The organism is Brevundimonas sp. GCM10030266 (assembly GCF_042666595.1).
Lineage (GTDB): Bacteria > Pseudomonadota > Alphaproteobacteria > Caulobacterales > Caulobacteraceae > Brevundimonas.
Genome location: NZ_JBHTCY010000002.1, coordinates 163,251 through 220,921, shown reverse-complemented (window position 1 = coordinate 220,921; position 57,671 = coordinate 163,251). Strand labels below are relative to the sequence as shown.

Here is a 57,671-nt window from a genome sequence, read left to right as displayed (position 1 = left end):
GGAACTGCACATCGACGGCCTGCCGGGCGGCGGCGGGCAGGCTTGCGCCCGCCGCGCCGGCGCTGAGGAGACCGAGAAGACCGCGACGGTGCAGGGCCATGATCAGGACCTCAGTACTTGAAGCCGAAGACGACGCCGACGGTGCGAGGCTCGCCGGCGATGAAGGTGGGCATGCCCAGAGCGTCACCGGTATTGCCCGCGTCCTTGACGAACTCTTCGTCCAGCAGGTTGTCGGCGAAGGCCTCGAGCGACCAGTTGCCCTCGTTCGGGGTGTAGCGCAGGCGCAGGTTCAGCAGGCCATAGCTGCCCTGAACCTCGTCCACGATCAGGTCGGGGACCAGATTGTCGGCCTGCAGGTCGGTGCGGTCGTTGTCGTCATCGAAGAAGACTTCCGACTGCCAGCTGTAAGTCGGCTGGACCTCGATGGAGCCGCCGGAGACCGGCACGGTCCAGTTCACGCCGAACGAGGCGCGATGGTCGGGCGACAGGCGCAGGTGGTTGCCGTCGAAGATGCCCGCCTTGAAGCGCGAGTGATTGTAGCTGTAGGTGCCGAAGACCTCGAGGTTGTCGGCGACCCGCCAGTCGGCCTGGCCCTCGAAGCCGTAGGCCTCTGCCTTGCCGGCGTTGGTGACGACGAACTGGACGCCGTCCTGGATCGTCGTCTGGAAGTTCTCGTAGTTGTAGAGGTAGACCGCGCCGTCGAGACGCAGGGCGTTGTCCATGAGGGCGGCCTTGGCGCCGACCTCGAAGCTGTCGACGGTCTCGGCGTCGATCGTGTTGAAGGTCACCGGGCCGCCGGGGGCCGAGGGACCGACCGGGCTGAGCACTTCCGGACGACGGCCGCGAGCGTAGTTGGCGTACAAGCTGGCGTCGTCCGACAGGGCGTAGCGGGCGGTCAGGCGCCAGGTGACGCCCTCGTCTTCCAGATCACCGTAGGTGAAGTCGCCGTTGTTGGCGGTCGGCTGGGCGGTCAGGCCGAACAGCGGCAGCAGGTTGGCCGGCAGGTTGACGGCGGCCGGATTGGCCAGGGCGCCGAGCAGGGTCGGGATCTGGGCCGGGGGCACCGCGCCCTGCTGGATGGCCAGCAGACCGCCGAGGATCGAGCGGCTCTGGACGCTGGAGGCGTAGCCGGTGGTCTTCTCGTCGCGGGTGTAGCGGATGCCCGCCGACATCTCGAAGCGGTCGGTGAAGGCGTAGATGGCGTCCGCGAAGACGTCGTAGGACTGAAGCTCCGACGCGTTGATCGGGGTCTCGATATGCGCCGACTTCAGGTTGGCGGCGATGGCCGGAGCCAGGGCGCCGGCGCCCAGCGGGGTCAGCAGCTGGGTGATCACGCCCTGGGCGACCGTCGGATAGCCTGCGGCGGGCAGGGTGTTCTGGCCGACGCCGGCCGGGTTGCCGTCCAGCACGCCGGAGAGCTGGGCCAGGGCCATGCGCTCGTCGAACTGGGTCGGGGTGCGCTGGTAGCCTTCTTCCGAGAAGTAGCCGGCGCCGATGAAGCCGGTCAGGCGACCGCCGGCGTCATAGTTCAGGCGGAACTCCTGGCTGGTCTGTTCGCCATAGGCCTCTTCGGCGGCGGTCAGGATCGGCAGGGACACGCCGTCGGCGTCGAAGGTCTCGTAGGAGTCGAACTCGCGATAGGCGGTGGTCGAGGTCAGGGTCAGGCTGTCGGACAGGTCCCAGGAGACGATGCCAGTCACGCCCCAGACATCACGGTCCAGACCCAGGGCCTTGCCGCCGTCAAACAGGGCCGAGGGGGTCAGGGCCGCGCCGGCCCAGGGCTCACGCGAGCCGAGGACGGCGCCGGTGGTCGGATCCTGCGGCGTGTAGGCGATGGACTTGAATGAGGTGCCGGCGGCCTCATCGACCTGGTAGTTGCCGATCACGTCGATGCGCAGACCCTCGACCGGGCGGAAGGCGCCCGACAGGCGGAAGGCCTGGGTGTCGAAACTGTTGTAGTCGTCGCCGCCCAGCAGGTTGTCGATGTAGCCGTCACGGCTCTTGAGGCGGGTGGCGAAGCGGATGGCGGCGGTGTCGCCGACCGGCAGGTTCACCATCACCTCGCCGAGGCGGTAGTTGAGGTCGCCCATGCCGAAGCGGCCCGAGGCGTCGAACTGGCCGGGCTGCGCGCGGTTCTGGATGACATTGACCGCGCCGATCAGGGCGCCGCGGCCGTAGAGGGTCGACTGCGGGCCCTTGGCCACCTCGACGCGCGCGATGTCGAACAGTTCGACGTAGGAGCCGCGCGACTTCGAGATCGAGACGCCGTCCTGGAAGACCGACACGCGGGGCTCGGCGGTGGCTGCGCCCGAGTCGGAGGTGATGCCGCGCATCACGAAGCCCGGGTTGTTGGGCGACTGGTTCTGGACCAGGAAGCCCGGGGTGAAGGCCGAGAGCTCCTCGAAGTCCTGGACGCCCAGGTTCTCCAGACGCTGGCCCGAATAGGCGGTCAGGGCGAAGGGCACCTCGGTGGCGCTCTGTTCGCGCAGCTGGGCGGTGACGATGACCTCGTCCAGCTGGGCGGCGTCGGGCTCGGCCTGCTGGGCGGAGGCCGTGCCGGCCAGGGCCCAGGCCAGGCTTAGGGCGCTGGCGCCGAGAAGGACGGACGAACGTTGAACGCGGTGAATCATGACAGCCCCCGGGGAGTGGTTTGGCTTTGGAACTAGCGGGGCTGTATGCCGCCAGGGCGACGGTGAGACGACCGGTAAGTGAAGCTGAAGAGTCGTCCAGGTGAATAACGTTCAGTTAGCGGCGTAACGAAAAGGGCCCGGCGCGAGGCCGGGCCCTTCGTCGGACGTGGAGAACGTCCCTAGCGGTTCTTGATCTTGGAGGCGTCGCCGGTGCCGCCCTCCGAGATGTCGCCGACGATGGGGTTGTCGGCCTGGATCTTCGGACGGCTGCTGCGCCAGTTGTCGAAGTCGGCGGAGAATTTCTCGCGCCGTTCATTACGCCAGTCGCTGTAGTCGCGGTCGAAGTTGGAGACCTGCTGTTCGCGCCAGTGCAGGTAGTCGGGCTCGAAATCATGCTTCGACCGGTCGGCGTGTCGTTCGCCATGCAGGCCGGGACCCGAGCCTTCCCAGATCTGTGCGCCCGGGGCGTAGCCGTGGTCCGGATAGGCGGAGCGACCATAGTGGGGGCGGCCATGATCGGGCCGGTCATAGTCGGAGCGGCTGAAGGTCTCGCCGCGATAGTCGGACGCGCGGTCCCGCGATGCGCCGTAGTCGTGCGAGTCGCGCCCGTAATGTCCGCCCGGCGAACGACCCTGATCGTAGCCGTAGGTCTGGCTGGCGGCGCGATAGGGGCGGTGGTCGCGATCATGGCGACCATAGTCCTGATCGCTCCGGCCATATGGGTCGCGCGCGTACTGGCCCCGGTCATACTGGCTCCGGTCATACTGGCCCTGGCCGCGCCAGGCCTCGGCGGTCCGACCGCCGTCTCCCTCCGACCAACTGCGGCCCTCGTCGTAGCGGCGGTCCCGGGATTCCCAGTCCCGCGCGTCATCCTGGCGACCGAAGTCATTCTGGGGGCGGTGTCGATTGGGGTTCATGGCTGATGCTCCTGTCGTGGGGTCCGAAAACAGGAGCGAGTCAGGGCCGTTCCGCCTGTTCACGAGGAGCTGACAGCCTTGGCCGTGCATGGTCGTCAGAACCCGTCACTTCAGCCGGCGGCGTACCGATGGTCTTCAAGGCGCGGGACTGGAGGGACCATCATGAAGACCATACTTCGCATCGCCGCCGCGGCCGCGCTGATCGCCACGAGCGGCTGCGCCTCGCTGATCACCGGCGGACCGCTGATCCGCGATGGGGAGCCGACAGGCTGGCTGGAGGTGCGCAACGTCTCGCGCAGCGCCGGGATCGACGTCGTGATGATCTCGGACTGCAGCGCCTCGACCTACGGGCTGAACCGCCTGCCGGGCGGAACCAGCATTCCGCCGGGCGGGAGTTACCGCTTCACCGTGTCGGCCGGGTGCTGGGACATCGGGGCGGGCGAGATCCTGAGCCAGAACAGCTGGACCGAGGGCTACGCCAGGGTGCAGGTCTATCGGGGCCAGACTACGGTCATCCAGTCGCGCTAGCGGGGCGCGCTGGCGGCCGCGCGGCAAAACGCGCCGCTGTCCGTTTCCGGTTGAACCTTTGCCGCACCGCAACATTCCTGTTGCTTCAGCGTCGCTTGTCGGGTCACGCTGCAGCTTGCTTGCGGTGGGGACGGCATGGCCTTTGACGAGATGTCCGGTGACGGCGGTGGAATCCGCGACAGCTATCGCGGACTGGCGCGCTGGCTGGAGGATGCGCCCGAGGGGCTGTTGCAGGCGCGGTCGCGTCAGGCGGAGCTGTTCTTCCGCCGCATGGGCATCACCTTCGCAGTCTATGGCGACGCCGAGTCCGCGGAGCGGCTGATCCCCTTCGACGTGGTGCCGCGCATCATCGGTGCGGCCGAATGGGCCGGGCTGGAGAAGGGGCTGGTCCAGCGCGTCTCGGCGATGAACGCCTTCCTGTCGGACATCTACGGCAAGCAGGAGTGTCTGAAGGCGGGCGTCGTCCCGGCCGAGCTGATCCTGACCAATCCCCAATATGCGCCGGAGATGCAGGGTCGCCGCCCGCCGCGCGACATCTGGGTGCAGATCGCCGGCGTGGATCTGGTGCGCACGGGCGAGGACGGCTTCTACGTGCTGGAGGACAACTGCCGCACGCCGTCGGGGGTCTCCTACATGCTGGAGAACCGCGAGATGATGATGCGGTTGTTCCCCGACCTGTTCGCCGACTATCCGGTGCGGCCGGTCGAGACCTATACGGACATGCTGCTGGCCTCGCTCAGGGCCAGTGCGCCGGTGGGGGCGGGGAGCGACCCGACCATCGTGGTGCTGACCCCGGGGCCTTTCAATTCGGCCTACTATGAGCACAGCTTCCTGGCCGACAAGCTGGGGGTGGAGCTGGTCGAGGGGCGCGACCTCTTCGTCGATGACGGCAAGGTCTATATGCGCACGACGCAGGGCCAGCAGCAGGTGGACGTGATCTACCGCCGCATCGACGACGCCTTCCTTGATCCCCTGACCTTCCGCCCGGACTCGGCGCTGGGCGTGCCGGGGCTGATGATGGCCTATGAGGCCGGGACGGTGACCCTGGCCAACGCCGTGGGCACCGGCGTGGCCGACGACAAGGCGGTCTATACCTACATGCCGGAGATCATCCGCTTCTTCACCGGCGAGGAGCCGATCCTGAACAATGTGCCGACCTGGCGCTGTCGGGAGCCCGATGCGCTGAAGCATGTGCTGGCCAACCTCGGCGATCTGGTGGTCAAGGAGGTCGGGGGCTCGGGTGGCTACGGCATGCTGGTCGGCCCGGCCTCGACCAAGGCGGAGATCGAGAGCTTCCGGAAGAAGCTGATCGCCGATCCGGACGACTTCATCGCCCAGCCGACGCTGGCCCTGTCGACCGCGCCGACGCTGGACAAGGGCGAGCTGGCGCCGCGGCACGTGGACCTGCGGCCCTTCGTGCTGTCGAGCCCCGACGGAGTGAAGGTGGCGCCCGGCGGCCTGACGCGGGTGGCGCTGAAGCCCGGCTCGCTGGTGGTGAACTCCAGCCAGGGCGGGGGAACCAAGGACACCTGGGTGCTGGACGTCTGATGCTCTCAAGAACCGCAGACAGCCTGTACTGGACGGGCCGCTATATCGAGCGGGCGGATTTCCTCGCCCGGATTCTGGAAGCCACCACCCGGCTGGCCGCCATTCCCACGCGCGGGGACGGCGACGCCGAGACGGTCTGGGCCAGCGCCCTGGCCTCGGCCGGGGCGCCCAAGGCGCTGGGGCGGGCGCCGACCGAGAAGTCGGTGCGCGAGTATCTGGCCTTCGCGCCGGAGAACGCCTCGTCCATCACCGCCTGCATCACCCGCGCGCGGACCAACGCCCGCTCGGTGCGGACGGCCCTGACGGTCGAGCTGTGGGAGGCGATCAACGGCGCCTGGAACGGGCTGGCCGAGCAGGGGCAGCCGACCCGGCGCGACGACTTCGGGCATTTCCTGGAGTGGGTGAAGACGGTCACCCTGTCGGTCGAGGGCGCGGCGTCGCGGACGATGCTGCGCAATGACGGCTACTATTTCCTGCGGCTGGGCGCGGCCATCGAGCGGGCCGACAACACGGCGCGCCTGCTGGATGTGAAATATCACCTGCTGCTGCCGGAGGGCGAACGGGTGGGCGGGCAGCTGGATTACTTCCAGTGGACGACCCTGCTGCGCGAGGTCTCGGCGCTGACGGCCTATCGCTGGGTCTATCGGGACAGTGTGAAGCCTTGGCTGGTGGCGGACCTGCTGGTGCTGAACCGGCAGATGCCGCGCTCGCTGGCCAGCTGTCAGGCCTCGATCGTGCGCTATCTGGAGAAGCTGGCCAGCGACTATGGCCGGCGCGGACCAGCGCAGAGGCTGGCGGCGGAGCGGATGCGGGCGTTTGATTCCTCGCGCATCGAGACCATCTTCCAGTCCGGACTGCACGAGTATATCCAGTCGTTCCTGAACGAGAACGGCCGGCTGGGGCAGGCCATCACCGAACAGTATCTGAGCTGATCCATGCGTATCGGGATCGATCACACCACCACCTACGCCTATGACCGGGCGGCGCGGTTCATCATCCAGAACCTGAGACTGACGCCCCGCTCCAGCGAGGCCCAGACGGTGCGCCACTGGCAGGTGGAGACGGACGTCGATGCGCGCCTGCGCAAATCCGAGGACGCGTTCGGCAACATCGTCCACGCCCTCTATACCGAAGAGCCGACGAAGACCCTGACCATCCGGGTGACCGGCGAGGTGGTGACCACGGACACCGCCGGGGTGGTGCCGCCGGATCAGGAGCGGCTGTCGCCTCTGGTCTTCCTGCGCGACACGGAGCTGACGAAGCGGGACAAGCTGATCTCGGTCTTCGCGACGAGGTTTTTGGCCTATCCGCCGCTGGAGCGGATGCACCGGTTGATGGCGGCGATCCATGGGTCGGTGGCCTTCGAGGTGGGGGTGACCACACCGACCCACACCGCCAGCGAAGTGCTGGCCCTCGGGCGGGGGGTCTGTCAGGACCACGCCCACGTCTTCATCGCCTGCGCCCGGCACATGGGCGTGCCCGCCCGCTATGTCTCGGGCCATCTGGCGCGGCGGGATCGGGCCGATCAGGAGGCCGCCCACGCGTGGGCCGAGGCCTGGATCGAGGGGCTGGGCTGGGTCGGCTTCGATCCGGCCAACGGCATCTGCCCGACCGAACGCTATGTCCGCATTGCGACGGGGCTGGACTATCTGGGCGCCGCGCCGGTGCGGGGGACCAGCTACGGCGGCAGCGGCGAGACGCTGGCGGTCAAGCTGACGGTGCGTGATGCGGACATGCAACAGGGGCAGCAGCAGGCGTAGGTGCGGGGTCGCACGTCGCGGGAATCTGTTACGGTTCTCCGGATTCTGACGTTCGCGGGATACGACACGTCCAATGACTTACTGCGTAGGCCTGCTGGTCGATGAGGGGCTGGCGATGATCGCCGACACCCGGACCAATGCGGGCGTGGACAACATCTCGTCCTACCGGAAGCTGCACGTCGTCGATCAGCCGGGCGAGCGGGTGCTGGCCGTGGCCACGGCGGGCAATCTGTCGGTGACGCAGACGGCGCTGGCCATGGTGCGCGAGGGCGTGCACCTGAATGTCGGCGAACCGCCCGAGACGCTGGAGACGGCGCCGACCCTGTTCCGCTGCGCGCAACTGCTGGGGCATGCCGTGCGCAGCGTGCGCCAGTCCATCGCGCCGGCGCTGGAGGCGGACAGCCTGAACACCTCGGCGACCATGCTGCTGGGCGGCCAGATCGCCGGCGGGCCGATGCAGCTGTTCCTGATCTACAGCCAGGGCAATTTCATCGAGTGCGGGCCGGATACGCCCTTCATGCAGATCGGCGAGTCGAAATACGGCAAGCCGATCCTGGTCAGCGGCCTGCGCGGCGGGACGCCGCTGGCCGAGGCGGTGAAGCTGGGCCTGATCTCCTTCTCGACCACCATGCGCAGCAATGTCGGGGTGGGGGCGCCGTTCGACATGCTGACCCTGCGCCGCGACATGATCAGCGGCGACGAGCGCCGGATCGAGGCGGACGACCCCTATTTCACTGACCTGCACGACCGCTGGACGCGGGCGCAGGCGCAGGCGCGGGCGGCCATGCCCGAGCCGCCGTGGATGATCGGGCAGGGGGCGGCGGCTTTCGGTTGAGCCAGCCGCCGCTGACGTGGCGGCGCCTTGCGGGCGGGTGAAAACGCGGCCTAGCCTTGGCCCATGCCCGCTTTCGATACCCCCTCGACCCCCGCCGATTTCGCCTTCTTCGAGCCCCTGCGCGTGCGCTGGGCGGAGGTGGACATGCAGGGCGTGGTCTTCAATCCGAACTATCTGGTCTACGCCGACGTGGCGATGAGCGAGTACATGCGCGCCATCGGTTTCGCGGGCGTCGACGGGCTGGCGAAGCTGGGCATCGACATGTTCGCGGCGGGGGCGTCGGTGGATTTCCGCGCCTCGGCGCGGTTCGACGATGAACTGAGGCTGGGGGCGCGGATCGAGCGCTTCGGACGCAGCTCGTTCCAGCCGCGGGTGGCGGTGTTCCGGGGGGATGAACTGCTGGCGGACGTGGGACTGACCTATGTCTGCGTGGCGCCGGATGAGCCCCGCCGAACGGTGCCGGTACCGGAGACCTTCGTAGCGGCTTGCACGGCGATGGACAGCGGGCTTCGTTGAGCCCGTTGCAGGCGTCGTCCGCCGCGATAGGGTGGGCCATGACCCAGCACCGACTGACCCGCCGCCACGCCCTCGCCCTCTCGGGCGGTCTCGCCGCGCTCGGACTGACGGGGCTTCCCGCGAAAGCCCAGTCCGGCTGGAATTCCGAGGATTGGGCGGCGCTGGGCGCCGATGTGAAGGCCGAGTTCAAATGGGCCTGGGACCACTATGTCGCCAAGGCCTGGGGCAAGGACGAGATCAATCCGGTCTCGGGCACGGCGCGGTCGTTCTTCATCGAGGGGCATGACCTGGGCCTGTCGCTGGTCGAGGCGCTGGACACCCTGTGGATCATGGAGCTGGACGAGGAGTTCCAGGCGGGGGTGGACTGGGTGAAGTCCAGCCTGTCGTTCGATGTCGACGCCTATTCGCAGGTGTTCGAGACCAACATCCGTCTGGTCGGCGGTCTGGTGTCGGCGCATCTGGCCTGTGGCGATCCGGTGCTGCTGGAGAAGGCGAAAGATCTGGCCGACCGGCTGATGAAGGCCTTCGACGCCTCGCCGCACGGCCTGCCGTACCGCTATGTGAACCTGAAGACCGGGGCGGTGCGCGACCCGGAGACCAATCTGGCCGAGATCGGCACCTATGCGACCGAGTTCGGCGTGCTGGGCCAGCTGACGGGCGACGACCGCTACTATGCCGCCGCCAAGCGAGCGATGAAGCATGCGCTGGATATGCGGTCGGACAAGGGGCTGATGGCCGCCAACATCCACGCCGAGACGGGGCAGTTCATCAGCCGCAACGCCTCGATCGATGTCTACGCGGACAGCTTCTACGAATATCTGTGGGACAGCTGGGAGCTGTTCGGCGACACGGACATGAAGCGCTGGGCCGAGGAGTGCATGGGCGCGATGGTGGCCCATCAGGGCAAGCGGTTCGACGGCCGCCTGTGGTTCCCGATGGTGGACTATGAGACCGCAGAGACGACCGGCCATTCGCAGACGGTGCTGGGCGCCTATCTGGCCGGGCTGCTGGGGCAGGTCGGTCTGAAGGCGGCGGGCGACGACTTCCTGGCCACCTATACGGAGATGCAGGAGCAGTACGTCATCATTCCGGAATCGACGGATGTGCGCACCCGCACCCCGCGCGGCGTGCGCACCGGCCTGCGCCCCGAGTTCGCCGACGCGACCCTGAACCTGTGGCTGGGCGACCGTGACGACCGCTACCGCGCCCTGACCGCGATCCACTATCGCAACATGAAGGCCACCTCGAAGGCGGCGTTCGGCTACACGGCGCTGAAGGACATCACGACCCGGCCGATGGAGCAGGGCGACAACTGCCCCGGCTACTGGTGGTCCGAGCAGATGAAATACTACTTCATCATGTTCGCCGAGCCGAAGCGGATCGACCTGGACCGGCTGCAGCTGAGCACCGAGGCGTGTGTGCTGCGCGGGTTCGTGCGGCCCTAGAAGACACGCATCGCCAGCACCTCGCGGGTGCGGCGGGTGATGCCGTAGAGCATGCCCGGTTCGCTTTCGTCCCAGTCGATCGCCTGCCCCTCGGCCTCGATGCCGAAGGTTTCGAGGTGGCGCAGCACGCCGCCGCCTGCAGGCAGGTCGACCGCGTAAAGCTCGGGCAGGTCGTGGCCGCTGAGATAGAGGCGGCCGTCCGGGCCCCAGCCGCCGCCGGAGATGCTCATGGGCGCGAGGCGGGACAGGATGCTGTCCGGCAGGGTCCAGCGCTCGTGAGGCCGCCACTGGTCATCGAAGCGGACGAGGACGGTGTCGCGATGGGTGCGCGGCGCCTCGGAGCCCCGGGCGTCGTAGTTGGCGAACATGACGTACCAGCCGTCGGCTCGACGCTCGACCCAGGTGGCGGAACCGATGCCCGACGGCAGGGCGATGCTGCGGCGATGGGCGAGGGCGGCGGGGTCGAAGACCTCGATGGTGCTGACGTGCGGCGCGGCCGGATAGTTGGAGCTGGCGCAGACCAGATCGGCCGCGATCAGGGAGCAGGAGTTCACGTGCGGATAGAGCGCCGGGTCGCCGGACCATTCGGCGCGCCTTTCTCCGGTCGCCTTGTCGAAGCGGACGATGGTGGAGTTGGAGACGGCCCAGATGTCGGTCGGTCCCACGGCGACGCCCTGACGGGCGCCCGTGTCATAGCGGCGGACGGTTTCGGCCTGACCCGCCAGCGGAATCGGCGGGAGCTCGGCATGCTGGAGCGACAGGGTCGCCAGAAGGGCAAGGATCATGACCGGCCTTGTGTCAGTTTCGCGTGACGGGCCGGCGACGGTCAGTCTCCGGCAGGCGGCAACGGCAGCGCCACCCGGAACAGGCTGCCGGCGCCGGTGCTCTCGACCTGCAGGCGGCCGCCCATGACGGTGGTCAGGCCGTGGCTGATGGCCAGGCCGAGGCCGGCGCCGTCGGCGGCGCGGGTCGAGCTTTCATCGACCTGTGTGAAGGCGTTGAACAGGTCGGCGACGACTTCGGGCGGCACGCCGGGGCCGGTGTCGACGATCTCGAAAATCAGGGCGTTGTGGGTCTCGCGCGAGCGCAGGGTGACCGTCCCCTCGGGCGTGAAGCGGATGGCGTTGTCGATGACCGGCTCGATCAGGCGGGTGATCTGGCCCTCGTCGCCAAGGCGGCGGGTGGGGGCCTTGGCCTCGACACGCAGTTTCAGCCCCCTGGCCGTCGCGCTGCCGCGATAGTCGGCCGCCATCTGGCGCAGGAGCTGATCGGGCGAGAAGGGCTTGGGATGCAGGATGACGGCGTCGCTCTGCAGGCGCATGGCGACCAGCAGGTTCTCGATCAGGCGCAGCTGGGCCTTGCCGGCCTCCTTGAGCAGGGCCATGCGGTCGCGCTGCTGGGGCGTCAGCAGGTCGCCCTCGATGATCTGGGCGATGCCGAGCACCCCGTTCAGGGGCGTGCGCAGTTCGTGGCTGATGTTGGACAGGAAGCGCGACTTGGCGGCGCTGCCGGCCTCGGCCTTCTGGAGCGAGGCGGCGAGGGCCTTTTCGCTGTCGGTCAGGCGACGGACGTCCTCGGCGACACGCCTGAACAGCAGGGTGGCGGCCAGCAGGGTGGCCAGCAGGAGGATCACCAGCACCGGAGCGGCGTCGCGCAGGATGCGGGCGCCGGGCGCTTCGGGCGTCCAGATGATCGAGCCCAGGGTGCGCCCTTCGATACCGCGCACGGCGACCGCGGTCTCGTGACGGCCCGTCGCCGGAACCGCTGCGCCCGACTGATAGCGGGGCTTGGTCAGGCCGAGATCGGTCTCCAGCGGCGCCACCACGCTTTCGAAGGGCTTGAACGAGGCGATGACCGGATCGCTGGCGGGCACAGGGCCATTGTCGGTGTGACGCACGACCGTCGAGGCGGAGGCCAGCCAGGTCTTGCCGTCCGCGCCGACCACCCCGCTGCGCAGGCGCACGGCGTCCATGGCCACGGCGGACCGGTCGCGGACGGCGGCATGGTTGCGGACATCCGTCACCAGGGGCAGGGCGGCACGGGCGTAGGGATTGGCGGGATCGGCGCCGGCGGGCGCGCCGCCGAGGCTGAGGCGCAGCAGGCGGCCTTCGCCGTCATAGGTCAGGGTCGCGGCATGGCCGCTCTGGATGGCGTAGAAGGCGCCGACATGGTGGTCGATCCAGTCGGTGTCGGCCGGGCCGCTGAGACGGACGACGGCTTCGTCCCAGGTGGTGGCGGCGGTCAGGTCGTTGTTGACGCCCTTGAGCGCCTGGGCGACGCGCAGCTGGACAAGCTGCTGCTCTTTCTCGCGCTGGTGGGCGTCGATGCCGGCGCCGACGACGACCAGCACGGCCAGCATCCCCAGGAAGGCGAGCGCCACGAGGATGACCGCGACCCGAAAGGTCGTCCACGTCCGTCGGTCGGCCAAGGCTGTATACTCCGCACGCCGGGGCCACACGCACACGCGGCCCCTTGAGAGCGCCCTCTAGGCCGGAGAAGGTGAATGCGCCGTTAGCCGCGCATGGCCCCTCACTGGCCGTACCCGCTCATGGCATAGGGCCGTTCGGCGGCGGTGGTTCCCCAGGTCAGGTTCGGCTCGGCGCCCATGACGAAGTGCAGCGCGCCGCCGGCCTGGATTTCGTCGTGGCCGATCCAGGTGCGGTTCAGCGGCTGGCCGTTCAGGGTGACGGACTGGACGTAGAGGTTGGTGTCCGCCAGCCCTTCGGTGGAGATGGTGAAGGTCTTGCCGTTGGGCAGGTTCAGCACGGCCCGCTCCACGAAGGGGCGGCCGATGACGTACTGACCCGAGGCGGGGGTGACCGGATAGAAGCCCAGCGCCGTGAACATCAGCCAGGCCGACATCTGGCCGACGTCGTCATTGCCCGCCAGACCGGCCGGGCCGGAATGGTACTGGGTGTCCATGATCTGCTTCAGCCGCGCCTGCGTCCGCCAGGGCGCGCCGGCGAAGACATAGGCGTAGGCCGAGTGGTGGCTGGGCTCGTTGCCGTGGATGTACTGGCCGATCAGTCCGGCGATGTCCTCGGCGTGGGAGTAGTCCAGCCCGGTGTTGTCGTAGTCGAACATGGCGTCGAGCTTGGCGACGGTGGCCTCGTCGCCGCCCATGGCGGTGACCAGCGCGGCCATGTCCTGCGGGACGAACCACGAATACTGCCAGGCGTTGCCCTCGGTGTAGTCCGAGCCGTAGTTGATGGCGGTCGGATCGAAGGGCGTGCGGAAGCTGCCGTCGGCCAGGCGCGCGCGGACGAAGGTGGTCTCCGGGTCGAAGGTGTTGCGCCAGTTGGCGGCGCGGCGGTCGAACTGGGTCTGCACGTCGGTGCGGCCCATCCGCTCGGCCATGCGGGCGATGGTCCAGTCGTCATAGGCATACTCGACGGTCTTGGAGGCCGCCTCGGGCTCGCGGTCGATCGGCACCCAGCCCAGGTCCATATAGTCGCCCAGGCCGCCGTAGGGGCGGTAGGTGGCGCTGGCCACCATGGCGTTCAGGGCGGCGTCGGGGTCGATGCCGTCGACGCCCTTCAGCCAGGCGTCCGCGATGACCGGGACGGCGTGGTAGCCGATCATGGTCCAGGTCTCCTGACCCGCGAACGACCAGACCGGCAGGATGCCATAGGGGCTGACCTGCTGGGCCGCGATCAGGGAGTTGACCATGTCGGCGTTGCGGCTGTCGGGCTGGACCAGGGTCAGCAGCGGATGCTGGGCGCGGAAGGTGTCCCACAGGCTGAAGGTTGAGTGGACGGTGAAGTCCGACTGGTGCACCGCATTGTCCGGCCCACGCCAGCGCCCGTCCGCATCGCCGTGCACCGAAGGGGCGATCAGCGAGTGGTACAGGGCGGTGTAGAGGCTGGTCCGCATCTCTTCCGGGGCGGTGAGATCGACGGCGCCGAGGGCCTCGGTCCAGGCGGCGCGGCTTTCCGCGCGGACGCCGTCGAAGTCGAAGGTTCCGCCCTCGGACTCCAGATTGCGGATGGCGCCGGCCTCATCGACCGAGGAGACGGCGACCTTGACCAGCAGGGGGCCGGTGATGGAGCCGAAGTCGAAGGCGGCCTCGAGCTGACGGCCCTGCACCTGGGCCCGGTCGGTCATGTCGCGGCCCGGCTGGCGGAAGCCGCGGTAGGGGACTTCGGCATCCCGATCCTGCAACTGGTAGCCGACCAGCGGCTTGGAGAAGCGCATGGCGAAATAGAGCTGGCGGCCCGGGGCCCAGCCGCGCGTCTCGCGGAAGCCGGTGACGGTGCCGTCCGGGTGCACCCGGATGCGCGACCACAGCACCTTGCCCGGGTAGTCATAGATGGACGGGCGGAAGTCGAGGAGGATGCGGGCGGGCTGGGAGCGCGGGAAGCTGTAGCGATGCAGGCCGACGCGGACGCCGGCGGTCAGCTCGGCGCGCACGCCCGAGTCGGTCAGGCTGACGGCGTAATAGCCGGGCTCGGCGACCTCGGAGGCCTTGTTGTAGCGGGACCGGTAGCCGGAGCCGGGCGTGGCCGGATCGCCCGCATCCCACTTCACCTCGCCCGAGATGGGGGTGATCAGGACGTCGCCGAGATCCGAGTGGCCGGTGCCCGAGAAATGGGTGTGCGAGAAGCCGAGGATGGTGGGATCGTCGTAGCGATAGCCCGCGGCCCAGTCATAGGACTGGCGGAAGGGGCGGAAGTCGGTGTCCGGGCTGAGCTGGACCATGCCGAAGGGCGCGACGGCGCCGGGGAAGGTGTGGCCCTTGCCCGCCGTGCCGATGAAGGGATCGACGGCGTCATAGGCGGTGGCGATCACCGGTTCGGCCTCCTGAGCTGTGGCGCAGCCCGCCAGCATCAGGGTCGAAAGCACCGCCGCCAGTCCGATGTGCCGCATTCCAGCCTCCCGAGTCACAGCCGGGGCGACCCTAGCACCAAGGGCGAGCGGCGCCAGCGGGATCAGGCGCCGGTATCGGGCTTGAGCAGGAAGTGGGGCAGGAGGCCGGCGATGACCTGGCGGCCGGTGTCCTCGTCCTGATCCAGCATGTTGCGCAGGGGCGGGCCGATGAGGGCCTCGCCGAAGGCGCTGACGGCGATGAACAGGACGGCGGCGGGAATGCGGGTGTGGGCCTGACCATCCGGGTCGCCCAGCTTGTCGAGGATGGCCTGGACCAGGCCGGTGACGGCGTCGCGCACCGGCTCCAGATGAGACAGGTCGCCCCGCAGGACGATCCACGCCGCCAGCTTGGCCGCGCCGCCCTGGGCGAAGGCGTCGAAGACGGCGTTGACCAGTTCCAGCGGCGCGCCCTCGTCGGTGCGCAACCGGGCGATGGCGGCGTCCAGGGCCTGCGAAAGATCGGCCACCATCGAGGCCATCAGGGCCGACTGCAGGCCGGCGGCGGAGCCGAAATGGTGGATCAGATTGGCGTGGCTGACGCCCAGATCGTCCGCCACGGCCTTGAGCGTCACGGCGTCCGGACCGCCGGTCAGCAGGCGCTGGCGCGCGAAGGTCAGCGCTTCGGCGCGGGCTTCATCGGGCGTGCGCCGACGACGGCGAGGCGTGTCTATTGACATTTATGTAAGTTACATCCATGTAGATAAGGAACTGGTTAAGCTCAGCCTCCGGAGAGAGCAAGTGACTGCGGAACTTCTGATCGACAGCGCCGATCTGGCCCCTCCGGTCCGGGCGTCCACGCGACTGAAGCCGCGCAAGGTGCAGCCGCTGCGCGCCTTGCGCGCCCTGCGCCGCCTGATCGCCAACAAGGAAGACACCGCCCAGGTGTTCGAGATCATGAACGCCCTGGCCGGCGGATCGGTGCGCCGGGGCTACCAGAAGATGCTGGATGACTCCGAAGGCGCCCGGCAGGCCTATCTGATGACCGAACTGGCCGACCGTCTGCAGGATCGGGCCTGGCTGGAAACCTGCCCGGCGGGCAGCGTCGGCGAGGCCTATCTGGCCTTTATCGACGAGCGGAACCTGTCGGCCTACGGATTGGCGGACGAGAGCCGAAAGGTGGCCGACACCGAAATCGATGCGGCCCATCCTCACGCCTGGTACGCGCGGCGCCTGCGCGACGTGCACGACATCTGGCACACCCTGACCGGCTACCGCACCGATGCGCTGGGCGAGGCCTGCGTGGTGGCCTTCTCGCTGCCGCAGACGCGCAGTCCGGGCTTCGGCCTGATCGCGGCGGGCGTCGCGGTGCAGTTTGCGCGGGCGAGGACGGGCCATCCCTGCGCGCGGTCGGTGTTCGAGGCCTGGCGGCGCGGGCGCAAGGCGGGCTGGCTGCCCGCGCTGGATTACGAAGCCCTGATGATGGAGCCGTTGACCTCGGCCCGCGCGCGTCTGGGGCTGGCGGGATCGACCCTGTACGACCGGGTGCCGGTCGAGTTGCGCAACGCCTATCTGGGCGCCGCCTGATGCGCGCCGCCGTGGTCGCCGGACTGCTGGCGCTCGGCATCGCGGCGCCGGCGGTGGCGCAGGAAAGCGCCCTGCTGGGCCGCTGGCGCACGCCGGCGGAGGGCGGGGTGGTCGAGATCCAGCGCTGTGGCGCGGCCCTGTGCGGTCGGCTGGTGGACGCGGCGCCGCTGCGCGCCAATCCGGACCAGAGGGACGTCCGCAATCGCGACGCGGCCCAGCGGGAGCGTCCGTTGCGCGGCCTGACGGTGCTGCGTGGCTTCACTGGCGGGCCGACCGAGTGGCGGGGCGGTCCGCTGTATGATCCGAACAGCGGCCACACGGCCGACCGCGGAACCTTGACCCTGCAGGAGGGCGGGCGTCGCCTGTCGGTGCGGGGCTGTATCGCGCGCGTGCTGTGTCGGACCCAGACCTGGCGTCGGGCCGACTAGCGGTGGCGAGCGAGGGGGATTTCGGCGTGTCGCGGACGGCGGCGGACGCCCTGTGGGCGCGCCGCTTCTGGACCGACGGCTATCGGCCTGACGTGCCGACGCACATTGATGACGAACTGGAGCACTGGTCCGGGATCGATGCGCTGTTCGAGGCGGATGCGCGGCGGTTCGCCGACCGGACCGGCTTCGTCAGCCTGGGCAGCGGGCTGACCTACGGGACGGCGCTGGCGGAGGCGAAGGCGTTCGCCGGGTGGCTGCAGTCGGTCGGGATCGAGCCCGGCGACCGGGTGGCGCTGATGATGCCCAACTGCCTGCAGTATCCGGTCGCCCTGTTCGGCGTGCTGTTCGCGGGCGGCGTGGTGGTCAATGTGAACCCGCTCTACACCCCGTCGGAGCTGCGGCATCAACTGACCGACAGCGGCGCGGTGGTGCTGGTGGTCGCCGAACTCTTCGCAGGGGTTGTGGCCGAGGGGGTCGCGGGCACGTCGTTGCGCCAGGTGCTGTTGACCGGTCTGGGCGACATGATGCCCTGGCCGAAGCGGGCACTGGTCAATGCGATCGGTCGGGGCAGGACGGCGGCGCCGCTGCCCGTGTGGTCCGGGCGCTGGAGAACCGCGTTGAGGGCGGGCCGGAAGCAGCGGCTGACACCCGTGGCGCGGAGCCCCGAGGACCTGGCCTTCCTGCAGTATACGGGGGGCACCTCGGGCGTGGCCAAGGGTGCGATGCTGACCCATCGCAACGTCGTGGCCAATGTGCTGCAGGGGCGGGCTTGGGTGATGCGACAGATCCCTGACACCCAGGTCGTCGGCAACGTCACCCTGCTGCCGCTCTACCATATCTTCTCCCTGACGGCGAACCTGCTGATGTTCACGGGCGTGGGCGGTCGCAATGTGCTGATCGCCAATCCGCGCGATGCGAAGCGGGTGAACTGGGTGCTGAAGCGCGAGCGGTTCGCGGGCATGGCCGGGCTGAACACCCTGTTCGCCGGGCTGTTGGCGGACCCGGCGTTCCGCAAGCGGGACTTTTCCGAACTGAAGCTGACCATCGCCGGCGGCATGCCGACCCAGAGGGCAGTGGCCGAGGCCTGGCAGGCGATGACCGGCGCGCCGCTGGTGGAGGGGTATGGCCTGACCGAATGCGCGCCGATCGTCTGCGTCGGCCATGTGGATCTGGATCGGCCTGAGAGCATGGGCTTTGACGGGACCGTGGGCCGTCCCGTTCCGTCCACTGAAGTGCGGATGCGGCGGGAGGACGGAAGCTGGTGCGGGATCGACGAGGCCGGGGAACTGTGCGTGCGCGGGCCGCAGGTGATGCGCGGCTACTGGAACCGGCCGGAGGAGACGGCGAAGGTGCTGTCGCCCGAAGGCTGGCTGGGCACCGGCGATGTCGGGGTGATGCTGGCCGACGGACGGGTGAAGCTGGTGGACCGGATCAAGGACATGATCCTGGTGTCCGGGTTCAACGTCTATCCGAGCGAGATCGAGGATGTGGTCGCGGTCCATCCTCTGGTGGCCGAGGTCGCGGCTCTGGGCGTGCCTGACCCGGTGCAGGGCGAGCGGATCAAGATCGTGGTCGTGCCACGCTCGGACGACCTGACCGCCGGGATGCTGACCGCCCACTGTCGCGAGCGGCTGACCGGCTACAAGGTGCCCCGGCTGATCGAGTTTCGCAGCGAGCCCCTGCCGCGCACCGCCGTTGGCAAGCTGCTGAGGCGGGAGTTGGCCTGACCCGTCAGGCCGGACGGCGGCGGGCGACGACGAAGCCGAACAGGGCCGCGACCGGGAACATCAGCACGCCGTAGATGGCGGCGGGCAGGGACATTTCCGGCTGCTGAAGCACCCCTTGAGCCACCACGATGGCGAGGGTGGCGTTGTGGATGCCGACCTCGAAGGCGCTGGCGATGGCCTGGGGGCGCTCGATCTTCAGCAGGCGCGGGACGATGAAGCCGAGGCCCAGGCTGATGAGGCAGAACAGGGTGGTGATGCTGCCCAGCAGCAGCAGGTTGGAGGTCAGCAGGTCGAAGCTGCTGGCCACGGCGCCGAGGATGACGACCGCCAGGATGACGACCGAGGCGATGCGCACCGGCTTGTCCATGGCCTTGGCGAAGGCGGGCTTGAGGCCGCGCACCAGCATGCCCAGCCCGACCGGGGCCAGGACGATGACGAACACCTCCAGCGCCTTGCGGAACTGCAGGCCCAGGGTCAGGTCGGCGGGCTGGAAGTATGCGATCGCCAGATTGGTGATGACCGGCAGGGTGATGACGGCGATCACCGAGTTGATCGCGGTCAGGGAGATGTTCAGGGCGACATCGCCCCGGAACAGGTGGCTGTAGAGGTTGGCGGTGGTGCCGCCCGGCGAGGCGGCCAGCAGCAGCATGCCCACCGCCAGCATGGGCGGCAGGCGGAACAGCAGGACCAGACCGAAGCAGACGGCGGGCAGCAGGAGCAGCTGACAGGCCAGCGCCACCCCGGCGGCCTTGGGGTTCTTCGCGACGCGAGCGAAGTCGGCGGGGGTCAGGTCCAGCCCGAGGCCGAACATGATGACGCCCAGGGCGAGCGGCAGGGCGACAGCAGCGAATTCCATTGCGATGACCTCTAGGTGTTTCCAGCCATGGCCCGCCCCGCGGCGCGACCGGAGAAGATGCAGCCGCCGAGGAAGGTCCCCTCCAGGGCGTTGTAGCCGTGCACGCCGCCACCGCCGAAGCCAGCGGCTTCCCCTGCGGCGTATAGTCCGGGGAACACCGATCCGTCGGGGCGCAGGACCTGACTGTCAAGGTTGGTCTGCAATCCGCCCAGACTCTTGCGGGTGAGGACGTGCAGCTTGACCCCGATCAGCGGACCGGCGGCGGGATCGAGGATGCGGTGCGGCTTGGCCACCCGGGCCAGCCGGTCGCCGAGATAGCGGCGGGCGTTGTGGATGCCCTGCACCTGAACGTCCTTGGCGTAGGGGTTGGCGAATTGGACGTCGCGCGCCTCGATCTGGCTGCGGATGTGCGCCGGGTCGAGCAGGGGGGTATCGGTCAGGGCGTTCATCTTCCCGACCAGCGTCTCCAGATCATCGGCGATAACGAAGTCGGCGCCGTGGCGCTTGAAGGCCTCGACCTCGGGCGAGGCGCCCTTGCCCAGACGGGTCTGCAGGACCTTGAGCCAGCTGCCGGAGGTGATGTCGCCGTTCTGCTCGGAGCCGGAGAGGGCGAACTCCTTCTCGATGATCTTCTGGGTGAGGATGAACCACGAGTGGTCGTGGTCGGCCAGATCGGGCGTGGTGCGCAGGTGGCGCAGGGTCGAGATGGTGTCGTAGCCGGGCAGGGCGGGGGCGGGCAGGCGACGGCCCAGGGCGTCCAGCCAGATCGACGACGGCCCCGGCAGGATGCGGATGGCGTGGCGCGGCCAGATCGGATCCCAGTTCCGCACCCCCTCGACATAGTGCCACATGCGGTCGCGGTTCACGAGGCGGGCGCCGGCGGCGTCGGCGATGTCGAGCATCCGGCCGTCGACATAGGCGGGGACGCCGGTGATCATCTCGCGCGGCGGTTGGCCGAGACGGTCGGGCCAGAAGCGGCGGACCCGGTCGTGGTCGCCGCCGATGCCGCCGGTGGCCAGCAGGACTGCATCCGCCGACAGGGAGAAGGCGCCGGTCTGCGTGCGGTTGGTCGCGGCGCCGCGCGGGGCGTCGTCCTCGGCCAGATGGACGCCGGACACGCCCGTGACCCGCCCGGCCTCGACGATCAGGTCATCGACGCGACAACGGTGGTGGAAGGTCAGCAGGCCCTTCGCCGCCGCGTCCCGCGCGCGCTCGGCCAGAGGGCCGGCGACGCCGGTGCCCGTGCCCCAGGCGACGTGGAAGCGGGGCACGGAGTTGCCGTGTCCGTCTGCACGGCCATCCCCACGCTCGGCCCAGCCGACCATGGGCGTCAGGCGGATGCCGTGGCTCCTGAGCCAATCGCGCTTCTCGCCAGCGGCGAACTCGACATAGGCCCGACCCCAGCGGGCGGCCCACGCGTCCTCGGGCAGGGGGCCGTCCAGCCGGTCCCAGCCGGCACTGCCCCGCCAGTCCGACCAGGCGAGGTCGAGGGAGTCGCGCACGCCCAGCCGGCGTTGCTCGGGGCTGTCGACAAGGAACAGGCCGCCGAACGACCACCAGGCCTGTCCCCCCAGGTTCGCGGGGCCTTCCTGGTCGACCAGGGCGACCCGCCGCCCTGCCGCGGTCAGCTCATCGGCCGCCACCAGACCGGCGAGCCCTCCACCGACGATGATGGCGTCATAGCGCATGGAACAGTCCTTCGGAGCGGCTCAGCTTCATTCGGATTTACATCAATGTAAATAGACGTGGCTGGCGGGAGCGGCGCTCCAGTCAACATTGATGTCAATAGGTATTGACATGCTCGTCAGTAGTGCGAAGTTGGCTGCAACTGCCGGTGGTCCCGCCGCGCCGAGCAGCAAAACATCAGGTGGGAGGAAACGACACCATCGCCGTTGGGGAACGGCGTGCTTCGGGAGGGACTTCATGGCTTCATCGGCCTGTATTCGCGCGCGCCTGGCTCTGACCGTCTCGGTCACCGCTCTTGTGCTGGGGACGGCTCCGGCCTTCGCCCAGTCCACCGAGCCGCCTGCCCGGGCGCAGGACGATGCAACCACGACGGTCATCGAAGACGTCATCGTCACGGCCCAGAAGCGCGAACAGTCGATCCAGGACGTGCCGATCGCCGTGACGGCCCTGTCGTCGGAAACGCTGGAGGCCCTGCGCATCGAGGGCGGCTCCGAACTGCTCCGGGCGGTGCCTAACGTCAGTTTCTCCAAGTCCAACTTCAGCATGTATAATTTCTCGATCCGCGGGGTCGGGACCAAGGCCGTTTCGGCGTCCAGCGATCCGGCGGTCGCCGTCAGCTTCAACAACACGCCGCTGATCCGCAACCGTTTGTTCGAACAGGAGTACCTCGACGTTGACCGGGTCGAGGTGCTGCGCGGACCGCAGGGCACCCTGTACGGCCGCAACGCGACCGGCGGCGTGGTCAACATGTTCCCCGAACTGCCGGTGAACGACTACGAGGGCTATCTCCTGGGGGAGGCGGGCAATTTTGGCTCGATCCGTGGTCAGGCCATGATCAACATCCCGCTCGGCGACACCTTCGCCATCCGGGCGGCGGGGGCGTTCACCCAGCGCGACGGCTTCGACTACAACAGCTTCAAGGATACGCAGGTCAATGACCGGGACCTGTGGTCGACGCGCTTCTCGGCGGCCTGGACTCCGTCGGACCGCTTCCGCTCCAACCTGATCTGGGAGCATTTCGAGGAAGACGACAGTCGCTCGCGGACGGGCAAGCAGCTGTGCACCACCGATCCGGGGCCGACCAGCATCGGCGGCGTCGCCGTGCCGGCGGGGCTGATCCGCAACCAGCTCAGCCAGGGGTGCCAGCCGGGCTCCCTGTATGAGGACGCCGCCTACGGCGCGCCCAACGGCGGCTCGCTGGCCTATATCCGCTTCGCCAGCTCGAACATCGGCCTGGGCTGGAACTCCGCGACCAATCCGCGGGTCCGCGTCTATCCGATCCCGCTGGGGATCGATCCCTATGCGGGCGTGACCCAGTCCCGCGATCTGCGTGAGATCGGCACCAGCTATGACCCGGTCTTCCGCGCCACCAATGACGTGGTGCAGCTGAACCTGTCGTTCGATGTCAGCGACACCCTGACCCTGCATTCGCAGACCGCCTGGGCCAAGGACGACTATTACGCGTCGCAGGACTATGCCCGCTACGTCTCGAACCCGATCTTCGTGGACTCGTCGAACCTGTTCAACACGGCGCGGCAGCCGATTTCGTCGCCGATCTCGCCGGGCGGAATCTTCACCGACCCGCAGCTGGGCGCTTCGGACAGGCTGCTGTCAGTCGATCTGAGCCGGTCAGATAATAGGCAGTGGTATCAGGAGTTCCGCCTGCAGTCGGCCCTCGACGGCGGGTTCAACTTCAGCCTCGGGGCCAACTACCTCGATTTCAAGTCGCAGGACGACTACTTCGTCTTTAACAACGTCTTCACCCTGATTGCCCAGTACTGGTACAATCAGGACCTCACCAGCGCCAATACCGGCCTGCGTCCGATCGTCTGTGACGACACGGTCGCCCGTGAATGCGTCTATGTCGATCCGGCGCCGCTGGATCAGCTGGGCGAGGACGGCCACAACTATTTCCGCAGCAAGAATGCGGTGCACACCCGCTCCTGGGCCGTGTTCGGCGAGGGCTACTGGGATCTGTCGTCTGACCTGCGGCTGACGGCGGGCCTTCGCTACACTGTCGATCGCAAGGTCACGACGCCCTATCCCAGCCAGTTGCTGATGGGCGCCGAGCTGAACGGGACGCCGGGCTCCTCGTCGGGCGGCTATTCGCGTCGCGACTACCCGGCGCTGCCGGACGTGGAGCAGGAGTGGGACGCGGTCACGGGCCGGCTGGTGCTGGACTGGTCGCCGGACCTGAGCTTCACCAATGACACCCTGGTCTATGCCTCGCTCTCGCGCGGCTACAAGGGCGGGGGCACCAATCCGCCGCGCATGGATATCAATCCGACGGTGGTGCAGTACCAGCCGCTGGCGGGCACCTTCGAGCCCGAATATGTGACGGCCTTCGAGATCGGGACCAAGAACACCCTGCTCGACGGCACGCTGCGGCTGAACACCACGGCCTTCTTCTATGACTATGCGGACTACCAGGTCTCGCAGATCGTCGACCGGATTTCCCTGAACGAGAATTTCGACGCCCGCATCTGGGGCGTGGAGATCGAGGCGATGTGGCGTCCTGTCGAGGGGCTGCAGTTCGACGGCACCCTGGGCTGGCTGAACAGCCGGATCGGGGACGGCGAGAAGTCCATCGATGTGATGAACCGGACGCAGGGCAACGAGGAGTGGACGGTTCTGCGGCCGTGGATCCAGGTGCCGTCGAACTGCATCGCGCCGACGCGCCATGTCGAGGCGATCCTGAACCGCTACATGACGCCGACGGACCAGACCCAGCTGGCGCTCAGCGCCCTGTGCGCGGGGTCGAGCCGGTTCGGCACCTTCGATCCGTCATTCCCGTCGACCATCCCGTTCTACACCCTGTACGGCTTCAGCTATAATCCGCTGCTGGAGGCGCCCAACGGCGGTCGCGGCTTTGATGCCGACCTCAGCGGGAACGAACTGCCGAACTCGCCGGACTGGACGCTGAATCTTGGGGTTCAGTATACCTTCGCCCTGGACGCCTGGGACCTGACGCTGCGCGGGGACTACTACCGCCAGGGCGACAGCTGGGCGCGCGTATACAACACCGAGTATGACCGCCTGAAGGGCTGGGACAACGTCAACCTGTCGGTGGCGCTGGCGCATGCCGACGGGATCACCATCGAGGCCTACGTCAAGAACGTGTTCGACGACACGCCGATCACGGACGCCTTCACCAACAGCGACGATACGGGGCTGACGACGAACGTCTTCACCCTCGATCCCCGCCTGATCGCCGTGCGGGTCAGTCGAAAATTCTGATCCGCGACCGAGGTCCGGACGGTGGTCCGGATCATGATGGCAGCCCCCGCCCGGCACGCCGGACGCGGGCTGTTGCCTTGCTTATAATCCGTTGAAAATAAAGAATTAATTGGATTGACTCCAGGTTGTGTTTGCAACCCTATGGGGGCGCTCCACGAGGGAGCTCACGTAAAACGGGAGGATTATCATGATCCGCAAACTCGCCTTCACCGCCGCCGCCCTCGCCAGCCTGTCGATGGCCGCACCGTCGTTCGCCCAGACCTTCTCGCCCAGCTCCGGTCCGCTGTCGGGAAATGGCAATGTGGACCTTCAGCAGACCGCCACCCTGAACTGTGATGTCGATGTCGATGTCGCCTCGATGGGCGCCACCAGCGCCGCCATCAGCTTCCGCGATATCTACGCCGGCGACTTCCTTTGCTTCGTTGTGGCGCCCTACGGGGCCTGGAGCCTGGCCACCGTGCCCGGCAGCACCGACAAGATCGCCCTGACCATCGGCGCCAACACCATCGCCAACAAGCCCTGTTACGACACCATCATCGTCGACTGGGACAATGTCGCGAAGGAGATCACCTTCAACAACAACGTGCTGGACCCGGTGACGCCCGGTAACCCGAGCTGCACGATCCTGTCCGGCGTCATCTCCATTCCGGGCCTGTCGATCCTGTAGGGGTGTGATCGTTCACTCCCCGATCCCGCTGACTTGCCGGGCGCTCACCGCGCCCGGCATTTTCTTGTGCGCCGACCCGAGAGATTCGCGCCGGTCAGGGGGATGCGCATGAGCGTCGTGGTGGTGGGGATCGCTGTGCTGGGCCTGACGGCCGGGCAGGATGCGACGTCCGCCGCCCGCGCGCAGGATCCGCAAACGGCGACGGTTCTGGAGGATGTGATCGTGCTGGGGCGCCGCGGCTCCACCGATCTGGTCCCTGAGCGGGAGCTGGGCGCGGACGAAATCGACGCCCTCAACGCCTGGGACATCGGCGAGGTCATCTCGCGACTGGGCGAAACCTTCGGCGACGGTCAGTCGCCGGTTGTGATCATCAACGGACGCCGCATCCTTGATCCCGGCAATTTCACCGGCTTCCCGCCGGACGCCATATCGAGGGTCGAGGTCCTGCCGCCGGAGGCCGCCGCCCTGTATGGCGAAGACCCGTCCAGACGGGTGTTGAATGTCGTTCTGGTGCCGGAGTTTCGAAACCGGGAGGGGCTGGCCAGCCTCCGCGCTCCGACCGCCGGCGGCGCGTCCGGCGGGACGCTGGAAGGTCGACAATCCTCGATCCAGGGAGACGACACCCATCAGTATGGCCTGCAGGTGTCGCGCGACACGGCGCTGTGGGCCAGCGATCGGCCCGGCTATCGCGACGGCGTGCTGCCGGACGGCGATGTGACTCTCCGGCCCGAGAGCCGTTCCGTGACCGCCAATGCGGCTGTCACCGCCACGCTCGACGACTGGGCGGCCTCGTTCAACGCGACGGGGACGGGATCAAGCGAACAGTTTCGGACCGCGGCGGGCGAGGCGCGGCAAAGCGGACACAGCCTGTCGCTGAATGGCGGTCTCGGCGGCGAGTGGGGCGGCTGGACGGTGAGGAGCAGCCTCAACGGGACGCTGTCGGAAGGGCGGCAGGAGGGGCTGTCCGAGGTGAGGTCGCGCACCATGGGACTGGGTGTTCAGGGGATGGCCAGCCGTCCGCTGTTCAGCCTGCCGGCCGGGCCGGTGCAGTTGAACCTGAACGGTCGCTGGAGCCGAACGGAGTCGCGTACGCAGGCGCTCGCGGATGAAGTCCGGCGGTCTTCAAGCAGTTTCGACCTGCGGGGCGGCCTCGGCGTGCCCTTGTCACGGTCGACGCGGCGTGGTCGGTCGCCGACCGCCGAGGGCGGACGCTGGGGTGATCTCAGCCTGACCCTGGGCGGTCAGGTGGGGCAGTCCGGCGGCTCGGACCTGCGCGGGGGCGCCAACGGAGGTCTGTCCTGGGCGCCGATCCGTCAGTTGCGGATGAGCGGGCAGTGGTCGGTCACGGTGGACAGCCCCTCGGACGGCCAGAGATACGATCCCGTCATCCAGGCCCCGCCCCGCACCGTCTATGACTTCCAGACCGGCGAGGCGGTGGAGATCGCGCCGCTGATCGGCGGCAACCCGGACCTGCGTCCGCAGCGGCAGGATCGTCTCACGGTCTCCGCCGCCATGGGGCCTTTCACGGCCTGGCGCATGCAGGGCAGTCTCACCTGGGCGCGGCTGGAAGCCACGGATCAGATCGGCGCCGTGCCCTTGCTGTCGCCGGCGGCGGAGGCGGCGTTCCCCGAACGCTTCCTGCGGGATCAGGCGGGTCGTCTGGTCGGGATTGATCTGCGGCCGATCAACATGGTCTCCGCCCGTACCGGCACCCTGTGGGTCAATCTGGGCATGAGCCTGCCGCTCGGCGCACGGGTTTCCGATCGCGCCCTGCAGGTGGGGCTGACCCAGCGATGGAGCCTGACCGACACCCTGACGATCCGGGAGGGCTATCCGGTCCTGGACCGGCTGGCCGGGGACGGCGGCGGGGCGGGGCGGGGGCAGACGTCGCTCCGCCTTGATCTGCGACTGGCCGCGCTGGGCGTCAATGTGGACGCGCGGCGGCGGGAGGGCGGGCGCGTGCGCCGCACCGTCGGCGTGGACGGACCGGATGATCTGCGACTGGCGACCTTCAACTCGGTGGACGTGAAGGTCAGCTATCGGTTCCGTCCTCCGGCCGGTGAGGCGGAAGCCAGACAGGGCGGCGATGGCGGCTTGAGGCTGGAACTGGAGGTCGCCAATCTGTTCGACGCCCGCCCACGCGCCCTGCTCGGGGACGGGCGGTCCGCGCCGGGCTACGGACGGGATGACAGGGATCCTGTCGGACGGACGGTTCGTCTGTCCCTGAGCCGCCGCTTCTAGACCGCGGCCCCTTTTCATGGGGCAGGCCTCGGCGTGACCACGCGGCAACACCCGATCTTCCGACGGACGTGAAAAGCCCCGGCTGACGCAGTTCGTCGCAGAAACAGACCAATTGGTATATTATAAAATGTAAATCATCCGGTCCAACTGGCTTGACTTAGTGGTCCACTCGATAAAGCTTCGCGCCAACAAAACAAAAGGCTCATGGGAGGGCCGTATGCAGGTTTGGTTTGGCGCGCGGGGGCCGCGCACACTCGCGCGTGGTCGCTCGATCTTGCTGGCGGGCGTTTCGGCGATCTGTTGGACTGCGGCGGCGCCCGCAATGGCCCAGGACGGTCAGGACGAACCGGTCGTCACCCAGGAAAGCACGCTCGATGAAGTCGTCGTCACCGGCACCCGGCGGACGCTGCAGACCTCCATCGAGACCAAGCGTCAGGAAGCCACCATCGTGGACGCCCTGACCGCCGACGAGATCGGGGATCTGCCCGCCCTGTCGGTGGGGGAAGCGATCGAGACCATCACCGGCGCGGCCTCGCACCGGGAAAAGGGCGGCGCCTCCGAAATCGCCATCCGCGGCATGGGGCCCTTCCTCGGCGCCTCGACCTTCAACGGTCGTGAGGCGACGAACGGCAGCGGCGACCGGTCGGTCAACTTCAACCAGTTCCCGTCGGAACTGATCAACCAGATCAAGGTCTACAAGACCCAGCAGGCCAATCTGATCGAGGGCGGCGTGTCCGGTCTGGTCGAACTGGGCACCCTGCGGCCGCTGGACTTCAACCGTCAGCGGATCCAGGTCGAGGGCAAGATCAACTACAATCCCTATGAGGATCGGCTGCTGGACCAGCCGTCGCCAGGGTATCGCGGCACCATCAGCTTCGTGGACCAGTTTGATCTGGGCGGGCTGGGCCGGATCGGCCTGTCGCTGGGCTTCCAGCGCAATGACGTGACCAATCCGGAAGAGGTCTACAACGCCAGCTCGACCTGGGTGGCCTGTAACGCCAACACGACCCAGACCGGCAACTGCACCGAGGTTACGCGCGCCCAGGCCGCGGCCGGCACGCCCTTCTATCTGGTCCCGAACAGCTACACCTTCCGTCAGATCGAGGAGGACGACACCCGTGACGCCTGGTTCGGCGCGGTTCAGTGGCGGCCGAATGATCGCTTCAACATCAACCTCGACTACCAGTACTCGGATCGCTCCTATAACGAGCGGCGCAATGAGCTGGGCATCTCGGAAGCCCGCTACGGCCTGACCAACCGGGTCGTCAACGAAAACAATGTGCTGCTCGCCGCCACCGGCAACAGCTCGATCGAAACCAACTCGACCTTCAAGAACCGCTCCGAGACCTATGAGGGCGCGGGCCTGAACGTCGAATTCTTCGTCAACGAGGCGCTGACCCTGAAGGGCGACGTGTCGTGGTCGCATACGCTGCGCAACGAGACGGATCGCAACGTCCGCCTGCGCTCGGACCCGCTGGACATCTATGGCGTCCGCACGCCGATGAACAATCAGCGGGTGCCGTACACGATGGACCTGCGCAACGGTCCGGTGCCGACCTTCACCATCGATCCGCGCTTTGACATCACCAACCACGACCTGTTCAGCGACGACGCCCGTATCCGGCGCGACCAGAGCCAGCGCGATCACGAGATCTTCGCCACCCGGTTCGACGCCACCTATGAGGTCTCGGAAGGCTTCTTCACCGCCTTCGACGCCGGTGTTCGCTACTCGACGATGACGTTCAAGGACTTCGACAACCGCGTCGAGTTCACCCAGGACGACCGCGCCGTGGACCGCGAGGCCAACCTGCTGTGCCGGACGCCCTTCCCCCAGACCGACTTCCTGGACAGCTCGTCGTCGAACAGCATCACGCGCTGGGCGACCTTCGACGCCGTCTGCCTGTTCGAGGCCTATTCGGGCGTACCGGACACCGGCCTGCCGATCGATATCCGCGCGGTCGAGAACCGTGACGTCTCCGAGGATGTATGGGCCGGCTACGGCATGGCCAGCTTCGCCGGCATGGCGGGCAACCTGCCGTTCCGCGGCAACATGGGCCTGCGCGTCGTGGACACCCAGGTCACGTCCAAGGGGCTGCGCGCCGATCTGGACGTGGTCGAGAACGGCGACGGCACCATCAGCCTGGTGCCGACGGGCGCCTTCAACGAGCAGGTGTTCGAGCACGGCACCACGCGCTGGCTGCCCAGCCTGAACCTGACGTTCGAGCTGAAGGACGACCTGCTGCTGCGCGGCGGCCTGTTCCGGGCCATGTCGCGTCCGGCCCCGAGCGCCCTGGGCGCCGGACGGATCATCACCGTCGACAGCGGCGCCGACTATGCGAATGTGGCCGAGGCCCTGCGCAACATCAGCGCCAACGGCAGCCCGCGTCTCGAGCCGCTGATGTCATGGAACGCCGACCTGTCGCTGGAATACTACGCCAACCGCGACTCGATGTTCGCCTTCGCCGTCTACGCCAAGCAGTTCACCGGCGGCTTCCAGCCGGTCGCCTATGACGAGACCTTCGTCATCGACGGCCAGTCGGTCACCGTGCCGGTCGTCCAGACCGAGAACAGCGATGACGAAAGCACCCTGCTGGGCTTCGAGGTGACGGGCGCCTACCGCTTCTCGAACCTGCCGGCGCCGTTCGACGGGCTGGGCACCAAGATCAGCTACAGCTACGCCGATCTGGACTTCGAGAACGAGGATGTCCGTCTCGGCGACGTGATCGACGCCAACACCGGCGTGGTGACCCAGGGCATGATCCCGCCGGCCGGCCTGTCGGGCCTGTCGAAACACGTCCTGTCGGCCCAGCTCTACTACCAGATCGGCAACCTGGATCTGCAGGCGATCTACAAGTACCGCTCGGACTACTACCAGGACTTCGTGGGCGGCAATTCGCAGCTGCGCTACGTCCACGGCGTGGGCACGGTGGACCTGCGGGCCAGCTATGCGCTGAGCCGGAATTCCCGGGTGCAGTTCGAGGCCGTCAACATCACCGACGAGCCCCGGATCGAGGATATGCCGGTGTGGGGCGCGACCCGCGGCTACTACGCCTACGGCAGCAAATACTACATCTCGATGCGGCACCGGTTCTGATCGGACGCGGGGTGTCGGACCGATTGGCCCGACGCCCCGGTTCGGCTAGGCTGTGACAATGAGTCAGAAGCGCCTTTTCCATACGGTCTCCGAACAGATCCTCCAGTTGATCGCCGACGAGGGCTACGGCCCTGGCGCGAAACTGCCGGGGGAGCGCGAACTGGCGGAACAGTTCGGCGTCAGCCGCGTCACCGTGCGCGAGGCCGAGGTGGCGCTGCAGGCCCAGGGCAAGCTGGCCATCAAGACCGGCTCGGGCGTCTTCGTGTCCGGCATGCCGGCCGCCCACGCCCTGCCGATCGTCAGCGCCTTCGAGGTGACGGAGGCGCGGTCGCTGTTCGAATCCGAGGCCGCGGCGCTGGCCGCATCGGTCATCGGGGCGGAGGCCCTGGAGCGGCTGGACTATCTGGTCCGGTCGATGGACGGCAGCAATCCGGATCTGGACGCGGATGCGGCGGACCGGGAGTTTCACCGGGTCATCGCGGCCTCGGCCAACAATGTCGCGGTGCTGCACACCATCGAAACCCTGTGGCGGATGCGGACCGAGCAGCCGCAGGTGCGGGCGGCGCACAAGGCGGTCTGCGAAATCGACGATTCCTCCCGCGTGGAAGAGCATATGGCCATCCTCGACGCCCTGAAGGCGCGGGATCCGGGCGGCGCCCGGCGGGCCATGCGCGCCCACTTCAATCGCCTCCTGTCGGCCATGCTGGACGCCAGCGCGGCGCAGGCCCAGCAGGAGCTGGAGCGTCAGACGGCGGCCAGTCGCGAACGCTTCCTGATCAGCACCCGCGCGATCTAGGGCATCTTGAGCGGACCAATTGGTCTGCAATATTCTCCCGATATTCCGAACCAAGCGGTTGGCGCGACCGGTTCTTGCTGATAGCGTCCCAGGACGGTCGCAGAGCCGTCAGCGAGTCCGCGCCAAGTCGGACCGATCGGGAGGCGTGAATGTTTGCAAGATGGGCGGCCGTCGCGGCCGTATTGCTGTGGGCGGGAAGCGCCGCGGCCCAGACCTCGACCGTCGTCAACAACCCGCAGGAGTACCAGCGGGCCGTCCGCGCCGCGAAGCCGGGCGACACCATCGTGCTGGCGGACGGCGTCTGGACCGATTTCCAGATCCTGTTCGACGCCGAGGGCCAGCCGGGCCGTCCCATCACCCTGACCGCCCAGACGCCGGGGCGGGTCATCCTGTCAGGGCAGTCGAACCTGCGCATGGCCGGCCGTCAGCTGGTGGTGTCGAACCTTGTGTTCCGTGACGGCCATTCGCCGACGGGAGAGGTCATTTCCTTCCGCCGCTCGCGGGATCGCCGGGCGGTCGAGAGTCGGGTCACAGGCGTGGTCATCGACGGCTTCAACAAGCCGGATCGCGGAACCTCGGACAACTGGGTGGCCATGTATGGCTCGCACAACCGGTTCGACCACAATCATCTGACCGGAAAGACCAATCTGGGCACGACCCTGGTTGTCGTTCGCGACGAGCAGCAGGGGCTCGATAACCGGCACCGGATCGACCACAACTATTTCGGACCGCGCCCGAACCTGGGCTCGAACGGCGGCGAGACGATCCGGGTCGGCACCAGCGCCGACTCGTTGTCGGCGTCGAACACCGTGGTGGAGAACAACTGGTTCGAGGGCTGCGACGGCGAGGTGGAGATCGTCTCCAACAAGTCGGGCGGCAACATCTATCGCGGCAATGTCTTCTTCCAGTCGCGCGGCGCGCTGGTGCTGCGCCACGGCGACGGCAATCTGGTCGAGAACAACGTCTTCATCGGCGGGAACAAGCCGCACACCGGCGGCATCCGTGTGATCAACCGCAACCAGACGATCCGTAACAACTACATGGAAGGTCTGGCGGGCGACGGTTTCGCCTCGGCCTTCAGCATCATGTACGGCGTGCCGAACTCGCCGATCAACCGCTACCATCAGGTGGACAATGCGGTGATCGAGAACAACACCATCATCGGTGCGCGCAGCATCTTCCTCGGCGCCGGCATGGACGAGGAGCGTTCCGCCGGACCGATCAACAGCCGCTTCGCCAACAACCTGATCGTGGCCGCCGACGGCCGCCGCGACCCGGTTCGCATTCTGGGTGATCTGGCCGGTATCGCCTTCGCGGGCAACATCCAGAGCCCGGCGGTGTCCGAGGGGCTGACCCGGGGCGTCGAGGGGCGGGCCGTCACCCTGACGCGTGGTCCCGGCGGCCTGATGGTTCCGGAAGGGCTGGAGGGCGTCGGCGCCGCGCGCGATCTGCGCATCGTGGCGCGCGGCGGCACCGGCGTGGACTGGTATCCCAAGCATGGCCAGCAGCCGCGTCTGGACACCGGCGGCGAGGTGGCCGTGGCGCCGGGCGAGGGGACGCTCGCCGCCGCCGCCGAGGCCGCGGCGCCGGGCGCGATCCTGACGCTGGCCGCCGGTCGTTACAGCGTGGACCGGACGATTGCGGTCGATGCGCCCCTGACCGTGCGCGGCCCGGCCGAGGGCGAGGCCGAGATCGCCTTTTCCCGTCCGGCGCTTTTCCAGCTGCAACGCGGCGGCTCGCTGAAGCTGTCGCGTGTGGCGGTGACCGGGCGCGATGCGCCGGATGAGGTGGGCAATGCGGTGATCCGGGTGGCCCCCGGTTCGAACGCCGCCAATTTCGAGGTCATCGTCGAGGAGAGCCGGGTCTCGGACCTGACGGTCAACCGCGGCTTTGACGTGATTTCCCTCGGCAAGGGCAGCATGGCCGATCAGGTTCTGCTTAAGGGCGTGACGGTCGAGAACGTCACCGGCGCTGTCATCTCGGCCGCCGCCGAAACCGATGACCGCGGCACCTACAATGTCGAGGCCGTTCGCATCGAGGGCGGGAGCTTCCGCCGGGTCGGCGGGCCGGTGGTGGACCTGTACCGCGGCGGAACGGACGAGAGCACCTTCGGGCCGCGCCTGTCGGTGACGGGCGCTGTCTTCGATCACGCTGGTTCGACTGCGACGCCCGCCCTGCTGATGCGTGGGGTTCAGTTCGCGGAGGTCAGCGGCAACCGCCTGACCGACAGCGGCGTCATTCGCTTCAATCATCGTGTCGGCGAACCGGTGCTGGTCGCCCGCGACAATCAGCTGGTGCGTTCGCCGGCGCTTGAATCCGACGTCGCCCCGGTGGCGACCCTGCCGGAGACGCTGTGATGATCCTTCGACTGTCCCTCTCGGCCCTGCTGCTGGCCGGAACGGCGCTGGGCGCGACGCCTGCGGCGGCGTCGACTGCCCCGCCTGCCGTGGTGCAGGCCCAGGCCGCGACGACTCCCGTGCTGACCAGCGCCGAGGACTGGCGCCGGATGGCCGAGACCGGTGGGCAGTATCCGATGTTCGCCGCCGAACAGGCGCGAGTCGAGCGGATGGTGCGCGCCGCCATGAACCGCGAGATCGACGTGCCGGTCCCGCGCGATCCGGGCGGCGGCTATACCCACGAGCAGCACAAGCGGAACTATCAGGCGATCTACAGCGCCGGCGCCCTGTACCGGCTGACGGGCGACCGCGCCTACGCCGACTTCGCCCGCGAACTGCTGCTGAGATACGCGGACCTCTATCCGACGCTGGGCGCCCACCCGGCCGGGCGCGGCCAGATCCCGGGCCGGGTGTTCTGGCAGACGCTGAATGACTCGGTCTGGCTGGTCTATTCTGTGCAGGGCTATGACGCGATCCGCGAGACGCTGAGCGACGCGGACCGCCAGAAGATCGACGATCTGGTCTTCCGCCGCATGGCGCGCTTCCTGTCGGATGAGACGCCGAACAATTTCGAGCGCATCCACAACCACGCGACCTGGGCGGTCGCGGCTGTCGGCATGACCGGCTACGTCCTGCGGGATGCGGAGATGTCCGAGAAGGCCCTGATGGGGCTGCAGAAGGACGGCTCGGCCGGCTTCATCGCCCAGATCGACCAGCTGTTCTCGCCGGACGGCTACTACGAGGAAGGGCCGTACTATCAACGCTATGCGCTGGCGCCCTTCATCATCTTCGCAAGGGCGATCGAGCAGAACGACCCGGCGCGCGGCATCTTCCGTCATCGCGACGGCGTGCTGCTGAAGGCGGTCGATACGCTGGTCCAGTCCAGCTACGGCGGCTACTTCATCCCGATCAACGACGCCATTCTGGACAAGGGGCTGGACACCGAGGAACTGGTGACCGGCGTGGCCATCGCCTATGCGCGCAGCCGTGATCCGGGCCTGCTGTCGATCGCCGAACGGCAGGGCCGCACCCTGCTGTCGCCGGATGGCCTGAGTGTCGCCCAGGGCGTGGCCGAGGGCGCGGCGCGTCCGTTCGACTTCCGCTCGGTCCTGCTGCGTGACGGCGCGGACGGCACGCATGGCGGCCTGGGCATCCTGCGCGAGAACGGCGAGGACGGTCAGGCGCTGGTGTTCAAGGCCACGGCCATGGGCATGGGGCACGGCCATTTCGACAAGCTGAACTGGCTCTTCTACGACAACGGCCAGCGGGTGGTGACCGACTACGGCGCCGCGCGCTTCCTGAACATCGAGGCCAAGGCGGGTGGCATCTACCTGCCGGAGAACAACAGCTGGGCCAAGACGACGGTCGCGCACAACACCCTGGTGGTGAACGAGCGCAACCAGTTCGGTGGTGACTGGCGCGTGGGCGAGGATCGGGCGCCCGAGGTGCTGTTCTTCGAGACCGGGGAGGGGACGCAGATCGTCTCGGCCCGTCAGACCGGCGCCTATGACGGGGTGATCTTCACCCGGACGCAGGCGCTGGTCGAGCATCCGGATCTGGGCCTGCCGCTCGTGATCGACCTGCTGCGCGCCACCGGTTCGGCGAACGCCCGCTATGACCTGCCGCTGCACTACAACGGCCACATCATGAACGTCGGCTTCGAGGCCCAGCGGGCCGTGGCCGAGCGTCCGGTGCTGGGTCGCGCCGACGGCTATCAGCACCTCTGGGTCGACGCCTCGACGGCGGCGGCGCAACAGACGCGCAGCCTGACCTGGCTGCTGGACGGCCGCTTCTACACCTGGCGCTTCGGGGCCAGTGCGCCATCGCGAGCCATCCTGGCCGAGACCGGCGCCAATGATCCCGACTTCAACCTGCGCCGCGAGCCGCTGCTGATCCAGCGCGTGGACGGCCAGTCCGAGGTGTCCTTCTTCGGCGTGCTGGAGCCGCATGGCCGCTACGACGGTACGGCCGAGACGGTGACCGGCGCGAGCAGCCGCATCCAGGACATCAGGCGGGTGCGTGGCGACGGCGCCGAGGTGATCGTGCTGACCCTGAGTTCGGGCAGGACGCTGGCGCTGGGTGTGGCGGACGACGTGACCGCCGGGGCGGCCCATTCGGTCTCGGCCGACGGCCAGACCTGGCGCTGGACCGGCCCCTGGGCCCGACTGGATCGATAGAGGCCGGCGCGCAGGCGACCGACCCGTGACGGGAGTGAAAGAGTGACGCAGAAACGATCCGCAGTGCGATGGCTGATTATCGGCCTGATCGCCGTGGCCACGGTGATCAACTACATCGACCGCAACGCCCTGGCGGTGATGTGGCCCGAGATCGCCGGCGACATTGGCGCGACCAAGGAGGACTACGCCCTTCTGGTCACCATCTTCATGCTGTTCTACGCGGCGGGCCAGTTCGTGTTCGGGCGGCTGTTCGACAAGATCGGCACGCGGATGGGCTTCGCCCTGTCGATCGGGGTCTGGTCGATCTCGATCGCCCTGCACGCGGTCGCCAACTCGATCACATCCTTCAGCATCGTGCGCGCCATGCTGGGCATCAGCGAGGCCGGCGCCTGGCCGGGGGCGGTGAAGGCCAATGCCGAGTGGTTCCCGCCCAAGGAGCGCGCCTTCGCCCAAGGCATCTTCAACGCCGGCGCCTCGATCGGGGCCATCATCTCGGCGCCGCTGATCGCGCTGCTGTTCCTGTGGCTGGGCTGGAAGGGCACCTTCATCCTTGTCGGCGCGCTGGGCTTCATCTGGCTGCTGCCCTGGCTGGTCATCTACCGCGCGGGGCCGGACAAGCACCCGTGGGTCAATGAGGCCGAGCGGGTCCTGATCCTCGACGCCCCGGCCGACGCCGGCGGTCCGGTCGGTCCGATCTACACCCCGACGCTGAAGCAGATGATGTCCCATCGCCAGAGTTGGGGCGTGGTCATCTCGCGCTTCTTCCTGGATCCGATCTGGTGGCTGTTCGTGTCGTGGCTGCCGATCTATCTGGCCGAGACCTTCAGCTTCGACATCAAGCAGATCGGCATCTTCGCCTGGGTGCCCTTCGTCGGCGCCATGATCGGCAGCCTGGCCGGCGGCTGGCTGTCGGGCAAGCTGATCGCCTCGGGCTGGAGCGCCGACCGCGCCCGCAAATGGGTCATCACCCTGGGCTGCATCGTCATGGCGCCGGCCCTGCTGGGCGCGGTGCTGGCGACGGATCCGACCGTCGCGGTGCTGACCATCGCGGTCGTTCTGTTCGGCTTCCAGGTCGCCATCGGCAACATCCAGACCATCCCGGGCGACCTGTTCCACGGCAAGTCCGTGGGCTCGCTCGCCGGCATCGGCGGCATGGCGGCGGTGGCCGGCACCCTGATCACCACCTGGCTGGTCCCGGTGATGACCAAGGTCTCCTACGCCCCGATCTTCATTCTGGTGGCCTCGCTCATTCCGCTCTGCCTGATCGCGATCTGGTGGATCACCGGGCCGGTCCGGAAGCTCGATGAGCCCGGCGGCCAGACCCCGGCCGATCAGGCCTGAACCCCTTTCCCAACCCCTTCCTCCCTTAGGACTACGAGAGACATGACGTTCAAGAACAAGGTGGCCATCGTCACCGGCGGCGGCCGCGACATTGGCCGGGCCGTTTCGATCCAGCTGGCCGCCGAAGGGGCCAAGGTCTGCATCAACTTCGCCAATGACGAAGTCAGCGCGCAGGAAACCCTGCGCCTGATCAAGGACGCGGGCGGCGAAGCTATCCTGCACCGCGCCGACGTCACCGACGCCGCCGCCGTCGAGGGACTGGTGGCCGCGACGCAGGCCGCCTTCGGTCAGAAGATCGATGTGCTGGTCAACACCGCCGGCGGCATGGTGGCGCGCAAGCCGCTGGCCGAGATCGACGAGGCCTTCTTCCACACGGTGATGGACCTGAACCTGAAGTCGGTCTTCCTGACCACCAAGGCCGTGGTCCCGCACATGGAGGCGGGCGCCGCCATCGTGAACTTCGCCTCGCTGGCCGGACGTGACGGCGGCGGCCCCGGCGCGGCCATCTATGCGACCTCGAAGGCGGCGGTGATGACCTTCACCCGCTCGATGGCCAAGGAACTGGGGCCGAAGGGCATCCGGGTGAACGCCCTGTGCTGCGGGATGATCTCGACCCGCTTCCACGACGACTTCACCAAGCCGGAAGTGCGTCAGGCGGTGGCCAACGGCACGCCGCTGCGCCGTGAGGGCCGTCCGGAGGAAGCCGCCGCGACGGCGGTGTTCCTGGCGTCGGATGCGGCCGGCTTCATGACCGGGGCCAATGTCGATGTGAACGGCGGCACCTTCTTCTCCTGATCCTGAACGCCGAGGGGTGTTGATGATGCGTGGTGTGATGACGGCCGTGGCGTGCGCCGCGGCCCTGATCCTCGCGGCCGGGCCGACGCAGGCGCGGATCGCTTCGGGCGAGCCTGTCTGGGTCGCGGCCTGGACCGCCTCGGCGGCGCCGGATCGCAGGGACGGGACGCCCGAGGCCCCGGTGCTGTTCAACGCCCAGACGGTGCGTCAGGACATGCGACTGGGGACTTCGGCGACCGCCGTGCGGTTCCGCATCACCAACGAACTGGGCGCGGCTCCCCTGCGGCTGGACAGTCTGACGGCGCGTCTGACGAACGGGCAGGGCGCGGCCGTGCCGGTGACCTTCGACGGGCGGACCGAGGTGATCATTCCGGTCGGGGCGGCGTGGATCAGTGATCCGGTCACCCTGGCGGTTCCGGCCTTCGGCGACGTGTCGCTGAGCATCCACTTCCCCGAGGCGACCCAGCCGGCGGTGCGTCGCACGCCGGTGCGGATCGTGGACGGGCAGGGCGAGGTTCCGGACAGCGCCCGCGTGGTCCGGCGCCAGAACGTGGTCTCGGCCATCTACGCCCAACGTGACAGCGCCCCGACCGTGGTCGTGGCGCTGGGGGACTCGATCACCGAGGGCGCGACCGCCACGCTGGACGCCCATCGCGAATGGACCAGCGTGCTGGCCCAACGCTTCGAGGCGACCTGCCCCGGCCAGATCGTACTGCTGAACCAGGGCATCAGCGGCAATCGCCTGATGGACCATGGCCGCAGCCATTCGGCGCTGGCCCGGCTGGATCGGGACGTTCTGGCCCTGCCGCAGGTGGACTATGTGATCCTGCTCGAGGGCATCAACGACATCCGGCACAACGGCGATCCGGCCCGTCCGGGGCGAAACGCGGCGGACATGATGCTGGGCTATCGTCAGGTGGTCAGCCGGTTGCACGACCGGAACATCCGGGTCATCGGCGGCACCCTGACGCCGTTCGAGGGCTCGGAACGCTACGAGCCTGTGTCGGAGGGCACGCGTCAGACGCTGAACACCTTTATCCGCGATGGCGGAGTGTTCGACGGGGTGATCGATTTCGACGCCGCCGTGCGTGATCCGGCCAAGCCGGAGGGCTTCCGCGACGGGACCAGCCGCGATGACCGGCTGCATCCGAATGACGAGGGCTATCGCCTGATGGCCGAGAGCATTGATCTGGCCCAGTTCGGCTGTCGTTCGGCATGACGGATATGATGACCGGCTGGGCGGTCCCGGCCGCCGAACGCCGGGCCTGGGACTGCATCGCCCTGGGCGAGGTCATGTTGCGTCTCGACCCCGGCGAGGACCGGGTCCGCAGCGCCCGGGCCTTCACCGTCTGGGAGGGCGGTGGGGAGTACAACGTCGCCCGTGGCCTGAGCCGCACCTTCCGTCGCTCGACCGCTGTGCTGACGGCGCTGCCGCGCAACGATCTGGGCGTGCTGACCGAGTCACTGATCGCCTCGGCGCGGGTCGATGTGCGCCATGTGCTGTGGCGGGACTGGGACGGCATCGGGCGCAATACCCGGCTCGGGTTGAACTTCACCGAGCGCGGGTTCGGCGTGCGTGCGCCGCTGGGCGTGTCGGACCGCGCCAACTCGGCGGCGTCGGCCCTGACGCCAGAGGATTTCGACTGGGACGCCCTGTTCGGCTCCGGCGGCGCCCGCTGGCTGCACACCGGCGGCATCTTCGCGGCGCTGTCGGAGAGCACGGCGCGCACCGCCATTGCGGCGGTGAAGGCGGCGCGTCTGCACGGGGTGCCGGTCTCGTATGACCTGAACCACCGCGCCAGCCTGTGGAACAGCCATCCCGATCCGTCGGCGGCGCGCGAGGTGAACCGGGCGATCATCGCCGAGGCTGACCTGCTGTTTGGCGACGATCATGGATTGCGCGCCTGTCTGGGACTGGCGGATGACTGGGCCGGACGCCGGGGCTGGCCGACCGATCCCGCGCCGCCGACGCGGGCGGCGACCCTCGCCTTCGGGATGTTCCCGAACCTGAAGGGCGTGGCCTACAGCCTGCGCGATCCGCGCAGCGCCTCCGAGAACAGCTGGCAGGGCGTCTTCCACGACCGGACGGATCGCTATGTGTCGGCCCTGCGCTCCGATCTGGAAATCCTTGATCGGGTCGGCGGCGGCGACGCCTTCGCCTCGGGCGTTATCCATGCCCTGCTGAACGGAGAGGGCGGGCAGCGCGCGGTCGATCTGGGCGCGGCCCACGGCGCCCTGGCGATGACCACGCCCGGCGACAACGCCAATGTCAGCGCGGACGAGGTCGAAGCGCTGGCGCGCGGCGACAAGGCTGCGGCCCGGCGCTAAGCCGGACGGCGACCTCGCGGTCTCAGCTCTCCAGCCGGTTGTTCCAGCAACGGACCGTCACATCGTCCGGGCCGAGCGGCGAGCCTGCCTCGATCAGGATCGTTCGGGTCTCGCCGGCGACCATGTCGAAATGGTTGTCGCTGAACCGCAGATCGGCGCGCCTTGAGGTGAGGTGCACGAAGGCGAGATAGGCCTCGGCCTGAAGCTCGACCTTCAGCCGCGTCGGACCCAGCCGGCTGATCCGCGTCTCAGGGCGTGCGGCAGGCAGCTTCAGGTCGCGGATGGGGGCGGACAGCCAGCGTGCGCGGTCGAAGGCTCCGTCGGTCGACCGGGCGTGCAGAACGAGATCATCCCCCTTCGGCAGGTCGCCCCGCCAGAGGACGTGGTGTCCGTCGGCGGGCGCGTCCATCCGGGCCGTCCATTGCCCGCGGATACCTCCGGACAGGGTCTCCAGCGTCACCACGACCTCGCCGACGACGGCCTGCCGGGTGTCGTTGGTGATCCAGAGCTCGACGTGATCGCCGACGGCCTTGAAGGAGGCCAGAACCGGGGCGAAGGCGCGGCGGACGGCGTGGAAGGAGGCCTTCTCCACCCCGTCCCAGTCGATCAGGCTCCAGCTGACGCAGGGCCAGCAGTCATTGAGCTGCCACAGGACCGCGCCGGAACAGTGGGGGCGGCGTCGGCGGAAATGCTCGATGCCGAACTTCAGCCCCTCGGCCTGACACCACTGGGTGAAGTCGACGTAGTCGCGCAGGGTGGTCGGCAGGCCGGTCACCGGAATCATCATGGCGTCGGCCTTGCGGGCCTCATCCTTGATCCGGGCGAGGAAGCCTTCGCTCTCGGGCATCAGGTCGGCCGGGTCCATCCAGCGTTCCAGCGTCTCCAGCGCCGGCGCAGCCTGCAGGCCGAACTCGCTGACAAACCTCGACATATCCTCGGCATAGCGGGGATAGCCGACACCTTCGGGTGAGGACTGGAAGTCGCCGATCATGTCCGCATCGGGGATCGGGGGAATGCCGTGCCAGACGGTCCAGTCGTGGACGTCGCCGGCGATCATGCTGTTCGGGTTCGGCCCGCCCCAGGGGCTGCCGGGGCGATATGGCGTTTCCGGGTCGAGACGCGACAGAACCTCGGGCAGCACCTCGTCGTACAGCCTGAGACCGGACAGGAGGCCGTCCTCGCCGGCCATGTCGTTGTTGATCCGGTGCATGGCCTGGCTCTCGTTGTTGCCGCACCAGACGGCCAGACTGGGGTGGTGGCGCAGGCGGCGCACCTGCTCCTCGGCCTCGATCCGCACGGAGGCGGCGAAGGCGTCATCCTCCGGATAGTGGGCGCAGGCGAACATGAAGTCCTGCCAGACCAGCAGGCCCGCCTGGTCGCAGAGATCGTAGAAGAGGTCCGGCTCGTAGATGCCGCCGCCCCAGACCCGGATCATGTTCATATTGGCGCGGACCGACTGATCGATCAGGCGGGTGTAGGCGGCCGCATCCACGTCTGCGACGAAGGAGGAGGCGGGCACCCAGCAGGCGCCCTTGGCGAAGATCGGCACGCCGTTCAGCACGAAGCGGAAGAAGGTGGCGCCGGGCTCGTCCGGATCGGATGACTCGTCGATGGTGATGGTGCGCAGGCCGACCGTGCGGGTGGCCTGATCCAGCGTCTCGCCCTCCGCGGACAGGGTCACGGCGAGGGTGTGCAGGGGCTGGGCGCCGAGGTCGGCGGTCCACCACAGACGGGGTTGGTCGATGTGAACCGGCAGGGTCAGCGAGGCCTCCGCCGGGCCTTCATGGCGGAAGATGACGGCGCCGTCCGGGTCGGTGAGGGTGACTTCGACGCGGGCGCCCGTCGGCGCCTCCAGCGCCAGTTCGATCCGGGCCTCGGCGCCTTCGGTCGAGGCGGACAGGGTGGCGAAGCGGAGGCCGGCGATGCGGGCGGGGGAGCGCACCTCCAGCCGCGCCGTCTTCCAGATGCCGACGGTGGGCAGGTCCGGGCCCCAGTCCCAGCCCCAGCCGAACTGGGCCTTGCGCATGGCGTTGCGGCGCGAACGGCTGATCCGGTCGGTGAAGGCGCTCCAGATCGGCAGGGTGCGTTCCGGCGCGGCGGTCGCGGGCGGATCGAAGCGGATGGCGACCGTGTGGGTCTTGCCGGGTGTCAGCCGGTTGGTGACGTCGAAGGTCCAGCGGCGGAACATGTTGTCCGCGCGCCCGATCTCGACTCCGTCGAGGAAGATGACGGCGAAGGTGTCCAGTCCGTCGAAGACCAGTTCCGCGGTCTGGCCGGAGGCGAGGGCGGGGGCCTTGAAGGTCGTGTGCTGCCACCATTCGCGGTCGCGGACCCAGGCGGCGTCCGCCTCGGCGCGACCCTGGAAGGGATGGGCGAGTCGACCGGCGTTGATCAGGGCCTGATAGACATCGCCCGGGGCGGTGATGGCGATGCCGTCGTCCGGCCTGTCCGTCGCGGATCCGGCGCCGGGATCGCGGTCGAACAGGGTCCAGTGCTCAAGCGCGACGCCGCTCATCCGGCCGCCCTCGCGGCCTCGACCTCGGCGATGAAGGCCTCGGTTTCGGCATTCGCCTGCTCGCCGGCGCCGATGAAATAGTTGTGGCCGATGTCCTGGAAGGTGATGAGCCGCGCGCCCGGAATCATCTCCGCCAGCGCCTTTCCCGCCTCATAGGGCACCAGAAGATCCTGGGTGCCGTGGAGCACCAGCGTCGGCAGTTTGAGGGCGCGGACCTCGTCGGGATTCACGCTGTAGGCCGAGACCGCGAGGCCTTGGGCGATCACGCCGTGAAGCACGAAGGGATCCGTCTTCAGGACCACCATGTCACGCGCGATCCGGTCGTCGGGCGCGGCGTCGCCATAGCCGTTCTTGAACTTCGGCTTGGCCAGAATCTTCAGCACCGGCATGGCGTGGTAGAGCAGCCGGATCAGCCAGTCGGGCTTGCGCTTGATGTCCGCGGTCTTGGCCATGGTGCAGCCCAGGATCAGCGAGCGCACCCGTTCCGGGTAGCGCAGGCCGAACTCCAGGGCGATGCCGCCCCCCATCGACACCCCGTAGACGTGAGCCGTCTCGACGCCCGCCGCGTCCAGTACGGCAAGGGCGTCGGCAGCCATCTCGCTGACGCTGGTCCGGCGGGGCGCATCGCTCTGGCCCGTGCCGCGATTGTCGAACGAAATCAGATGGTAGCGTCCGCCCATCGCCTCCTTGAGCGGATACCACATGCCCGAGCTGTAGCGATGTCCCATGATCAGCAGGATGGGGACGCCCGACCCTTCTTCGGTCCACGCCAGACGCACGCCGCCACGATCCAGAAAACGCATGATCTTCTCCCTCGGGCGGCTTGTTTTGTCTGCGGGGACAGCCGCTCCGTCCGACACACTCCGTCGGGTCCGCGTCGAATGCAAGATGTTCATTCGTGATTGAATGAGTGTTGACGAAGATCGAAATCGGTGAAAACCATCAGGGCATGGCGACGTCAGATCGCCGAGGAAACATCACAGGATAGGGAGGGCCTGATGGGCCGTAGTCTCTGGATTTCGACGTCCGTCGCGGCGCTGCTCTGGTGCGGCGTCGCTCATGCGCAGGACGCTGCGCCGCAGTCGCAGGAACAGGTCTCGACGCTCGGCGAGGTGGTCGTCACCGCCGAGCGGCGCACGACCAACCTGCAGGAAACGCCGATCGCGGCGTCGGTCCTGACCGGCGAGCAACTGCAGAACAAGGGCGTCATCAACATCGAGACCCTGCAGTTCTCCATGCCGTCGGTGACGGTGCAGAACTCGGGTCAGGGCAACAGCTTCAACGTCCGGGGCATCGGCAAGACCGAGAACAGCTCCAGCATCGGCGTGGGTGTCATCACCTATCGCGACGGCGTCGCGGTCTTCCCCGCCTATTTCCAGAACGAGCCCTTCTACGACATTCAGAGCCTTGAGCTCCTGCGCGGTCCGCAGGGCACCTTCGCCGGTCAGAACGCCACCGGCGGCGCGGTCTTCATCACCCAGCGCAACCCCGACCTTTCGGGCGTGAACGGCTACATCACCGGCCAGTACGGCAGCTACGATAATGTGCGTCTGCAGGGCGCGGTGAACGTGCCGCTCGGCGACACCTTCGCCATGCGACTGGCGTTCAACCGCGAGGAGCGCGACAGCTTCTACGAGGTGATCCAGGGCACGCCGACGACGGGCAACACGCCGGGCGAATATGAGAGCGAAAGCTATCGCGCCAGCTTCCTGTGGGAGCCGACCGAGGCGCTGCGCGTCCTCTGGAAGAACGATTACAGCCGCGTCGATCTGGGTGGCTATCCGACCACCCCGCTCGCGGGCCGGGACGGCCTGTTCAACCTGCGTTGGAACGGTCCGGCGCTGGCCCAGGACGAGACCTTCCGGTCGGTCCTTAATATCAGCTACGCGTTCGACAACGGCATCACCCTGCGCTCGGTGACCGGCTATCAGGACGGCACCACGGCGGTGCGCGCCGATCTGGACGGGACGGCGACCCTGCCGTTCGAGTCGCGGATCAAGGCGGACCAGCGGCTGTGGTCGCAGGAGTTCAACCTGATCTCGCCGGACACCGGCCGGCTCAGCTGGATCCTGGGGGCCTATTACCAGGACGACCTGATCACCTTCCCGCCGGGTCAGTTCAGCACCAGCCAGTATCTGTCGCCGACTGTTCCGCTGCTGATCCACATCACGCTGCAGGGTGAGAACCCCAAGACCACTACCGCCGCTTTCGGTCAGATCAGCTATGACCTGACGGACTCGCTGGAACTGCAGGTGGGCGCCCGCTATTCGCGCTCGACGGTCGAGAACGACGCGATCAGCGCCATCCCGGAAGCGGGTCTATCGATCGCCCAGAACGACCGGGTCGAGGAAGACAAGATCACCGGCAAGGTCGCCCTGAACTGGACGCTGGACGACGACAACTTCCTCTATGGCTTCGTGGCGACGGGCTACAAGGCCGGCGGCCTGAACGGGCCGAACATCCTCGGCGCGCCTCCCGGACCGTTCGAGGGCGAGGAAGTCACCGACATCGAGCTGGGCTGGAAGTCGACAATGCTCGACGGCCGCGTCCGCACCCAGCTGGGCGCCTACTACAACATCTACAAGAATTTCCAGGTCATCGTCGGGGATCCGGTGGTGCCGACCATCACCACCATCTCGAACGTGGCGGGCGACACCTATCTTTACGGCCTGGAGGCTTCGGCCCAGGGGCGCTTCGGCGCCCTCGGGTTCGATTTCGGCCTCTCGCTGTCGAAGTCGGAACTGGGTGACTTCTTCGCCATCGATCCGCGCGGAGCCATGGCCGGCGGCTGCAACGGCCAGTCGGGTCCGGCGGGCCCGACCTGCATCAATGTCGGCGGCAACCCGCAGACCTATGCGCCGGAGATGACGCTGAGCGCCGGGGTCGAGTACGACTTCGCCGTCGCTGGCGGCACCCTGACGCCGCGGGTGGACTTCAGCCACATCTCGGAAACCTGGGGCACCATCTTCGCCAACGAAGCCCGCGGGGACCATCTGGACGCGCGCAGCATCGTCAACGCCCAGCTGACCTGGGACAGCGGCACCGGCTGGATGGCCCAGGCCTATGGCACCAACCTGACGGACGAAGAGTACATCGGCGCCGTGAAGTCGGGCCAACGCTACGCAGGCCCGCCGCGTCAGTACGGCGTGCGCCTGACCCGGACCTTCTGATCCGCCTCGGGGCGGGCTTCGGCCCGCCCCATCCTTTCTTCCCGAGTGCTTTTCTTCCGATGACCGTTCAGCCGAGCTTCGACATTGCGACCGATGGGGCGACCGATGGGGTGACCCTGGCCCCGGCGGGTTCGCCGCTGTCGATGATGGACGGCATGCAGGCCTGGGGCCTGACCATCGACAAGTTCCTGGTCCATGCGGCCCGCTGGCATTCCGACGTCGAGGTCGTCTCCTGCGACATCGACGGCGAGGTCAGCCGCATGGGCTACGGCGAGGTCCTGCGGCGTAGCCAGCGTTTGTCGGGCGCGTTGCAGGACCTCGGACTCGGCCTTGGCGATGTGGTCGCCACCCTGGCCTGGAATACCCGTCCGCATATGGAGATCTGGTACGGCGCCATGGGCGTCGGCATCGTTTGCCATACGCTGAATCCCCGCCTGACCGCGGTCCAGCTGGCCTCCATGCTGGAGCAGTCCGGCGCGACCCTGCTGGCCTATGGCGCCGGTCTGGCGACGCTGGCGGATGAGATCGCCGCCCTGCGGCCCGCTCTGCGCCTGATCGCGCTGGATGAGCGTCCGGAACCCGGCAGCGAAACCCTTGACGTCGAGGCCCTGATCGAGGCCGGGGAACCGGCCGTGTGGGGCGGCTTCGACGAGCAGTCGCCGGCGGGGCTGTGCTTCACCTCCGGCACCACCGGCGCGCCGAAGGGCGTGATCTACACTCACCGCTCCAACTATCTGATCACCTTGCGCTCCCTGCTGGCGGACTCGCTGGGCCTGACCCGGCGCGACGTCGTGCTGGTGGCGGTGCCCATGTTCCACGCCAACGCCTGGGGCTTCCCGTTCTCGGCCCCGGCCGTGGGCGCCAAGCTGGTCCTGCCGGGCCGCGTCACCGACGGCGCCCGGCTGGCCCGTCTGATCCGGGAGGAGGGGGTGACCCTGACCGCCGGGGTGCCGACCGTCTGGCTGGGTCTGGTCGATCATGTCGAGGCCGCCGGCGAGGCCGTGCCGTCGCTGGAGCGGATCGTGCTGGGCGGCTCCGGTTGCCCGGAGGCGCTGATGAACCGGCTCGAAGCCGGCTTGGGCGTCCGCGTCCAGACCAGCTGGGGCATGACCGAGCTGTCGCCGACCGGCACCCTGTCCTCGCCGGGCGAGCCCGCCCGCGCCTCGGGCTGGCCCTCAATCGGGCTGGACATGCTGCTGACCGACGCCGAGGGCGTTCCCTTGCCGGAGCAGCGTGGCGTCACCGGTCATCTGAAGGTCAAGGGCGCCAGCGTCGTGAACCGCTATCTCGGCGCCGCGTCCCCGGCGCTGGATGCGGACGGCTGGTTCGACACTGGCGATCTGGCCCACATTGACGAGACCGGCGCCCTGACCATCACCGGCCGCTCCAAGGATCTGATCAAGTCGGGCGGGGAGTGGATCAATCCGGGCGAGATCGAGAGCATCGTCGGCGCCATGGACGGCGTCGCCCTTGCCGCCGTGATCGCGCGCGCCGATCCGAAATGGGGCGAACGTCCGGTTCTGGTGGTCGAGCTGCGCCGTGAGATCGAGGACACCGCCTTCCGCGCCGCGCTGAAGGGCCGGGTGCCGGACTGGTGGCTGCCGGATCAGGTCGAGCGGGTCGAGGCGATGCCGCAGGCGGCGACTGGCAAGATCGACAAGGTGCGCCTGCGCGCCCTCTACGGACAGGGCGTATGACGGCTTCCCGTTCGCTCAAGGTGGGCCGATCCTCTGCGGAACTGATTCCGCAGGAGCCTGCCGTGACCGCCAAACCCGCCACGACCCGCCGCAAGGCCGCGTCGGCCAAGACCCCGGCGAAGCCCAAGGGCCGCTCCAAGGCCGAGCAGCGCGCCGAGAGCCTGGAGCAGATGCTCGACGCCGCCGAGGAGCTGTTCTCCAAGCACGGCATGTACGGCGTGACCCTGAAGGACGTGGCGCAGAAGATCGGGGTGCACACCTCGCTGATGCACTATTATTTCAAGGACAAGCAGGACCTGTTCGAGCAGGTGGTGAAGCGGCGGGCGCCGATCACCATCGGGCGGCGGGTCGAGGCGATGAACCGCTATGCCGAGGAGACGGGGGAGCATCCGACCGTCGAGGGGGCGCTGCGGGCGTTTCTGGACACCGACCTGAACCTCTACATCGAGGGCGGCGAGGGCTGGCGGAACTATGGGGCACTGGGCGGCCAGCTGAACAACACCCCGATCTGGGGCGCCGAGCTGATGTGGGCGAATTTCGATCCGGTTGTCCTGCAACTGATTGATCTGCTGAAGAAAGCCATGCCGGACGCGGCCGAGGAAGACATCTTCTGGGGCTACCATTTCGTGACCGGCGCCCTGACCCTGAGCCTGGCGCGAACGGGCCGGATCGATCACCTGTCCGGCGGCCTGTGCCAGTCCGAGGACTTCGAGGCCATCAAGGCGCGCATGGCCAAATTCATGGCGGGGGGCTTCATGGCCATCTGCCAGCAGCGCGCCGCGGAACGGAACAATGCCGATGCGTAAGTTCGCCGGATTTCCAGTCGCGGGGCCCGAGGCGCTGGGCTTCGACAGAGACAGGCTGGACAAGCTCAACCGTTATATGGAGGACATGGTCGGGACCGGTCGGGTCGCGGGTGTCTCCACCCTGATCCTTCGCCACGGCAAGGTGGTCGAGCAGCAGACGCACGGCTCGGCCCAGCTGGGTGGCCAGACGCCGCTGAGCACGGACGCCATCTTCCGCATCTATTCCATGACCAAGCCCATCGCGGCCACGGCCATGATGATCCTGTTCGAGGACGGCCACTGGGTTCTCGATGATCCGGTGACGAAGTTCGTTCCGGAGTTCGCTGATCTGAAGGTGTTCGCCGGCGTCGGTCCGGACGGGAGCATGCTGGTTGAGGACGCCAAACGTCCGCCGACGATGCGCGAGGTGATGAGCCACACCGCCGGCTTCGCCTATGGCCTGTTCCCGGACTTCCACCCGCTGGAGAAGGCCTATCTGGAGAACCGGATCGCCCGGCCCGAGGGCGACAAGGCCTTCATCGACAGCCTCGCGGCCCAGCCCCTGATGTTCCAGCCGGGGACGGAGTGGTTCTACTCGGTCGCCTCGGGCCTGCTGGGCGTGATCGTCAGCCGGATCTCGGGCCAGTCGTTCGGCGACTTCATCCAGGAGCGCATCTTCGCCCCGCTGGGTATGGTCGACACGGCCTTCCAGACCCGCGCCGACAACCAGCACCGTCTGGTGACCTTCTATCAGGACGACCAGCAGGGCGGTCTGAAGGAGGTCGAGGAGGTGCTCGGCGCGCCGATCAATCCGTTCACCGCGCCGCCGGAGTTCGAGGATGGCGGCGGCGGGCTGGTCTCGACCATCAGCGACTACGCCCGCTTCGCCCAGATGATCCTCAACAAGGGCGAACTGGACGGGGCGCGGATCCTGGCGCCGGTGACGGTCGAGCTGATGGCCACCAATGTCATCCCTGACGCGGTTCTAGCGACGACCAATCCGTTGCGGCTGCTGCCCTTCAACCCGGCGTTCGGCTTCGGGCTGGGCTTCTCGGTCATGAAGGACCCGCGCCGTCTGGGCTCGACCGAGGGGCGGGGGACGCTGGCCTGGGGCGGCATGGGCGGCACCTGGTTCTGGATCGATCCGGAGAACGACCTGGTCTTCGTCGGCCTGATCCAGCGGTTCGCCGACCCGATCTCGGGCGAGTTCCGGGCCAAGGCCCGCACCTTCACCTACACGGCCCTGACCCGGCCGGAGCTCTGATTTTCACCAACGACAGACGGGCCTGAAGGTCCGCATTTCCGAGGAAACGAAGATGACCACTGTGGATGCCGCCGGCGACGCCGCCGGTCCCGTCGGTCCTGCGCCCGATCTGTTTCGCAGGACGAAGTGGGGCGTGGTCTGGCTGCTGACCCTGACCCTGTTCTCGGCCCTGACCGTCGGCGGCCTGCTGGCCCCGATCCAGGAGGCGGCCAAGCTGGAGCTGGGCCTCAGCGACATGCAGCTGGCCCTGATCGTCGGCACGGCCACGGCCATTCCGGTGGCCATCCTCGCCCTGCCCATCGCCTGGTATGTGGACCACGGGGTGCGGGTCCGGTTGCTGCTCATCCTCGCCTCGCTGTGGGCGATCGGAACCATCGGCACGGCCTTCGTGCAGGACTTCTACGGCCTGTTCGCGGCCCGCTTCGTGGCGGGCGTGGGCGCCGGCACGGCCTTCCCCGTGCTGGTTTCGATCCTCGCCGACGTCTGCCTGCCCGAGAAGCGGGGACGGGTGATGGTGCTGGTGTCCATGGGCGCCTGGGCCGGGGCGGCGGCCGCCTATTTCGTGGGCGCGGGCCTGTTCGGCTATTTCGAAGCCAATCCGCTGTCGATCTTCCCCGGCATGCCGGCCTGGCGGGCGTCGCATCTGGTTGTCGGCGTGGTGGCCGGCCTGCTGGTCCTGCCCCTGTTCCTGCTGCGCGAACCCAAGCGCTATGAGGTCGAGCAGACCAGCGTCGCCATCGGGCCGACGATCCGCGCCTTCTGGAACCGCAAGGCCTTCCTCGGCCCGCTGCTGATCGGCAATTTCGCCGGTGGCCTGGCCGAGGGCGCGGCGGCGCTGTGGATCGGTTCGGTGCTGGTGCGTCAGTACGATCAGACCCCGGCCCAGACCGGCTGGGTCGGGCTGGTGATCCTCGTCTCGGGCATCGTCGGCTCCCTGATCGGCGGCTTCAGCGCCGACGCCGGCCAGAAGCTGAAGATGCGCGGCGGCATTCTGGTGCCCGCGGTGATCGCCACGGCCATCAGCATCCCGGCCAGCGCCTATCCGATCATGCCGACGCTGCTGGGCTTCGGGCTGGTGCTGTTCGTGCTGCTGGTCGGCGGGACGATCGTCAATCTGGTCAACTCGGCGGCCATCGCCGTGCTCATTCCCAACGAGGAACGCGCCATCAGCCTGGCCGGGCTGAAGCTGGTCGCCACCATTGTCGGCGGCCCCATCACGGCGGCGATCATCGTCACCATGACCGGCTATATGGACGGTCCGAACGGTCTGGGTCTGATCCTGACCTGGCTCGGCGTGGTGACCGGGATCATCTCCCTGATCGCCTACTGGTTCGCCATGCGGAACGCGCCCCGTCCGGTGGCGGAGACCCTGCCCGAAGCCGCCCCCACCGAGGCGGTCTGAGCCATGGCCGCCTCCAGCCCGCACGCGGTGGTCAGCATCTCGCGGCTGGCGGCCATGACGGGGGTCACGCCCCGGGCGCTGCGCCACTATGAGGAGCTGGGCCTGATCCGGCCGCACCGGGCGGCGCACGGGGTGCGGCTGTTCACCCCCGACCAGTGCGATCAGGCCGCGATCATCGCCCTGCTGCGCCGGTGCGACGTGCCTCTCGAGGCCGTCCGCGAGGTGCTGGGCGAGCCGCCCGCCCGGCGCGAGGGAAGCATCCGCAAGACCCTTCAGCGCAAGGCCGACGAGCTGCGCGACCAGCTGGCCGGGGTGACCGCCGCCTTGGCGACGACCCCGACCGGCGCCCGCCGCGACGCCGCCTGATCCTGTCCTCCAACGGAGCTGAACCATGACCCGAGCCTTGATCGCCGGCGTCGGCATGATCCCGTTCGCCAAACCGGGCCAGAGCGCCGACTGGGACGTCATGGCCGAACAGGCCATCCGGCAGGCCCTGACCGATGCGGGCGTCGGCTACGAGCAGATCCAGCAGGCCTACGCCGGCTATGTCTATGCGGACTCCACCGCGGGCCAGTCGGCCCTGTACCGCGTCGGCTGCACCGGGATTCCGGTGGTCAACGTCAACAACAACTGCGCGACCGGCTCGACCGCCCTGTGGCTGGCGCGTCAGATGATCGACGCGGGGGTGGTGGACTGCGTTCTGGCCTTCGGTTTCGAACAGATGCTGCCCGGCGCGCTGGGGGCGGTGTTCAATGATCGCAAGCGGACGCTGGACCACCATCTGACCACGCAGGAAGCCATCCTCGGCAAGGACGAGGCCGCGCCTCTGGTGGCCCAGCAGTTCGGCGGGGCGGGCCTCGACTATCAGGCCCGCTACGGCGCGCCGGACGAGGTGTTCGGCCTGATCTCGGTCAAGGCTCGCCGCCATGCCGCCAATAACCCGCTGGCCCTGTTCCGCGAGCCGATCAGCCTCGAGGAGGTGATGGCGTCGAAACACCTGTATGGCCCGCTGACCCGCTATCAGGCCTGCCCGCCGACCTGCGGGGCAGCAGCGGCGGTGCTGGTCTCGCCGGCCTTCGCCGCGAAGCACGGACTCGATGCGACAGTCGCCATCCTCGGCCAGTCGATGACCACGGACTATGCCGAGACCTTCACCGGCCGGTCGATGATGAGCGTTGTCGGCTATGAGATGACCCGTGAGGCGGCGCGGTCGGTCTATGAGCAGGCGGGCGTCGGTCCGGAGGCCATCGGCGCGGTCGAACTGCATGACTGCTTCTCGGCCAATGAACTGATCTCCTACGAGGCGCTGGGCCTGTGCGGGGAGGGCGGGGCCGAGGCCTATATCCGCGACGGCCGCAACACCTATGGCGGAGACCATGTGGTCAACCCGTCCGGCGGCCTGTTGTCCAAGGGCCATCCGCTGGGCGCGACGGGCCTGGCCCAGTGTTTCGAGCTGACCCAGCAGTTGCGCGGGACAGCAGGTGCGCGTCAGGTCGAGAATCTGGATTTCGCCCTGCAGCATAATCTGGGTCTGGGCGGCGCCTGCGTCGTGACCCTCTACGGACGGGCCTGAGCATGGCGGAGGACGCACCCGTCGGCATGGTCGACAGCCTGCCCGGCAACGGCGGGGCGCCCTCGGACGCGCTCGCCTTCGCGACGGCCTATGTGGCGGACGGCGAGATGGACGCGGCCTTGCTGGCCGCGCTGTCGGACCCGGAGAAGGCGGCGGAACGCGAGCGGCGAAAGGCGCTTCAGCGGCAGACCGACTGGGCCAACCTCGGCTATTATCGCGAGGACAATGCGGCCCTGGCCGGACAGAAGGCCGAGGTGGTCTTCATGGGCGATTCCATCACCGAGATGTGGCGCATCGCCCAGCCGGATCTGTTCACCGGCGGGATCGTCAATCGCGGGATCAGCGGTCAGACCAGCGCCCAGATGCTGGTGCGCTTCACGCCCGACGTCATCGCGCTGAAGCCGCGCGGGGTTCACCTGATGTGTGCGGGGTCAACGATGTCGCGGGCAACACCGGGCCGACCACGCCGGGGGATCTGCTGAACGCCATCAACGCCATGGTCGATCTGGCGCGGGCGCACGGGATCGAGGTCGTGCTCGGCACGCTGACGCCGGTCACGGGACTGCCCTGGGCGCCGGCGGTGCAGGATCCGCGCGGGCGGGTGGTGGCCTTGAACGCCGAGGTGCGGGCCCTGGCCGCGCGCCGAGGGCTGGGGCTGGCGGACTATTTCGCCGTGCTGGCGGATGGCGAGAACGCCCTGAAGAGCGATCTGACCCGCGATGGCGTCCACCCGACGGGACAGGGGTATCGCGAGATGCGTCCGCTCGCCGAGGCCGCCCTCGACGCCGCCCTGAACCGCTGATCGGCGACGCGGGCGCGCGCATCCGCAAGCTCTTAACGCCTGTTCAGCCTGTTCGGACACCATGCGCTAAGCCTGTCTGATCGCCAGACCTTAAGGCGTGCGCGGTTAGGTTGAGGTTGCAAGATGCAGAGGTGTCCCATGACCCGCAACCGTTCCATCCGCGCGCTCGCCCTGACCTTCGGCGTGGCCGCGACAACCCTTCTGGCCACCGGCGCGGCGCAGGCCGCTGACGGCCAGGCGGGAAGCACCTATCGCCTGACCGCCACCGTTCCGGTCGCCTGCTGGGTCCGTCCGGCGGGCACGGTTCTGGCCGCGGAGGGACGCACCGGGTCTGTCGTGGAGGCCTGCAACAGCCCGGGCGGCTTCACGGTGTCCGCCAGCTATCGCCCGCTGGCCGCCAACGAGAAGGCCAGCCTGGCCTATGGCGGTCGCACCATCTCCCTGTCCCGCTCGGGCGAGCAGGAACTGCGCCGCTCGAACATGGCGACGATCCGGACGGTGGACTACCAGTTCGAAGAGGTCGACCTCGACGAGCCGCTGGTCCTGTCCCTGATGATCCAGCCGATCTGAGACCTGCTTCGCGGCGCCTTACAGCGCCGCGACCGTCAGGGTGAGGACGTCGGTGTACTGACCGGCGCGACGACCGCTGACGTCACCGATGTTCACCGTCAGGGCGTAGTCGTCCGCGCGCGGGCGGTTCGACACCACCTCGATATCGCCGCCCGTGGCGAGGTTGATCGTCGACGCCCCCACCGACAGGCCGTAGTTGACGTACCATTCGGTCGCGCCCTGGCGCAGGCGGCCCTGGTTGAACGACTGGACCGAAACCCGGTAGCCGCCGGTGCTGAGGACGAAGAGCGAGGTGCCCAGCGTCTTTGGACCGGGGGTGAGTTCGCCCAAGTCGATGCGGGCGACGCCGTTGACCCGCTGAAACTCGCCCTTCAGGCCCATGACCGCCGCCGGGATCACATTGATGGCCAGGCTGACGGGATGTTCGGCCAGCGGAAGACCATTGTCGTCGGCCACGGAGATATAGGCGGTCTGGGAATAGACGCCCTGTCCCATGCCGGCTTCGGTGTCCGCCGCGAAGGTGAACCGCACCAGGGTGCGATCCCCGCCGGCGAGACTTATGGGCTGGGCGTTCAGGCGTCGCGAACTCTGGCCGGTGCGGGGCGTGACGTCATTGCCGCCGCGCTCGTCGATCAGGGCGTAGGCGATCTGGGCGTCGTCGCCCGGCTTGGTCAGCCCGAAGGCTTCCCCCCGCAGATCGACGCCGATCCGGCCGACGCAGGGCGTATCGCCCAGGTTGACCACAGCCACGTCGAACTGGCGCTGCAGGCTGTCGCCCGCGAAGGGATCGTGCTGGATCAGCCATTGATCGAGGGCGGGCTGGATCGAGAGCGTGCAGTCCGCCTGCGCGGGACCGGCCACAAGGACGACACCGGCGACGACTGCGCCGAGGCCGCTCAACAGGGAATGTCGCAAGCGCATGGGGATCCTGCCTCTCATTCTTGAACGACCTCGATCGGAACGCGGACGGTCGAGAGATCGAGAAGACCGTCGCTGTCTTCGGGAACGGTGAACTCGAAACCCTGGGCCGGGTTGGTGAACAGCTCAACCCTGTAGCGCTTGCCGGGCTCCAGCTTCTGGACCGCGAAGCGACCGACGGAGTTGGTGAAGAACAGTTCGGGCTCGGCCGTGGGGTCGTCGAGATTGCGGACGCGGCCCGAGATCAGGGCCAGCGGCCTGTCGCCGTTGCCGTGCAGACGCCCCAGGGCGCTGACGAAGGCGGCGCTGCCGACCTCGATCGCATAGCCCGACCGATAGGTGGGCCGAACGCGCCGGACGCCGTCGCCGACGTCGTAGCCGGTCGGCGCGTTGAGGGCGTCGTAGCGGATCGACTGGTTCACATAGGAGGTCAGTACGTTCGACAGCGCCGGACCGAAGGCGCCGCTGCGGGCGGTGTAGCGCCCGCCTTCCAGGCTTTCGCCGACAATCACGTCGCCATTGCGCAGGCTCTCGTGCGGATAGACGATGGCGAAGCTGTCGCTGATCGTCCGGCCGATCGCCCAGCGGCCGCCGGTGGTGGCGAGCGACGAGCCGATCCGCAGGCTGGTCACCTGTTCCTCGGCGATATTGCTGATGTCGCGGCCGAAGGCGGCGTGGGCGAGGGTGGCGTCGAAGCGGTTGGACGAATAGTCGACCTGGCCGGAGAGCGAGCCCGCGCCGTCGTCGTAGGTGGAGGCCAGGGAGTAGCCGAAACTGTCGACGCGGTTCTCGGGCGACTGCTGGAAACGCAGGCTGCCGGAGTTGCGGGCCGAGTTGTAGCGGGCTTCGGCCCGTCGGTCGTAGCGCGGCGTCCAGATCAGGGCGAAGGTCGCCCCGACCCCGTCGCCGTCAAAGGCGCTGAAGGGGCCGGTCTGCTCGAAATCGGTGTACTCCAGACCGAACTGGGCGCTCCACTCGGGGCTGAAACGATAGGTGGTGGAGGCGTTGAGCGTCCAGGCGTCACCGCGCGCGGCGTCACGGCTCATCCGGTAGGAACCGCTGACGGTGGCCACCCAGTCGATGTTCAGGCGTCGGGAATAGCCGCCGCTGATGGACCAGGATGTGGGGTTGTTGCCGAACCGGTTGCCCAGGCTGGAGAAGTCCTCGGACACGAACTCGGCCACGACGGTCCAGTTGTCGGCCAGGCCGTCACGCTCGACGATGTGATCAAAGCTGACCGCGGCGGCATAGCCGGCGCCGACGTCGTTGCTCTGGCTGGCGGACAGGTCGAGCTGGATGCGCGACCCGTTGTCGAGGATGAACTGCGTCTGGCCGGTCGCGGTCTGGACATGCTCGGAGGCCTGCAGGCCAAGGCCGAGCGCGGGCCGGTTGATGAAGGCCTTGCGCCAGTAGCCGGTGAAGGCGATGTCGCCCCCCGAATAGTCCGGCGAGCCGAAGAAGCCGTTGTTCGTGACGCCCAGATAGGCGCCGTACTCATAGTCGCCGGGCTCGAGGTCGATGCTGTCGAGATAGGCGCTGTAGCTGACCTGCTCCACCGCGCCGGACTGGCCCCGGATCTCGAGCTGGACGTCATTGCTGCCGGTGTCGAGCGGCAGGTTGCTGAGGTCGTACTGGCCGGGGTCGAGGCGGAATTCGCGCACGAACACGCCATTGCGCAGGATGCGCACCGTCGACTCTTCCTGCAGGACCAGTTGCCGGGTGCCGGCGAGCACATTGTTGCGGAAGGGCTCGAACCGTCGGCGTTGCCGGGCGACGCCGAGGCCGCCGAGCTCCACGAAACCCTGCCGGCCCCGGGTCTCGGGATCCAGATCGCCCAGATACCAGCGCCGGAAATCCTCGGGTTGATCGAAAACCAGACGCGCATAGCGGCGCTGCATCTCGTACTCGCCGGTGAACCGGTCCTCGCGCCCCTGGACATCGGCCTCGAGGACCAGCGACTTGTAGCGGATCGCCCCGTTGAGGAAGAGGCTGGGCGTCTCGACATCACCATTCGACATGCGACGGGAGAGGGCGACATTGGCGTTGATGTAGGCGCTGAACGGCTCCGGCGCCTGCTCGGGCGCATCCGGCGTCCCGCGACGGAAGAGCATGGCGGGCAGCCGCAGGTGCGGGTCGATGCGCAGGACCAGCACGGCCAGTTGCTCGGGATCATAGTCGAGCTGGATCCCGGTCGCGTTGATCTCCTCGGGCGCGAAGGACTCGACGCCCTCGAGAGAGGCGGCCAGGGCGGCCTGGGCCTCGTCGGTCAGGAGGGGTTTGATCAGGGTCTGGAAGCTGCTGCTCTCGACGATGAAGCGATCATCCCGGGTCAGCAGCACCGGCAGTTCGCCCAGAACCTGACGGTTGAAATTGAGGGGTACGGTGATCGCGATGTCGCGATCGTAGGGATTGATGTTCGGCCGCGCCGCCGGCTCCTGCACAGGAGAAGGGGGGGGCGTAGAGGGGGCGGGCGTCGGTGTGGGCGGAGGGGGATCCTGTGTAACGGGCTCCTGCGGGCGGAGGAGCGCGAGCGGGCTGTCCAGCATGGGCGCGGCGCGCGACAGGCCCGCGAGAGCGTACTCCACCGCGGAGTCCGCCCACGCCTCCTTGCCGGGTATGGCGGTCAGAACCGCCGCG

General features: G+C 68.1%; 44 protein-coding genes (1 of these 44 only partly in view). 31 read left to right on the top strand and 13 right to left on the bottom strand.

The window, feature by feature from the left end; all coding sequences use genetic code 11:
• The 3 genes from ACFQQC_RS07580 to ACFQQC_RS07570 all read right to left on the bottom strand — a co-directional run.
• Positions 1-100, bottom strand: the 5' portion of a protein-coding gene (locus ACFQQC_RS07580; protein ID WP_376861277.1) for an alkaline phosphatase D family protein. Its footprint begins 1,589 nt before the window's first position; only the first 100 of its 1,689 coding nucleotides appear in the window; the start codon lies at positions 98-100; the stop codon falls past the left edge of the window.
• Positions 101-110: 10 nt separating this feature from the next.
• A complete protein-coding gene (locus ACFQQC_RS07575) occupies positions 111-2,630 on the bottom strand; it encodes a TonB-dependent receptor (RefSeq protein ID WP_376861275.1) in 2,520 nt (839 codons plus the stop codon).
• 179 nt (positions 2,631-2,809) lie between these two features.
• The gene (locus tag ACFQQC_RS07570; RefSeq protein WP_376861273.1) at positions 2,810-3,547 is read right to left on the bottom strand and encodes a hypothetical protein; all 738 of its coding nucleotides are present in this window, start codon (positions 3,545-3,547) and stop codon (positions 2,810-2,812) included.
• A 162-nt stretch (positions 3,548-3,709) separates the two neighbouring features.
• On the opposite strand from ACFQQC_RS07570, the gene ACFQQC_RS07565 reads away from it, so the two are divergent.
• The 7 genes from ACFQQC_RS07565 to ACFQQC_RS07535 all read left to right on the top strand — a co-directional run bounded on the left by ACFQQC_RS07565 (position 3,710) and on the right by ACFQQC_RS07535 (position 10,179).
• Positions 3,710-4,075 carry a hypothetical protein gene (locus tag ACFQQC_RS07565; RefSeq protein WP_376861271.1) on the top strand — a complete coding sequence of 122 codons (366 nt, stop codon included), beginning with the start codon at positions 3,710-3,712 and terminating at the stop codon, positions 4,073-4,075.
• Positions 4,076-4,210: 135 nt separating this feature from the next.
• Positions 4,211-5,623, top strand: coding sequence for a circularly permuted type 2 ATP-grasp protein (locus tag ACFQQC_RS07560; protein WP_376861269.1), 1,413 nt, complete (start codon positions 4,211-4,213; stop codon positions 5,621-5,623).
• Complete coding sequence (locus ACFQQC_RS07555) at positions 5,623-6,555, top strand: alpha-E domain-containing protein (protein WP_376861267.1); 933 nt, start codon at positions 5,623-5,625, stop codon at positions 6,553-6,555. Before ACFQQC_RS07560 ends, ACFQQC_RS07555 begins: the two co-directional genes overlap by 1 nt.
• A gap of 3 nt (positions 6,556-6,558) precedes the next feature.
• Complete coding sequence (locus ACFQQC_RS07550; RefSeq protein ID WP_376861265.1) at positions 6,559-7,383, top strand: transglutaminase domain-containing protein; 825 nt, start codon at positions 6,559-6,561, stop codon at positions 7,381-7,383.
• A 73-nt stretch (positions 7,384-7,456) separates the two neighbouring features.
• Positions 7,457-8,218, top strand: a complete 762-nt coding sequence (locus ACFQQC_RS07545) for a peptidase (protein WP_376861263.1) — start codon at positions 7,457-7,459, stop codon at positions 8,216-8,218.
• Between the two features lie 63 nt (positions 8,219-8,281).
• On the top strand, positions 8,282-8,734 hold the full coding sequence (locus ACFQQC_RS07540) for an acyl-CoA thioesterase (RefSeq protein WP_376861261.1): 453 nt from the start codon (positions 8,282-8,284) through the stop codon (positions 8,732-8,734).
• Between the two features lie 38 nt (positions 8,735-8,772).
• Positions 8,773-10,179, top strand: coding sequence for a glycoside hydrolase family 47 protein (locus ACFQQC_RS07535; protein WP_376861259.1), 1,407 nt, complete (start codon positions 8,773-8,775; stop codon positions 10,177-10,179).
• Here the strand turns inward: ACFQQC_RS07535 and ACFQQC_RS07530 are convergent.
• The 4 genes from ACFQQC_RS07530 to ACFQQC_RS07515 form a co-directional block, all read right to left on the bottom strand.
• Complete coding sequence (locus ACFQQC_RS07530) at positions 10,176-10,964, bottom strand: hypothetical protein (protein WP_376861258.1); 789 nt, start codon at positions 10,962-10,964, stop codon at positions 10,176-10,178. The genes ACFQQC_RS07535 and ACFQQC_RS07530 overlap by 4 nt on opposite strands.
• 41 nt (positions 10,965-11,005) lie before the next feature.
• Positions 11,006-12,607: a sensor histidine kinase gene (locus ACFQQC_RS07525; RefSeq protein ID WP_376861256.1), complete on the bottom strand. Its 1,602-nt coding sequence runs from the start codon at positions 12,605-12,607 to the stop codon at positions 11,006-11,008.
• Between the two features lie 101 nt (positions 12,608-12,708).
• Positions 12,709-15,045, bottom strand: coding sequence for a GH92 family glycosyl hydrolase (locus tag ACFQQC_RS07520; protein WP_376861254.1), 2,337 nt, complete (start codon positions 15,043-15,045; stop codon positions 12,709-12,711).
• 62 nt (positions 15,046-15,107) lie between these two features.
• Positions 15,108-15,722 (bottom strand): TetR/AcrR family transcriptional regulator, encoded by a 615-nt coding sequence (locus tag ACFQQC_RS07515; protein ID WP_376861252.1) that lies wholly within the window; start codon positions 15,720-15,722, stop codon positions 15,108-15,110.
• Between the two features lie 61 nt (positions 15,723-15,783).
• Here ACFQQC_RS07515 and ACFQQC_RS07510 point away from each other — a divergent pair, with 61 nt between their 5' ends.
• From ACFQQC_RS07510 to ACFQQC_RS07500, 3 genes are read left to right on the top strand one after another with little or no spacing between them, the layout of a single operon-like run.
• Positions 15,784-16,569, top strand: a complete 786-nt coding sequence (locus ACFQQC_RS07510; RefSeq protein WP_376861250.1) for a Coq4 family protein — start codon at positions 15,784-15,786, stop codon at positions 16,567-16,569.
• Positions 16,569-16,997, top strand: coding sequence for a DUF2147 domain-containing protein (locus ACFQQC_RS07505; RefSeq protein WP_376861249.1), 429 nt, complete (start codon positions 16,569-16,571; stop codon positions 16,995-16,997). Before ACFQQC_RS07510 ends, ACFQQC_RS07505 begins: the two co-directional genes overlap by 1 nt.
• Positions 16,998-17,023: 26 nt before the next feature.
• Positions 17,024-18,724: an AMP-binding protein gene (locus ACFQQC_RS07500; RefSeq protein ID WP_376861247.1), complete on the top strand. Its 1,701-nt coding sequence runs from the start codon at positions 17,024-17,026 to the stop codon at positions 18,722-18,724.
• Positions 18,725-18,728: 4 nt separating this feature from the next.
• Here ACFQQC_RS07500 and ACFQQC_RS07495 read toward each other — a convergent pair whose 3' ends face one another.
• A complete protein-coding gene (locus tag ACFQQC_RS07495; protein ID WP_376861245.1) occupies positions 18,729-19,580 on the bottom strand; it encodes a bile acid:sodium symporter family protein in 852 nt (283 codons plus the stop codon).
• Between the two features lie 11 nt (positions 19,581-19,591).
• Entirely contained in the window at positions 19,592-21,268 is a 1,677-nt protein-coding gene (locus ACFQQC_RS07490; RefSeq protein WP_376861243.1) for an FAD-binding dehydrogenase, read from the bottom strand.
• Between the two features lie 235 nt (positions 21,269-21,503).
• Between ACFQQC_RS07490 and ACFQQC_RS07485 the strand changes: the two genes are divergently transcribed.
• From ACFQQC_RS07485 to ACFQQC_RS07435, 11 genes are all read left to right on the top strand, one after another.
• Entirely contained in the window at positions 21,504-24,503 is a 3,000-nt protein-coding gene (locus ACFQQC_RS07485) for a TonB-dependent receptor (RefSeq protein ID WP_376861241.1), read from the top strand.
• Between the two features lie 187 nt (positions 24,504-24,690).
• Positions 24,691-25,170 carry a hypothetical protein gene (locus tag ACFQQC_RS07480; RefSeq protein WP_376861240.1) on the top strand — a complete coding sequence of 160 codons (480 nt, stop codon included), beginning with the start codon at positions 24,691-24,693 and terminating at the stop codon, positions 25,168-25,170.
• Positions 25,171-25,278: 108 nt separating this feature from the next.
• A complete protein-coding gene (locus ACFQQC_RS07475; protein WP_376861238.1) occupies positions 25,279-27,411 on the top strand; it encodes a TonB-dependent receptor in 2,133 nt (710 codons plus the stop codon).
• A gap of 322 nt (positions 27,412-27,733) precedes the next feature.
• Complete coding sequence (locus tag ACFQQC_RS07470) at positions 27,734-30,505, top strand: TonB-dependent receptor (protein WP_376861237.1); 2,772 nt, start codon at positions 27,734-27,736, stop codon at positions 30,503-30,505.
• 58 nt (positions 30,506-30,563) lie between these two features.
• Positions 30,564-31,301: a FadR/GntR family transcriptional regulator gene (locus ACFQQC_RS07465; protein WP_376861235.1), complete on the top strand. Its 738-nt coding sequence runs from the start codon at positions 30,564-30,566 to the stop codon at positions 31,299-31,301.
• Between the two features lie 149 nt (positions 31,302-31,450).
• Positions 31,451-33,658: a polysaccharide lyase 6 family protein gene (locus tag ACFQQC_RS07460; RefSeq protein ID WP_376861233.1), complete on the top strand. Its 2,208-nt coding sequence runs from the start codon at positions 31,451-31,453 to the stop codon at positions 33,656-33,658.
• Positions 33,658-35,874, top strand: a complete 2,217-nt coding sequence (locus ACFQQC_RS07455; protein ID WP_376861231.1) for an alginate lyase family protein — start codon at positions 33,658-33,660, stop codon at positions 35,872-35,874. Before ACFQQC_RS07460 ends, ACFQQC_RS07455 begins: the two co-directional genes overlap by 1 nt.
• Before the next feature lie 42 nt (positions 35,875-35,916).
• Positions 35,917-37,215, top strand: a complete 1,299-nt coding sequence (locus ACFQQC_RS07450) for an MFS transporter (RefSeq protein WP_376861229.1) — start codon at positions 35,917-35,919, stop codon at positions 37,213-37,215.
• Positions 37,216-37,257: 42 nt separating this feature from the next.
• Complete coding sequence (locus ACFQQC_RS07445; RefSeq protein WP_376861227.1) at positions 37,258-38,010, top strand: SDR family NAD(P)-dependent oxidoreductase; 753 nt, start codon at positions 37,258-37,260, stop codon at positions 38,008-38,010.
• 22 nt (positions 38,011-38,032) lie between these two features.
• Positions 38,033-39,229, top strand: coding sequence for a GDSL-type esterase/lipase family protein (locus tag ACFQQC_RS07440; protein WP_376861225.1), 1,197 nt, complete (start codon positions 38,033-38,035; stop codon positions 39,227-39,229).
• On the top strand, positions 39,226-40,338 hold the full coding sequence (locus tag ACFQQC_RS07435) for a sugar kinase (protein WP_376861223.1): 1,113 nt from the start codon (positions 39,226-39,228) through the stop codon (positions 40,336-40,338). Before ACFQQC_RS07440 ends, ACFQQC_RS07435 begins: the two co-directional genes overlap by 4 nt.
• Before the next feature lie 22 nt (positions 40,339-40,360).
• Here the strand turns inward: ACFQQC_RS07435 and ACFQQC_RS07430 are convergent, their stop codons facing one another.
• Complete coding sequence (locus tag ACFQQC_RS07430) at positions 40,361-42,853, bottom strand: glycoside hydrolase family 2 protein (protein WP_376861221.1); 2,493 nt, start codon at positions 42,851-42,853, stop codon at positions 40,361-40,363.
• Entirely contained in the window at positions 42,850-43,656 is an 807-nt protein-coding gene (locus ACFQQC_RS07425) for an alpha/beta hydrolase (protein WP_376861219.1), read from the bottom strand. The genes ACFQQC_RS07430 and ACFQQC_RS07425 overlap by 4 nt, the downstream gene beginning before the upstream one ends.
• Before the next feature lie 195 nt (positions 43,657-43,851).
• Here ACFQQC_RS07425 and ACFQQC_RS07420 point away from each other — a divergent pair, with 195 nt between their 5' ends.
• From ACFQQC_RS07420 to ACFQQC_RS07375, 10 genes are all read left to right on the top strand, one after another.
• Positions 43,852-46,023, top strand: a complete 2,172-nt coding sequence (locus tag ACFQQC_RS07420; protein ID WP_376861217.1) for a TonB-dependent receptor — start codon at positions 43,852-43,854, stop codon at positions 46,021-46,023.
• Between the two features lie 59 nt (positions 46,024-46,082).
• Entirely contained in the window at positions 46,083-47,720 is a 1,638-nt protein-coding gene (locus ACFQQC_RS07415) for an AMP-binding protein (protein ID WP_376861216.1), read from the top strand.
• Positions 47,721-47,782: 62 nt separating this feature from the next.
• Positions 47,783-48,526, top strand: coding sequence for a TetR/AcrR family transcriptional regulator (locus ACFQQC_RS07410; protein WP_376861214.1), 744 nt, complete (start codon positions 47,783-47,785; stop codon positions 48,524-48,526).
• Entirely contained in the window at positions 48,519-49,769 is a 1,251-nt protein-coding gene (locus ACFQQC_RS07405; protein ID WP_376861212.1) for a serine hydrolase domain-containing protein, read from the top strand. Before ACFQQC_RS07410 ends, ACFQQC_RS07405 begins: the two co-directional genes overlap by 8 nt.
• 52 nt (positions 49,770-49,821) lie before the next feature.
• Entirely contained in the window at positions 49,822-51,171 is a 1,350-nt protein-coding gene (locus ACFQQC_RS07400) for an MFS transporter (protein WP_376861210.1), read from the top strand.
• 3 nt (positions 51,172-51,174) lie between these two features.
• Positions 51,175-51,537: a MerR family transcriptional regulator gene (locus ACFQQC_RS07395; RefSeq protein WP_376861208.1), complete on the top strand. Its 363-nt coding sequence runs from the start codon at positions 51,175-51,177 to the stop codon at positions 51,535-51,537.
• Positions 51,538-51,562: 25 nt separating this feature from the next.
• A complete protein-coding gene (locus tag ACFQQC_RS07390; protein ID WP_376861206.1) occupies positions 51,563-52,744 on the top strand; it encodes a lipid-transfer protein in 1,182 nt (393 codons plus the stop codon).
• Positions 52,745-52,746: 2 nt separating this feature from the next.
• Positions 52,747-53,226, top strand: coding sequence for a hypothetical protein (locus tag ACFQQC_RS07385; protein ID WP_376861204.1), 480 nt, complete (start codon positions 52,747-52,749; stop codon positions 53,224-53,226).
• A complete protein-coding gene (locus ACFQQC_RS07380; protein ID WP_376861202.1) occupies positions 53,166-53,546 on the top strand; it encodes a GDSL-type esterase/lipase family protein in 381 nt (126 codons plus the stop codon). Before ACFQQC_RS07385 ends, ACFQQC_RS07380 begins: the two co-directional genes overlap by 61 nt.
• Positions 53,547-53,684: 138 nt before the next feature.
• A complete protein-coding gene (locus tag ACFQQC_RS07375) occupies positions 53,685-54,116 on the top strand; it encodes a hypothetical protein (RefSeq protein WP_376861200.1) in 432 nt (143 codons plus the stop codon).
• A gap of 18 nt (positions 54,117-54,134) precedes the next feature.
• Here the strand turns inward: ACFQQC_RS07375 and ACFQQC_RS07370 are convergent, their stop codons facing one another.
• Together ACFQQC_RS07370 and ACFQQC_RS07365 are read right to left on the bottom strand one after the other, a co-directional pair.
• Positions 54,135-55,037 carry a hypothetical protein gene (locus tag ACFQQC_RS07370; protein WP_376861199.1) on the bottom strand — a complete coding sequence of 301 codons (903 nt, stop codon included), beginning with the start codon at positions 55,035-55,037 and terminating at the stop codon, positions 54,135-54,137.
• A gap of 14 nt (positions 55,038-55,051) precedes the next feature.
• Positions 55,052-57,619 carry a hypothetical protein gene (locus ACFQQC_RS07365; RefSeq protein ID WP_376861197.1) on the bottom strand — a complete coding sequence of 856 codons (2,568 nt, stop codon included), beginning with the start codon at positions 57,617-57,619 and terminating at the stop codon, positions 55,052-55,054.
• Between the last annotated feature and the right edge of the window lie 52 nt (positions 57,620-57,671).

Excerpts from the sequence above, each read along its gene's own strand:
- ACFQQC_RS07575 (WP_376861275.1), bottom strand. The coding sequence starts at position 2,630 with ATGATTCACCGCGTTCAACGTTCGTCCGTCCTTCTCGGCGCCAGCGCC.
- ACFQQC_RS07570 (WP_376861273.1), bottom strand. The coding sequence starts at position 3,547 with ATGAACCCCAATCGACACCGCCCCCAGAATGACTTCGGTCGCCAGGAT.
- ACFQQC_RS07565 (WP_376861271.1), top strand. The coding sequence starts at position 3,710 with ATGAAGACCATACTTCGCATCGCCGCCGCGGCCGCGCTGATCGCCACG.
- ACFQQC_RS07560 (WP_376861269.1), top strand. The coding sequence starts at position 4,211 with ATGGCCTTTGACGAGATGTCCGGTGACGGCGGTGGAATCCGCGACAGC.
- ACFQQC_RS07555 (WP_376861267.1), top strand. The coding sequence starts at position 5,623 with ATGCTCTCAAGAACCGCAGACAGCCTGTACTGGACGGGCCGCTATATC.
- ACFQQC_RS07550 (WP_376861265.1), top strand. The coding sequence starts at position 6,559 with ATGCGTATCGGGATCGATCACACCACCACCTACGCCTATGACCGGGCG.
- ACFQQC_RS07545 (WP_376861263.1), top strand. The coding sequence starts at position 7,457 with ATGACTTACTGCGTAGGCCTGCTGGTCGATGAGGGGCTGGCGATGATC.
- ACFQQC_RS07540 (WP_376861261.1), top strand. The coding sequence starts at position 8,282 with ATGCCCGCTTTCGATACCCCCTCGACCCCCGCCGATTTCGCCTTCTTC.
- ACFQQC_RS07535 (WP_376861259.1), top strand. The coding sequence starts at position 8,773 with ATGACCCAGCACCGACTGACCCGCCGCCACGCCCTCGCCCTCTCGGGC.
- ACFQQC_RS07530 (WP_376861258.1), bottom strand. The coding sequence starts at position 10,964 with ATGATCCTTGCCCTTCTGGCGACCCTGTCGCTCCAGCATGCCGAGCTC.
- ACFQQC_RS07520 (WP_376861254.1), bottom strand. The coding sequence starts at position 15,045 with ATGCGGCACATCGGACTGGCGGCGGTGCTTTCGACCCTGATGCTGGCG.
- ACFQQC_RS07515 (WP_376861252.1), bottom strand. The coding sequence starts at position 15,722 with ATGTCAATAGACACGCCTCGCCGTCGTCGGCGCACGCCCGATGAAGCC.
- ACFQQC_RS07505 (WP_376861249.1), top strand. The coding sequence starts at position 16,569 with ATGCGCGCCGCCGTGGTCGCCGGACTGCTGGCGCTCGGCATCGCGGCG.
- ACFQQC_RS07495 (WP_376861245.1), bottom strand. The coding sequence starts at position 19,580 with ATGGAATTCGCTGCTGTCGCCCTGCCGCTCGCCCTGGGCGTCATCATG.
- ACFQQC_RS07490 (WP_376861243.1), bottom strand. The coding sequence starts at position 21,268 with ATGCGCTATGACGCCATCATCGTCGGTGGAGGGCTCGCCGGTCTGGTG.
- ACFQQC_RS07485 (WP_376861241.1), top strand. The coding sequence starts at position 21,504 with ATGGCTTCATCGGCCTGTATTCGCGCGCGCCTGGCTCTGACCGTCTCG.
- ACFQQC_RS07480 (WP_376861240.1), top strand. The coding sequence starts at position 24,691 with ATGATCCGCAAACTCGCCTTCACCGCCGCCGCCCTCGCCAGCCTGTCG.
- ACFQQC_RS07475 (WP_376861238.1), top strand. The coding sequence starts at position 25,279 with ATGAGCGTCGTGGTGGTGGGGATCGCTGTGCTGGGCCTGACGGCCGGG.
- ACFQQC_RS07470 (WP_376861237.1), top strand. The coding sequence starts at position 27,734 with ATGGCCCAGGACGGTCAGGACGAACCGGTCGTCACCCAGGAAAGCACG.
- ACFQQC_RS07465 (WP_376861235.1), top strand. The coding sequence starts at position 30,564 with ATGAGTCAGAAGCGCCTTTTCCATACGGTCTCCGAACAGATCCTCCAG.
- ACFQQC_RS07460 (WP_376861233.1), top strand. The coding sequence starts at position 31,451 with ATGTTTGCAAGATGGGCGGCCGTCGCGGCCGTATTGCTGTGGGCGGGA.
- ACFQQC_RS07455 (WP_376861231.1), top strand. The coding sequence starts at position 33,658 with ATGATCCTTCGACTGTCCCTCTCGGCCCTGCTGCTGGCCGGAACGGCG.
- ACFQQC_RS07445 (WP_376861227.1), top strand. The coding sequence starts at position 37,258 with ATGACGTTCAAGAACAAGGTGGCCATCGTCACCGGCGGCGGCCGCGAC.
- ACFQQC_RS07440 (WP_376861225.1), top strand. The coding sequence starts at position 38,033 with ATGATGCGTGGTGTGATGACGGCCGTGGCGTGCGCCGCGGCCCTGATC.
- ACFQQC_RS07435 (WP_376861223.1), top strand. The coding sequence starts at position 39,226 with ATGACGGATATGATGACCGGCTGGGCGGTCCCGGCCGCCGAACGCCGG.
- ACFQQC_RS07430 (WP_376861221.1), bottom strand. The coding sequence starts at position 42,853 with ATGAGCGGCGTCGCGCTTGAGCACTGGACCCTGTTCGACCGCGATCCC.
- ACFQQC_RS07425 (WP_376861219.1), bottom strand. The coding sequence starts at position 43,656 with ATGCGTTTTCTGGATCGTGGCGGCGTGCGTCTGGCGTGGACCGAAGAA.
- ACFQQC_RS07420 (WP_376861217.1), top strand. The coding sequence starts at position 43,852 with ATGGGCCGTAGTCTCTGGATTTCGACGTCCGTCGCGGCGCTGCTCTGG.
- ACFQQC_RS07415 (WP_376861216.1), top strand. The coding sequence starts at position 46,083 with ATGACCGTTCAGCCGAGCTTCGACATTGCGACCGATGGGGCGACCGAT.
- ACFQQC_RS07405 (WP_376861212.1), top strand. The coding sequence starts at position 48,519 with ATGCGTAAGTTCGCCGGATTTCCAGTCGCGGGGCCCGAGGCGCTGGGC.
- ACFQQC_RS07400 (WP_376861210.1), top strand. The coding sequence starts at position 49,822 with ATGACCACTGTGGATGCCGCCGGCGACGCCGCCGGTCCCGTCGGTCCT.
- ACFQQC_RS07395 (WP_376861208.1), top strand. The coding sequence starts at position 51,175 with ATGGCCGCCTCCAGCCCGCACGCGGTGGTCAGCATCTCGCGGCTGGCG.
- ACFQQC_RS07390 (WP_376861206.1), top strand. The coding sequence starts at position 51,563 with ATGACCCGAGCCTTGATCGCCGGCGTCGGCATGATCCCGTTCGCCAAA.
- ACFQQC_RS07385 (WP_376861204.1), top strand. The coding sequence starts at position 52,747 with ATGGCGGAGGACGCACCCGTCGGCATGGTCGACAGCCTGCCCGGCAAC.
- ACFQQC_RS07375 (WP_376861200.1), top strand. The coding sequence starts at position 53,685 with ATGACCCGCAACCGTTCCATCCGCGCGCTCGCCCTGACCTTCGGCGTG.
- ACFQQC_RS07370 (WP_376861199.1), bottom strand. The coding sequence starts at position 55,037 with ATGCGCTTGCGACATTCCCTGTTGAGCGGCCTCGGCGCAGTCGTCGCC.